This window comes from Methanolobus vulcani (assembly GCF_006546655.1).
GTDB lineage: Archaea > Halobacteriota > Methanosarcinia > Methanosarcinales > Methanosarcinaceae > Methanolobus > Methanolobus vulcani_A.
Genome location: NZ_VIAQ01000014.1, coordinates 1 through 50930, shown reverse-complemented (window position 1 = coordinate 50930; position 50930 = coordinate 1). Strand labels below are relative to the sequence as shown.

The 50930-nt window shown below is 39.1% G+C and carries 41 protein-coding genes and 1 tRNA gene; 26 read left to right on the top strand and 16 right to left on the bottom strand.

Going from position 1 to position 50930, the window contains the following annotated elements; all coding sequences use genetic code 11:
• Positions 1 to 708, top strand: a 708-nt coding sequence (locus FKV42_RS07325; RefSeq protein ID WP_154809595.1) for an RNA-guided endonuclease TnpB family protein, incomplete at its 5' end; no start/stop codon positions are given.
• 98 nt (positions 709 to 806) lie between these two features.
• On the opposite strand, the gene FKV42_RS07320 is transcribed toward FKV42_RS07325, so the two are convergent.
• Positions 807 to 1466 (bottom strand): hypothetical protein, encoded by a 660-nt coding sequence (locus FKV42_RS07320; protein ID WP_196214083.1) that lies wholly within the window; start codon positions 1464 to 1466, stop codon positions 807 to 809.
• Positions 1467 to 1663: 197 nt separating this feature from the next.
• On the opposite strand from FKV42_RS07320, the gene FKV42_RS07315 reads away from it, so the two are divergent.
• Both FKV42_RS07315 and aroC read left to right on the top strand, forming a co-directional pair.
• Positions 1664 to 2545 carry a cation diffusion facilitator family transporter gene (locus FKV42_RS07315; RefSeq protein WP_154809593.1) on the top strand — a complete coding sequence of 294 codons (882 nt, stop codon included), beginning with the start codon at positions 1664 to 1666 and terminating at the stop codon, positions 2543 to 2545.
• Between the two features lie 25 nt (positions 2546 to 2570).
• The gene (gene aroC / locus FKV42_RS07310; protein WP_154809592.1) at positions 2571 to 3665 is read left to right on the top strand and encodes a chorismate synthase; all 1095 of its coding nucleotides are present in this window, start codon (positions 2571 to 2573) and stop codon (positions 3663 to 3665) included.
• Between the two features lie 38 nt (positions 3666 to 3703).
• On the opposite strand, the gene FKV42_RS07305 is transcribed toward aroC, so the two are convergent.
• Positions 3704 to 4627 carry a PstS family phosphate ABC transporter substrate-binding protein gene (locus tag FKV42_RS07305; protein WP_230375533.1) on the bottom strand — a complete coding sequence of 308 codons (924 nt, stop codon included), beginning with the start codon at positions 4625 to 4627 and terminating at the stop codon, positions 3704 to 3706.
• A 167-nt stretch (positions 4628 to 4794) separates the two neighbouring features.
• Between FKV42_RS07305 and FKV42_RS07300 the strand changes: the two genes are divergently transcribed.
• From FKV42_RS07300 to FKV42_RS07250, 11 genes are all read left to right on the top strand, one after another.
• The gene (locus FKV42_RS07300; RefSeq protein WP_154809591.1) at positions 4795 to 5721 is read left to right on the top strand and encodes a PhnD/SsuA/transferrin family substrate-binding protein; all 927 of its coding nucleotides are present in this window, start codon (positions 4795 to 4797) and stop codon (positions 5719 to 5721) included.
• A gap of 9 nt (positions 5722 to 5730) precedes the next feature.
• The gene (locus FKV42_RS07295) at positions 5731 to 7539 is read left to right on the top strand and encodes an ATP-binding protein (protein ID WP_154809590.1); all 1809 of its coding nucleotides are present in this window, start codon (positions 5731 to 5733) and stop codon (positions 7537 to 7539) included.
• Positions 7540 to 7661: 122 nt separating this feature from the next.
• Entirely contained in the window at positions 7662 to 8624 is a 963-nt protein-coding gene (locus tag FKV42_RS07290) for a phosphate uptake regulator PhoU (RefSeq protein WP_154809589.1), read from the top strand.
• Positions 8625 to 8646: 22 nt separating this feature from the next.
• Positions 8647 to 9012 carry a hypothetical protein gene (locus FKV42_RS07285; RefSeq protein ID WP_230375532.1) on the top strand — a complete coding sequence of 122 codons (366 nt, stop codon included), beginning with the start codon at positions 8647 to 8649 and terminating at the stop codon, positions 9010 to 9012.
• A gap of 656 nt (positions 9013 to 9668) precedes the next feature.
• A complete protein-coding gene (locus tag FKV42_RS07280) occupies positions 9669 to 11711 on the top strand; it encodes a COG1361 family protein (RefSeq protein WP_154809587.1) in 2043 nt (680 codons plus the stop codon).
• A gap of 340 nt (positions 11712 to 12051) precedes the next feature.
• A complete protein-coding gene (locus FKV42_RS07275; protein WP_154809586.1) occupies positions 12052 to 13050 on the top strand; it encodes a substrate-binding domain-containing protein in 999 nt (332 codons plus the stop codon).
• A gap of 78 nt (positions 13051 to 13128) precedes the next feature.
• On the top strand, positions 13129 to 14109 hold the full coding sequence (gene pstC, locus FKV42_RS07270) for a phosphate ABC transporter permease subunit PstC (protein WP_154809585.1): 981 nt from the start codon (positions 13129 to 13131) through the stop codon (positions 14107 to 14109).
• Positions 14090 to 14983, top strand: coding sequence for a phosphate ABC transporter permease PstA (pstA, locus tag FKV42_RS07265; protein WP_154809584.1), 894 nt, complete (start codon positions 14090 to 14092; stop codon positions 14981 to 14983). Before pstC ends, pstA begins: the two co-directional genes overlap by 20 nt.
• Positions 14976 to 17144: a type II/IV secretion system ATPase subunit gene (locus tag FKV42_RS07260; RefSeq protein ID WP_154809583.1), complete on the top strand. Its 2169-nt coding sequence runs from the start codon at positions 14976 to 14978 to the stop codon at positions 17142 to 17144. Before pstA ends, FKV42_RS07260 begins: the two co-directional genes overlap by 8 nt.
• On the top strand, positions 17145 to 18062 hold the full coding sequence (locus FKV42_RS07255) for a type II secretion system F family protein (protein ID WP_154809582.1): 918 nt from the start codon (positions 17145 to 17147) through the stop codon (positions 18060 to 18062). It abuts the gene before it with no gap.
• Complete coding sequence (locus FKV42_RS07250; protein ID WP_154809581.1) at positions 18059 to 19420, top strand: type II secretion system F family protein; 1362 nt, start codon at positions 18059 to 18061, stop codon at positions 19418 to 19420. The genes FKV42_RS07255 and FKV42_RS07250 overlap by 4 nt, the downstream gene beginning before the upstream one ends.
• A 66-nt stretch (positions 19421 to 19486) precedes the next feature.
• Here FKV42_RS07250 and FKV42_RS07245 read toward each other — a convergent pair whose 3' ends face one another.
• The gene (locus tag FKV42_RS07245) at positions 19487 to 20164 is read right to left on the bottom strand and encodes an RAD55 family ATPase (protein ID WP_196214082.1); all 678 of its coding nucleotides are present in this window, start codon (positions 20162 to 20164) and stop codon (positions 19487 to 19489) included.
• A gap of 125 nt (positions 20165 to 20289) precedes the next feature.
• On the opposite strand from FKV42_RS07245, the gene FKV42_RS07240 reads away from it, so the two are divergent.
• Positions 20290 to 21429: a hypothetical protein gene (locus FKV42_RS07240; protein ID WP_154809579.1), complete on the top strand. Its 1140-nt coding sequence runs from the start codon at positions 20290 to 20292 to the stop codon at positions 21427 to 21429.
• Positions 21430 to 22506 carry a phosphate uptake regulator PhoU gene (locus FKV42_RS07235; protein ID WP_328287516.1) on the top strand — a complete coding sequence of 359 codons (1077 nt, stop codon included), beginning with the start codon at positions 21430 to 21432 and terminating at the stop codon, positions 22504 to 22506.
• On the opposite strand, the gene FKV42_RS07230 is transcribed toward FKV42_RS07235, so the two are convergent.
• Together FKV42_RS07230 and FKV42_RS07225 are read right to left on the bottom strand one after the other, a co-directional pair.
• Complete coding sequence (locus FKV42_RS07230; RefSeq protein WP_154809577.1) at positions 22474 to 22878, bottom strand: hypothetical protein; 405 nt, start codon at positions 22876 to 22878, stop codon at positions 22474 to 22476. The genes FKV42_RS07235 and FKV42_RS07230 overlap by 33 nt on opposite strands.
• 236 nt (positions 22879 to 23114) lie before the next feature.
• Positions 23115 to 24272, bottom strand: coding sequence for an LL-diaminopimelate aminotransferase (locus tag FKV42_RS07225; protein WP_154809576.1), 1158 nt, complete (start codon positions 24270 to 24272; stop codon positions 23115 to 23117).
• 185 nt (positions 24273 to 24457) lie between these two features.
• Here FKV42_RS07225 and FKV42_RS07220 point away from each other — a divergent pair, with 185 nt between their 5' ends.
• The gene (locus FKV42_RS07220; protein ID WP_154809575.1) at positions 24458 to 26410 is read left to right on the top strand and encodes a sensor histidine kinase; all 1953 of its coding nucleotides are present in this window, start codon (positions 24458 to 24460) and stop codon (positions 26408 to 26410) included.
• On the opposite strand, the gene budA is transcribed toward FKV42_RS07220, so the two are convergent.
• Both budA and FKV42_RS07210 read right to left on the bottom strand, forming a co-directional pair.
• Positions 26350 to 27192 (bottom strand): acetolactate decarboxylase, encoded by an 843-nt coding sequence (gene budA / locus FKV42_RS07215; RefSeq protein ID WP_154809574.1) that lies wholly within the window; start codon positions 27190 to 27192, stop codon positions 26350 to 26352. The genes FKV42_RS07220 and budA overlap by 61 nt on opposite strands.
• Positions 27193 to 27294: 102 nt before the next feature.
• On the bottom strand, positions 27295 to 27771 hold the full coding sequence (locus FKV42_RS07210; protein ID WP_154809573.1) for a chemotaxis protein CheW: 477 nt from the start codon (positions 27769 to 27771) through the stop codon (positions 27295 to 27297).
• A 247-nt stretch (positions 27772 to 28018) separates the two neighbouring features.
• Here FKV42_RS07210 and argH point away from each other — a divergent pair, with 247 nt between their 5' ends.
• From argH to rpiA, 5 genes are all read left to right on the top strand, one after another.
• Entirely contained in the window at positions 28019 to 29500 is a 1482-nt protein-coding gene (gene argH, locus FKV42_RS07205) for an argininosuccinate lyase (protein ID WP_154809572.1), read from the top strand.
• Positions 29501 to 29575: 75 nt separating this feature from the next.
• A complete protein-coding gene (gene gatD, locus FKV42_RS07200) occupies positions 29576 to 30829 on the top strand; it encodes a Glu-tRNA(Gln) amidotransferase subunit GatD (protein WP_154809571.1) in 1254 nt (417 codons plus the stop codon).
• A gap of 176 nt (positions 30830 to 31005) precedes the next feature.
• Positions 31006 to 31944, top strand: a complete 939-nt coding sequence (locus FKV42_RS07195; protein WP_154809570.1) for a DUF4268 domain-containing protein — start codon at positions 31006 to 31008, stop codon at positions 31942 to 31944.
• A gap of 164 nt (positions 31945 to 32108) precedes the next feature.
• Positions 32109 to 33440, top strand: coding sequence for an aspartate--tRNA(Asn) ligase (gene aspS, locus FKV42_RS07190; protein WP_154809569.1), 1332 nt, complete (start codon positions 32109 to 32111; stop codon positions 33438 to 33440).
• 22 nt (positions 33441 to 33462) lie between these two features.
• Positions 33463 to 34155, top strand: a complete 693-nt coding sequence (gene rpiA / locus FKV42_RS07185) for a ribose-5-phosphate isomerase RpiA (protein ID WP_154809568.1) — start codon at positions 33463 to 33465, stop codon at positions 34153 to 34155.
• A 45-nt stretch (positions 34156 to 34200) separates the two neighbouring features.
• Here the strand turns inward: rpiA and FKV42_RS07180 are convergent, their stop codons facing one another.
• The 3 genes from FKV42_RS07180 to FKV42_RS07170 all read right to left on the bottom strand — a co-directional run bounded on the left by FKV42_RS07180 (position 34201) and on the right by FKV42_RS07170 (position 36647).
• A complete protein-coding gene (locus FKV42_RS07180) occupies positions 34201 to 35406 on the bottom strand; it encodes a potassium channel family protein (protein WP_154809567.1) in 1206 nt (401 codons plus the stop codon).
• Between the two features lie 63 nt (positions 35407 to 35469).
• Positions 35470 to 36027 (bottom strand): magnesium transporter, encoded by a 558-nt coding sequence (locus tag FKV42_RS07175; protein ID WP_196214081.1) that lies wholly within the window; start codon positions 36025 to 36027, stop codon positions 35470 to 35472.
• Entirely contained in the window at positions 36024 to 36647 is a 624-nt protein-coding gene (locus FKV42_RS07170; protein WP_154809566.1) for a magnesium transporter, read from the bottom strand. The genes FKV42_RS07175 and FKV42_RS07170 overlap by 4 nt, the downstream gene beginning before the upstream one ends.
• A gap of 124 nt (positions 36648 to 36771) precedes the next feature.
• On the opposite strand from FKV42_RS07170, the gene FKV42_RS07165 reads away from it, so the two are divergent.
• The 3 genes from FKV42_RS07165 (at position 36772) to FKV42_RS07155 (ending at position 38271) form a co-directional block, all read left to right on the top strand.
• Positions 36772 to 37074 carry a Dabb family protein gene (locus tag FKV42_RS07165; protein WP_154809565.1) on the top strand — a complete coding sequence of 101 codons (303 nt, stop codon included), beginning with the start codon at positions 36772 to 36774 and terminating at the stop codon, positions 37072 to 37074.
• Between the two features lie 325 nt (positions 37075 to 37399).
• A tRNA-Val gene (locus tag FKV42_RS07160) sits at positions 37400 to 37476 on the top strand.
• 417 nt (positions 37477 to 37893) lie between these two features.
• Positions 37894 to 38271 (top strand): DUF2283 domain-containing protein, encoded by a 378-nt coding sequence (locus FKV42_RS07155; RefSeq protein ID WP_154809564.1) that lies wholly within the window; start codon positions 37894 to 37896, stop codon positions 38269 to 38271.
• 116 nt (positions 38272 to 38387) lie between these two features.
• Here the strand turns inward: FKV42_RS07155 and FKV42_RS07150 are convergent, their stop codons facing one another.
• The 5 genes from FKV42_RS07150 to FKV42_RS07130 all read right to left on the bottom strand — a co-directional run bounded on the left by FKV42_RS07150 (position 38388) and on the right by FKV42_RS07130 (position 45769).
• A complete protein-coding gene (locus tag FKV42_RS07150; protein WP_154809563.1) occupies positions 38388 to 39494 on the bottom strand; it encodes an FIST signal transduction protein in 1107 nt (368 codons plus the stop codon).
• A gap of 4 nt (positions 39495 to 39498) precedes the next feature.
• Positions 39499 to 39708, bottom strand: coding sequence for a hypothetical protein (locus FKV42_RS07145; protein WP_154809562.1), 210 nt, complete (start codon positions 39706 to 39708; stop codon positions 39499 to 39501).
• A gap of 477 nt (positions 39709 to 40185) precedes the next feature.
• The gene (locus FKV42_RS07140) at positions 40186 to 42384 is read right to left on the bottom strand and encodes a PAS domain S-box protein (protein ID WP_154809561.1); all 2199 of its coding nucleotides are present in this window, start codon (positions 42382 to 42384) and stop codon (positions 40186 to 40188) included.
• 178 nt (positions 42385 to 42562) lie between these two features.
• Positions 42563 to 45259, bottom strand: coding sequence for a PAS domain S-box protein (locus FKV42_RS07135; protein WP_154809560.1), 2697 nt, complete (start codon positions 45257 to 45259; stop codon positions 42563 to 42565).
• Positions 45260 to 45478: 219 nt separating this feature from the next.
• Entirely contained in the window at positions 45479 to 45769 is a 291-nt protein-coding gene (locus tag FKV42_RS07130; protein WP_154809559.1) for a putative quinol monooxygenase, read from the bottom strand.
• A gap of 711 nt (positions 45770 to 46480) precedes the next feature.
• Between FKV42_RS07130 and FKV42_RS07125 the strand changes: the two genes are divergently transcribed.
• Positions 46481 to 47326, top strand: coding sequence for a DMT family transporter (locus FKV42_RS07125; RefSeq protein ID WP_154809558.1), 846 nt, complete (start codon positions 46481 to 46483; stop codon positions 47324 to 47326).
• A 12-nt stretch (positions 47327 to 47338) separates the two neighbouring features.
• Here FKV42_RS07125 and FKV42_RS07120 read toward each other — a convergent pair whose 3' ends face one another.
• On the bottom strand, positions 47339 to 50734 hold the full coding sequence (locus FKV42_RS07120) for a sensor histidine kinase (protein ID WP_154809557.1): 3396 nt from the start codon (positions 50732 to 50734) through the stop codon (positions 47339 to 47341).
• Positions 50735 to 50930: the final 196 nt, after the last annotated feature.

Sequence of the window (50930 nt, the reverse complement as noted above, 5' to 3'; positions counted from 1 at the left end):
TTACATAGGAAGTTTGAAGGCAAACTTAAAACTGCAACTGTTTCTAAAACTACAACTGGAAAATTCTATATCAGTATCCTTGTCGATGATGGAAAAGAAAAACCCGATACACAATATTTCGATGATGATTCTACAATCGGAATAGATGTAGGTATCAAAGACTTCGCTATCACTTCCGATGGTGAAAAAATAGATAATCCTAAATATCTAAGAAACAGTATGCAACGCCTTAAAGTTCTTCAAAAAAGACTATCAAAGAAACAAAAAGGTTCAAAGAACAGGGTAAAGGCACGATTAGCCGTTTCAAAACTTCATGAAAAAATAAGCAACCAAAGAGCAGATTTTTTGCACAAAACATCTTCTAAAATCATTAGCGAGAACCAAGCCATAGCAGTAGAATCTCTCAATGTTTCAGGTATGCTTAAAAATCATTGTCTAGCTCAATCTATAAGTGATGTTTCATGGAGTATGTTCTTCAATCAACTCGAATATAAAGCCGAATGGTACGGAAAAACCATACTCCGCATAGGACAATTCGAGCCAAGTACAAAAATATGTAATGTGTGTGGATTTCATAATAAAGAAATGACATTAAAAATTCGAGAATGGCAATGTCCTATCTGTAACACAATACACGATAGAGACATAAATGCCGCTATCAACATTAAGAAATTCGCATTACAGAATCAAAATTTGATAATCACATAGACACCGTAGGAACTACGGGAAGAGCCTGTGGACTTGTTTCCGATAGGAAGGAGAATGAAGCAGGAAGCTCCATGCGTAAGCGTGGAGTAGTTCACATTCTACTCTATGGTGCTTACAAGCTTAAGCATTTCATCTATTTCACTTTCACCATCAATTGAGAATACAGTTCCGTTTATAAATCCTGCATCCACCGTATATGCCCCGTCAGGTACGAGCCCTATTACAATGGTACTGGACTCATCATTTGAAAATGTAGTAAAAAATCCCATCATCTTCATTCCAGAATCGGTGGTGTTACTTGAACTTGTAAATATCTTAACCACAGCTTCTGAATCATCTGCCAGTGTTATTGTACGCGTGTACGATTCCTGTGTGCTTTCAATATCGTTGCTTTCCTGAATCTCACTCATTCTGCTATCCACAATCTTTGAAACAAGTTCAGATGGCAGTTGTGCTCCCGATGGTAATGAAAGGCGATATGTGATTATCTGTGCACTGAGGCTTTCCGGTATTTCTATGGAAACCGGGAGATTATTTTCTTCTTTGAACTCAAGTGCCTGCTCATTAAGATCTGATATCAACCTGTCGTTGTGATATTTTACTGTAGTCGAGTTGAAAACGATTGTTGTGGATTCTGTAATGTTTTGCTCAAGGGATTTTTCTTCAAGTGACACTTGAGACCACCCATAGGCTTCAAGAGCGGCATCATCAATTGTTGCAGGTACGGTTTGTGCAGTTTCAAGACATCCGGAGATCAACAGGGCAGTAAATAATATTGTTATAAGCGTAAACAATCTTTTTTTGTGTGGGAGCAAAACTATCACCAATATGGGAGTATGTGTTTATTTATATATTAAACCACTTCATCTTAACTAATATTGGTGCTCCTTCTTTTTTTAGATGCAAAAATCATATACTTTATATTGTTAATGGTTAATAATCTTATAGATAACAGATGTATGATATTGAATCACGTTTCAGGCAGATAAGAAAGGTAATGATCTATATTCTGTTCCTGAACCTTGCCGTCTCTTTTGCAAAAATTGCGTACGGAATGTACACCAATGTCCTGAGTATGCAATCTGACGGTTACCACTCTCTTTTTGATGGTGTTTCAAATATCGTAGGTCTTATTGGTATTCAGATTGCAGCCAAGCCTCCTGATAAGGAACATCCATACGGTCATCGCAAGTTTGAAACTCTTGCATCTATTGTAATAGCAGTCATACTGGCAGTTGTAGCTTTTGAGATCGTGCATTCTGCTTTTGACAGGTTTGGAACCGGAAGTGCACCTGAAGTAACTGTGATCAGTTTTGCAATAATGCTTGGGACAATGTGTGTGAATTATGGTGTGACAACATACGAACACAAGAAAGGTACTGAGCTTAACAGTGAAGTTCTGCTTGCAGATTCGGCTCATACAAAAAGTGATATCTATGTTTCACTTTCAGTTATCATTGGTCTTGTAGCTATTCATATGGGATATCCTGTTATCGATCCTCTTGTTTCAGTTTTGATCGCACTGGTCATATTACATGCTGGAGCCGAGATAATTTTACACAGCGTATCAATTCTGGCTGATGAGTCCCAGATTGATATTGATGAGATAGCAGAAGTTGTCCGAAATGTTGAAGGTGTCATTGATTGCCACAAAATAAGGACACGTGGTCCTCCCGGAAATGTTTATGTAGACTTACATGTGGAGGTTGATCCTGATATGACAACTTACAAGTCTCATACCATATCCCATATCGTCCAATATCGTATCAAGGAAAATTTTGATGGCATAGAGGATGTGCTTGTTCATATTGAGCCAGCTCACACACGGTCGATATAAATACTATCAAGAGGTCTATACAGTTATGCCAGGAAATTCATTCGGACATTCTTTCAGGATCACAACATGGGGTGAATCACACGGAAAAGCTCTTGGAGTCGTTGTTGACGGTGTACCTGCAGGACTTGAACTTTCAGAAGAAGATGTTCAGAAAGATCTTGACAGGCGAAGACCTGGTCAGAGTGAAGTATCAACTCCTCGTTCAGAGTCCGATTCGGTAGAGATTCTGTCCGGTGTGATTGATGGCATAACTACCGGAATGCCTGTTTCCATGATGGTCTGGAACAAGAATGCAAAATCCAGTGCATATGATTACATAAAGAATATCCCAAGACCCGGGCATGCTGATCTTGCATACACTGAAAAGTATGGTATTCGTGATCACCGTGGCGGTGGAAGATCATCAGGCAGGGAAACCATTGGAAGGGTTGCCGGAGGTGCAGTTGCCAGAAAACTCCTTTCACAGAAAGGTATTGAGGTCTTTGCACACGTAATTAAGCTTGGTGGAGTTAAAGCAAAACCTCTCTCTTTTGAAGAAATACGCAGCAATGTTGATAGTAATGTTGTACGCTGTGCCGATCCGCAAGCAGCCGAAAAAATGCTGGAGCAGGTAAATAAAGCCCGTTCTGAAGGTGATAGTATAGGTGGTATCGTGGAAATAATTGCCACCGGTGTTCCTGCAGGACTCGGAGAGCCTGTATTTGGCAAACTGGATGCCGATATTGCCTGTGCAATGATGGGAATTGGAGCCGTAAAAGGTGTTGAGATTGGTGCCGGTTTTGAATGTGCCGGAATGAAAGGAAGTCAGATGAATGATCCGATTATTCTTAATAATGGTAAGGTAACCCCTTCAAACAACAATGCCGGCGGAATAACAGGCGGCATATCCACCGGAATGCCTGTGGTATGCAGGATTGCAGTAAAACCCACGCCTTCCATATCAAAGTCCCAGAAAAGTGTTGACATGGCTGAGATGAAAGAGATAGATGTGGAGATACATGGTCGCCATGACCCGACAATTCCACCAAGAATGGTTCCGGTTGCAGAATCTATGATGGCACTTGTACTTGCAGATCATATGATAAGGAGCGAACGCATTGGTCCGGACTCTCTTCTGTGATTCAGTGTGCGTTTTTGTAAATCTTATTTTTATCTTCCTTAGTTGATAGGAAGATATCCGATTTCCTTGATGATGGACTGTCCCAGGTCGCTAAGAACAAAGTCTATGTAGTCCCCCACTTCTCCATCCGGTTCACCATCAGTGTAATACTGGAGCGGTCTTGCCAGTGGATATTCCCCTTTAAGGATAGATTCCTGTTCAGGATGGAAAGTACCTTCTGTGGTTTCAAGGCCAAGCATCTTCACGCTGCTATCAGCATATGCCAGTCCTATGTATCCAATGGCTGAACTGTCTGATGCAACAGTCTCTACAATGGCTTCTGTATTCGGTTCAGTAACTGCTTCTGAAGTGTATTCCTCATCTTCAAGTACATGTTCTTTGAAAAAAGCATATGTCCCTGAACTGGTATCACGCACCAGCACTTCTATCTCTTCATCTTCACCACCAAGTTCTTTCCAGTTACTAACTTCTCCGGTGTAGATTTTTTTAAGTTGTTCAATGGTTAAACTGTCAAATGTGTTTTTTTTGTTGACAATAACTGCAATTCCATCCCATCCAATAACTGTTTCCACAGGATTTATTCCCTTTTCCATGGCACTTTCGATTTCTGAATCTTTAATTTTCCTTGAGGCCATGGCAATTTCTATTTCACCTTCAATAAAACTTGCAATTCCAAGAGATGACCCTCCACCTATAACAATGACCTCGTCCTGGGAATTAAGTTTCATGAAAGCTTCGGATTCAGCAATAGAGACTGGTAAAATAGTATCGGAACCTTTAATGAATATTTCATTTTTTATTTCTGCATCATTGTCATAAATATCTACGTTATTTTGTTCTTCAATAGATAAGGAATTATCAGTATTCTGTGTATCATTCTGTTCAAACACAAATACTAGAGCTATTAATATCACAAGTACACTAATAGTGGCAATTATCATGTAGTTCTTTTTTGGGGTCAATTCTAGCCCTCCATTATTTAGATACCTATTTACTTATATAAAGCATACTATTATTATATATATGAGCAAATTTATATAGTTTAGTGCCAAGTTACCATAGATATAGTTTGGTATATATGATTACGTAGGTATTTTTAAATATATGGCAGGACTGTTGGAATACAAATATGAAAAACAAAGCACTCAAACGAACCAGCAGTTGTATTTTTGCAAGCTCATTAATTCTGATCTTTGTTTTTGTAACTGCTTCAAGTGGGTGCTTTGAAACAGAAGAAGCCTTAAAAGTGTCTCTTGAAAAAACCGAGACTCTAAAGCAATCGAATGTTAGTGATAAATCTTTGCGTATCGGTGTTTTTGCAATGGCTTCACCAAAAACAACCATGGAATTCTATAATGATTTCCTTTCTTACCTTTCTGAACAGACCGGTTATGACTTTGAACTGGTCCAGCGTGATAATCCCGCAGAGATTAATTATTTGCTTGAAACCGGATATCTTGATTTTGTATTTGTAAGGGAGGATGATTATATCTCCGGATATGATGATTTTGGAATGGAAATTGTCGCTGTTCCGGTAATCAATGGAGATCTTTATTGCTCATCATTTGTGATTGCAAGATCTGATTCAGGTATCGACTCATTGGAAGACTTCCGCGATAAAAAATTTGCATTCAATAGTTATCGTTTTAATCGGGGGGAAATTGTCCCGGAATACATGCTTCATCTTACAAAAGAATCACCTGATTCCTTTTTCTCAAGTTACATTTATAGTAACAGCCAGGATAATTTCATAGACATGGTGCATCAGGGAACTCTTGATGGGGCTGAAATAGATCGTATTATGTGGGATTATATGGTCACGTCTTCCTCTGAAGACTATAATGACCTAAACATTATTTATTCCATTTCAGATCATCTCGTTCCTGTTGTAGCTGTAAATCCGGATATTGATCCTGAACTAAGAAAAACTGTATCTGATGCTCTGGTTAGTATGCACGACTCTGAAAAAGGTGTGAATGTTCTTGAAGAAATGAATTTCAATATGTTTGTTGAAATGGACCATGAATCCTATCTGTCATATGGGAATAAACTGTGAGGTATTCAAATGCAAGATAAACCACAGAATATAGTGGAAGAATTTGTCTCAAGTATTGATAATTTCAGTATACGGACAAAACTCATCCTCACAGTTGTCGGTATAATTCTTGTTCTTGGTGTTCTCATGGGTTCTTACCTTAATGTGGTTCAGACAGACATGATGAAAACCGAATTGAACGAAAAGGGTATTTCTATTACACGTAATCTTGCGGAAAACAGTGTAAATCCTATTCTTACAGATAACCCTGTCCGCCTTCAGTGGCTTATTCAGACCATAAAAGAAAGTGACACTGAAGTTATGTATGTGTTTATAACTAATGAACATGGAGAGGTACTGGTTCACACTTTTACAGGAGGCTTTCCGGTTGATCTGTTAGGTATAAATCCTGCAACAGATGGTGTTAATACTCTTTTGTTAGATACTGAACAAGGATACATAAGGGATTTTTCATATCCTATACTGGATGGAAATGCAGGTGAGGTCCATGTAGGAATGTCTCAGGAATATATCAGTGCTACAGCTGATAAGTTCACACGGTATCTTCTTTTATTTGTATTTCTGCTTCTTATCGTTGGTTCGAATGTTGCTTATGTTGCAGGGTCAGTTGTCTCTAACCCCATATTAGAATTAAAAAAATCCGTAGAAATATTCGGGAAAGGAAATCTTGATCATAAAGCCTGTATTAGTTCAAATAATGAAATCGGGCAATTAGCTGATTCTTTTAATGATATGGCAGATCATATTGGTTATCTTATCGAAGAAAAAGAGAAAGCATCAAAAGAGATACTTGATACACGTAATTATCTTACCAAGATAGTTTCCGGAAGTCTTGATGGGATAATTGTTATTGATGATCAGGGTAAGATCGAATTTGTAAATGAAGCATTCATGCAGATAGCTGAAGAAGCTGAACATAAATTGATTGGTTATGATGTTATTTCTTTTGTAATGAAAAAAAGTGAAGAACTAACTTCATTTTTCGAGTCTCCTGATAAAGATACTACTTTTATGAACGAGCTTTCTTTTAAAACAAAAAACGGCAGGGATAAAACTATAATGGTGAGCATCGCTGTTGTGGAATACAGGAATGAGATCAAATATGTTGCTGTTGCAAAAGACATGACAGATGTCAAGAAACTTGAGCAACTGAAACGTAATATCATAGCTAACATTTCACATGAATTGCGTACTCCATTAAATATCATGAAAGGTTTTGTGGAAATAGCCATTGATGAGCCAGATCAGCAAAAACGAAATTCATTCCTTGAGAAATCACTAAAAGCACTCGATAGACAGAACTGGATGATACAGGATCTTCTTGAAGTTGCAAGATGTGATGATAAATTAGAGGATATGGACATTGTCAAGACAAGCATCAATTCTATTGTTGATATGGCTATCAAGTCCTTTAATGGTAAACTTATAGCATCCGGGCTTGATATCAGTGTAAAAAAAGGTCCTGACATGTTTGTGCATGCCGATCCTGAAAAAGTGGCATATGCACTGACAAAGATCATAGATAATGCTTTGAAATTTACAGACAAAGGTGGCAGCATTGAATTAGGTACATTCCCAAAAGACGGCGGATCTGTTGTCTATGTGAAAGATACTGGTGCTGGAATTGCGGCTGATCAGCAGGAACTGATTTTTGACAGGTTCTATCAGGTTGATTCTTCATCGACCCGTAAATATGGTGGAAACGGGCTTGGTCTGGCTATTGTGAAAAACATAATTGACCAGCATGAAGGAAAGATATGGGTTGAATCAGTTTTGGAAAAGGGAAGTACATTCTATTTTATGATACCTGGTTTTTGAAAGTCAATCATAAACAGCTTTCATCTATATATATTCTATAGATTCTACCTATCTATTAAGATAAGCTTTATAGGTTAATTCCTGTCCATTAGTTCTATCTTCCTTTCGGATTGTGAAAAAAGATGGATACAAGAAAAGTACAGATCACGGGAAAATCTACGTATGTGGTTACTCTTCCCAAGAAATGGGCAGTTCGTTCAAAACTGGAAGCTGGTTCCCATATTTCTATTTTTTACCAGGAAGACGGATCTTTGCTTCTAAAACCTCCGGGCACCAAAGTTTCCAGGAAAACGAAAAAAATAAAGTTCAACAAAGAACTGGAACACATAAAAAGAGATCTTGTAGGTCAATATATAATAAGTGATCATCAGACAATAGAGATTGTCGGGGATGATATTCCGGCAGCAGCACGCAGGGAGATCAAAGACCTCTGCCATCGTCTTGTAGGAATGGAAATGGTTGAAGGTGACGAGAAGAAAATCATCATCAAGAATTTTCTGGACACTGAAGACTTCACCATTGAAAAAGGACTTAAAAGGATGTCTTCACTCGTATACCTCATGCTTGATGAACTGGCATCCGCCTTTGAGGAAAATGACAAAGAATTATGTAGTCATATAATATCCCGTGATGATGACCTTGACAGAATGTTCCTTCTTGTATCAAAACAACATGTAGAACGTCTGAACCTCAGGAAACCTTCAAAGCATGATAAACTAAGTCTTGTGGAGTCATTCTATTACCGGCTTGCTGCCAATGACATAGAACGAATCGGTGACCACATTTCTAAAATATCATTACATTTCTCTTATATCACACTGCCACAGGAAGTACTTTCAATACTTGTTGACCTGTGCAGGGAGTGTCAGTCTATTTTCATGGACAGCACTGAAGCTTTGCGTGAATCTGAAAGTGATATTGCAAATCGTGTACTTGGAAGAGAGGATATATTCAATAAAATGCTCATAAGTGCTACTCAGCTACCAACCGAGGAGTCTATTGAACTTATTATTGACAGTTTTAGCAGGATTAAGGATTATGCGTCAAATATTGCAGAGTCTGCTATCGATCTATCGCAATTATAGACTCATCCCTCTTTTTCTCTGTGTGGGTGTAATTATTGATTACTCCCTGACTTTCTATTTTGCCGGCAGCGTTGAAAGGATACTGGATTATGAGTTCAGTCCAACGCTAGTCTTTGCTGTAAAACACGATATAGTTCTCCCATATCTTGCTCTAACGGTTATTTTCTATTATTTTATGGGTTACACCATACTAAAATTCCTGGAAGACGAAGAAATCTATCCAATTGGCGTTTTTATAATCCTTCTTATGAGTCTGACACATGTTCTCGGTGGCTTGTCATGGCTTGTGCTCAGCGAGGCGTATTCTAATATGATATTCATGCTTTCCATGACATCCATAATTATTGCCATATCTGTATTTGGATACGAAATAGTCAGAAGGGAATAATCTCAGGGAAAATCAAAATGGCCGAGGTTATTTTTTGGCTTTGTAGAATTTCTGCCATCATAACTTTAAGGTAAGCAGCAAACGAGATTCCTCTTTGTTCCTTGATAACTGGAGTTATCCCGAAGCGTCCGGCGAAGCCGGCGTTTTCCCATCAGAAGAAACAAAAATATATTCTAATAGCTTGTAATTTTTTCTTAGGACTTCTGCATACTCAGTACTTCTGTAGAATAATTTGTATAAATATAATGATCTAATGACTAATATTCTGCACAGCAGCAAGGGAATGTGGCACCTTCGGCGGATGGTTACTTTGTTTTTAGCTTGCCAGTTGTTTTTGTGGAAATGAGAAAGAGTATTGTCTGTATCAATTATATAGTCTATTTAGTACCTCATAGCAGAAAGGGCTGTATGTATTTCCTTTGTGCAAGGGATATATGATTACGTGTTTATTCTGAAGTTCATGAAGAGAATAGTCAGTTTGCTGGCAGCGTTGGTACTTTCCCTCTATACCTTCTATTCTACATGCTGGTACACAGCCTCCTCGTTTTTTAATGTGGCTGTACCCTTTGTTTTCGTTACTTTGTCGGGATATGCCTTGCTGATCTACGTTCTGTCCGGAAAAGTATCCAAAAAATCATAATAGCGGAGTGGAGTTTGTGAGAAAAACGAAAATATGCATACTCTGCCTGTTATGCCTGACAACATTACTGCTTTTCTCTTCACAACTACCTCTGGCATCTGCAAATACTGAGTGTCCATGTGATGACCTTGATGATTGTGTTGAGTGGGTCAGTGAAGGTAGTGTAAGTGTTAAGTGGGGTCAGGTTGAGACTATTGAGATTAATGGTGAATCTTACACATTTAGAGCTGATGACTTTGACGAAAGCCTTGATGCTGCTCTTATTTCCATAGAAAGAGATGGAGTTGTCAGGAAAGAATTTCTTTTTCTAACAGGTTCATACGACAAGCAATGGCTTGAATGGAACAATGAGGTTAAAGTGGAAATATCCGGTATTTCTGTTGATGGATATAAAACTCCATCTGCAAGTCTTAAGTTATATTCAAGGGGGCGTCCAGAACTTGAAATTGAATTTGATGCAAGTTCTGAAACTGTAGATGGAGTGGATGTTTCTTCAGAACAGTATGCTCCGGGGGAGGAGAAAAAGATAGATGTAACTGTAACAAATACTGGTGATGCCTGGATTGAGAATGTTATTCTTAAGATTGACACTGACGAGATGAAGGTACGCTCAAAAGAGGACTTTGAATACCGGGATGGCATTTTAAAGGAAAATTTAGGTTGTCTTGAAGTAGGTGACAGTGTTGAAATGAATTTTACAGTGGTGGCGCCTGAGTGGGATGGTGTAATTTCGCCTTATGATTTAACTTATTATGTTAATGCTACTGCGGGTGGGTATGATATTAAGGATGGTTATTTTGATGCCAGCGATTCAATATCTTTTGAGTGTACAGATCCAGAACTTAAAGTAACCATGGAAATTGTGAATGAAGAAATAAATATGAGTACCTGGTATGTAAAACAGCTTGATAAAAGTACCAGTACTTCCGCATCAATTGATTTCGAGATAAGGGGTGCTGATGAGTATTCTTTTTTGAGAACCCGCGTTTTCAATCTGGGTCTTTATGCAATTGATGACATGGATGTTCAGTTTTCTGTTATTCCTGATGACCTTGTAATATCTGAGATTTATGAATCTGGTGATTATTCATCCATGGCCCCAGATGGTCAGTACTATATTGGTCAGAAATTGGTCTCCATAGCCCCGGGTAAATACACTTTTGACAAAGTTGTAGTTACTGCTAATTTCTTTGGTGAAAATCTGATCTGGAGTTCCGGGTCAGAAAGTCTGACTGTTCATGGTCCACATATTGTAGTTGCTAAAAAATTGGTTAAAGATGGCTCTGATTATAGAGTATCTCTTGATCTTTCTAATGATGGTGACCGTGCATCCTGGATTAATCTTACTGATTTTATTCCTGATAAAGTAAACTATGTAAGTGGAAGTTTGGAGAAAAGCCTGAAAGGGAGTGATCTTCCTCTAAGCGAATGGGATCTTAGTACAACAGTTGTCAATGGTACGCAAATGGTTTCTGTAAAGGGTGTGTTGCTTCCTCCCGGCTCAACACTTTCCATGTCATACGAGTTCTCTTCTGATGAAGCACCTAATCTTCCTGCCGCTGTCTGTGAGTTCAAATCTATATGGGATTATGAGGGTGAAGCTCAATCTTCCTATTATGTAGATGGTGCTGAAGTTAAACAGTACTGGAAGCCTATGAATGGTGGGTGGGTTACAGAGTCTAATATCACAGAGAATGCAGTAGTGCCTGTTGTTGTTGAGTCTGAACACGAAGTTATTGACGTTTCAGAAGAAACCACTGATGATGACCTTTATTCCACAGATGATGAATTACCCGATACTTCTGATGTTGTTCTGGAAGTAGAAACAGAATCATCAACTTCATTCTTATCAAAGATTCTCTCTCCGATCAGCAGTATCTTTGATAAGGTTCAGCAATTTGTAAGCAATATTTTTAGAGGTGCTCTTAGCGGGATTGCTTCTGTTTTTAGCATGGCTGAAAATTCTGCTATAGCTGCTGTGGAAAATTATTTGTATGCAGTTGTTATAGGAATAGCACTTGTCGTATTCCTTGTAGTATATACTTTGATATCCAAATGATTCCTTTTTCTTCTTTTCTGCAAATATTTTATTTATTCAATATACAGTTACTTATTTCTGTATACTTTTTAATAAATTGAATTAATTAAAAATATGCTGGCGCAAAGCTCTTTTTATAAATTATTCTTCCACAATAATAAAATATAGTTCTCTATGTTACACTTAAATGCAATTATTTGATGTATATGCACCAGTATATAGAGATATTGGAATTCTATATTGATAATTGTACTATATACATTACTTGTAGAAGCATTATATATTCTCACTCCAATTAGGTGCCAGAGTGATTAAAACCCACTCTGAATAGGAACATAAAACAAATTGGTGTACGATAAATATGTTTAAGAAACTTTTCAACAATGAAGCTGGTGTTTCACCTATCGTTGCAACCCTCGTCTTAGTAGTGGTAGCAATCGCTGGTGCAGCAGCTGTAGGAACAATCATGGGATCATTCTCAAACGAAGTATCTGACAGTGCAAGCGCAGGCGATGCAGCACAGTCCTCCTCTGTCGAGATTTTCATCGGCGGTAGCTCAACTGTATACCCAGTATCCCTCGCTCTTTCAGAAGAATACATGAAATCCCATGCAGGTGTAAGCGTAGATGTAGCATCCTCTTCCTCAGGAACTGGTGTTGCTTCAGCAGGTATGGGTCTTGTAGACATCGGTGCAGCATCCAGGGACATTGAGCCAGAAGAACTTGCAAAATACCCAGACCTTCAGGCACACCAGATTGGTGCAAGTGCAGTAGTTATGGTTATGAACAATGCTTCAGGTGATGTCATGACTGACCTTAACATGACAGGTGCAGATGTTCTTGCTTTGTATAATGATTCTACTAATGGTGCCAGAGCAGGTGAAACAGTAACTACTCTCCCAGGTCTTAATACAGTAGCTGGTACATACACAGTTGTAAAGAGAACCGGTGACAGTGGAACACAGGACACACTCTGTTCATACATCGGTCTTGATGATGATATTATGGAATCTGATGACATCCAGGCTAAGGAACTTGACGGCAATGCAGCTGTAGCTGAATATATTGCAGGTCACGATGGTTCAATCGGTTTTGTCGACTACGGATTCGCACAGAAATATGGTCTTACAATCATTGGTGTCGACTGTACAAATGCTGAAGCTGCAGACTCTGACAATGTAGTTGCTGCAATCAACGGTGAGACTTCACCATTCCCAGCTGGAATGACAAGACCACTCAACCTTATCACCCTTGGTAACCCATCTGCAATCGCACAGTCCTTCATCGACTTTGCAAAGAACCCATCCAACGCAAACTACTACGAGGATGCAGGTTACTTCGCAATGGTTGACCTTGTATAAACACAACTAAAAATATTTAATGTTTAGGTCTGCACAGTGCAGACCTTTTTTTTGATTTATTTATTTTTGAGGAAAACGATGCAACAATTTATTGAAAGACTGAATACAAAGCTTCTGGAAACAGCTGGATTGTCCAATAATTTTAAATTTAAAAATGCCGATAATCTCTTCTTCTCTGCAATAGCAGGAATGACACTTTTCCTGATGTTGTTTATCATAATATATGTTTTCTATGTGGCTTCTCCTGTTTTATTAAAAGTGGGTCTGCTAGATTTTATAACCGGAACTAGGTGGAACTATGGTGCAAGTGCCTATGGAATCTGGAATTATGCCCTCAGTACAATTTACCTGACAGTTCTTACGCTTCTGATTTCAGTCCCACTAGGACTTTTTGCAGCAATTTTTCTCACAGAGTTTGCATCAAAGAGAATAGAGTCAATACTGCGTCCTTTGATCGAGCTCCTAGTAGGGATTCCATCAGTGGTGTACGGGATATTTGGATTTTTCATACTGGAGGATATTTTCCGTCATCATATCGATCCGTTCCTGAATGGTACTCTGGGAGTTTTCCTTCCAATATTCCGTGATAATAATCCCAATGATGGTTTTAGTCTGTTGCTGGCTTCCACAGTGCTTGCGGTGATGGTTCTGCCAACGATCGTTACACTTTCACAGGATGCTATACGCATGGTCTCGAAAGATTACAGGGATGCTTCTTTTTCCCTTGGTGCCACCAAATGGGAAACGATCAAAAATGTTGTATTGCCTGCTGCAAAAGGTGGGATAACTGCATCTGTGATATTGGGTGCCATGCGAGCCATGGGTGAAACAATGGCTGTGCTCATGCTGTATGGTGGGTCAGCAACAGCTCCTGTTTCTATCCTTGATTCGGGTACTGCAATGACAAGTCTTATACTCGGTGATCTTGGTTCAAACTTCAACAATGACGAAGCTGTCAGTGCCCTATTTGCAATCGCAGCTTTGCTTTTTGGAATGGAAATATTCTTTGTTATTATAATAAAACTAATGAGTGGATCATATGGATCGTCGAAGGCTTGAAGAAAATATCTTTAAGGGAATTAGCTATCTGGCCGGAATCATTTCAGGGTTGATATTGATAGTTATTATGGGGAAAATTGCCTGGGCCGGTATTCCATACATTAATTGGTATTTCCTGCTGACATCTGAAAATGAAACTCCAGGTATTGGAGGTGGGATCGGTAATTCGATAGCAGGTACGTTTGTCCTTTCGGTTTTTGCAACAGCAATTGCATCTCCTCTAGCAGTCGGTCTTGCAGTCTATATGAAACGCTATGCAAAAAATCGTCCTTTCATCAAACTAGTTGATTTTTGTGTAGAAGTGATTTCAGGTACTCCATCCATCGTTCTGGGTGCATTGGGTATTTTGATTCTTGTTTTCTATCTCAGGTACTATACAGGAGGCTTTTCGTTGATATCAGGCTCAATTGCTCTTTCCCTGTTAATCCTCCCAGTTATTGAAAGGGCAGCTGAGCAGGCTATTGACAGGGTGCCAAAGGAGCTGGAAGAAGCAAGTTATGCACTTGGAGCTAATAAATGGGAGACTATAACAAAGATTACCCTGCCATTTGCTCTGTCAGGCATAATAACAGGTATCGTTCTTGGAATCGGTCGTGCAGCTGAAGAATCTGCAATTGTTATTATGACAGCTGGCTACTCAATTCACATGCTTTCATTCAAAATAGTACCAAATGAAGCGCTTGTCTATGGTGTGAAGGTATATCCTTTCCAGGCTCTGCTTGCAACGCTTCCTATAACCATCTACAATTCATATCATTATCCTACAATGGTGGACCAGGGTGAAGGGTTTGCTGCAGCTTTAGTATTGATTGGCATAGTTATGTTCATCAATCTTGGTACTAGGCTTCTGTTGAGGAGGCGCAGAATTGGCTAAACTTCAACTGCGTTCAAGGTTCAGTAAAAAGAAATCATCATCTGGATCAGGTGAAGTGGCAGCTGACATAAAATCAGTTTCTGATGATAAACACGTACCAGATCTGCCAGATAAAACAATTGAATCAGTAGATGATGATGAGTTTTCCGGTAATGGGCATATCAGTGAAGAGGAAATAATTCCTTTTTCAGATGAGAATGAAATTATAGATAATCAGGATTCATCTGGGGATTTCTTCCTTAATGGTGAAGAAGACATTAATTCCATCCCTTTGGAACCAGAACCTGAGATTATTGTCGAGGATTCTGAAGCCTCTGTTCCCAAAGACAAAGCCGTGAAAAAGAAAAAATTTAGTTTCAGAAAAGGCAAAAAGGAAAAGAAGTCAAAGAAATCCTCTAAAAAAGACAGTCTAAGCACTGCAGAAGCTGAGGATGGGGAACAAAGCTCAAAACCTGCAAAAAAGAAATCAGAGTCAAAATTGAATCTGAAGTTTGGCAAAAAAAAGAAAAACAATTCAGAAAACGAAGATAGCAATACTATCACATCCGTAGATAAACAGGGACAAGAATTGGCTGAAGATTCTCAGTTTTCTTTACTTCTCAAAAAGATAGAACAGATAATAACTCCAAAACCCGAAATAATCGAAGAGATGGAGTTCATTGTTGATGAGATATCAATTCCTGTTCCCGGAGTTCCACAAAAAGAAATTAGCATCACCTATGAAGTTACTTATGGATTCCAGTATGTTCATGTTGAATTCACAGGAGAGTCACTTCAATATACTTGCCTTGAGCCTCCTTTAAGTGAATCTGAAAAAGAAGCAATGTTCATTATACAGAATGCCTTTGATAAAATGGCACACTCAGAGATTCTTCTTGTAGAGGAGGAAGATCGTGCTGAGGCTCTGAGGGACAGGTTCAATCTCATTGTTGATATTTACCGTCTGAAGCTCACTGAAACTCAGAAAGACAAATTCTTCTATTATCTTCACAAAAAGTACATGGGATTTGATAGGATGGACCTCCTGATGAAAGATCCTTATATTGAGGATATCACATGTAACGGTCCATATACTCCTCTTTACATCAACCACAGGGTATACGGTTCCGTGGCAACTGATGTTGTCTATGAAGAGATCGAGCTCAACAATTTCGTCATGAGGATGGCACAGGCGGCAGGCAGGCATATTTCGGTACTGGAGCCTATCAGGGATGCAACACTGGTGGATGGGAGCCGTGCAAACCTAACACTTGGAAAAGAGGTTACAAAAAGAGGTTCCACATTCACCATCAGGCGTTTCAGATCCAATCCGGTTTCATGTATTGATCTGATGAACTACAAAACATATGATTCAACCGTCCTTGCATATTTCTGGCTCATGGTGGAGTATAAACGTTCCGTATTAGCAGCCGGCGGAACCGCTTCTGGAAAGACCACCACCCTGAACGCTCTGGGTGCATTTATTCCACCGGAATACAAGATCGTATCTATTGAAGATACTGCCGAAATGAACCTCATGCATCCTAACTGGACACAGTCTATCACAAGAGCTGGTTTTGGTGGAGGTGAGGGAGGTAAATCCGCAGGAGACATCGAACTTTTCGATCTCCTGAAGGCTGCTTTGAGGCAAAGGCCAGAATACATAGTAGTTGGTGAGGTTCGTGGTGCTGAAGCCGGTACGCTTTTCCAGGCAATTTCCGTAGGTCACCCATGTATGGGGACAATACACGCAGGTTCTATACAGGAACTACTTTCCAGGGTTGAATCAGAACCGATGAACGTTCCAAGGAATCTCTTTGCCAGTGTCGACATGGTTATTTTCAATTCTATGATAAAAGTGGGCGAACATTTCCTCAGGCGTGCTTTAAGGATCGTTGAGATAGTGGAGCTTGACCCGGAGCGTGGAGACCTTATTACAAACCCTGTATTCAAATGGAATCCTATCACAGATGAATATGAATACAGTGGCAGCAGTGCCATGTTTGATGATATCAACGAGGAATTTGGTATTGATCAGAGTGAGCTGATACGGGAAATGGACCTCCGGGCAAAGTATCTGGAAGCTCTTGCACGGGATGGAATTACTGAATATGAGGATGTAGCCAGAGCCATTAGAAGGTATTCACGAGAAAAAGATGAGATGCTGGAGATGACGCATTAAATGGTCAAGACCCAGAATGTCAACGTCCATCAGGCATTCAATGATGGGCCTACTAACAGGTATGTTGAAAAATATAAGATGTTCTGTTATGTCTTTGGTAAACACATAGATAAAAAACCACAGGATGACATAGCTAAGTCTCTTTACCAGGCAGACATGGTACTTACTCCTGGTATGTTCATGTCTCTTGCACTGGTTACTGCTGGCCTGGCTTCAGGGATCGTGTTTATATTGTCCCTTTTGCTTTTTACAAAATCATCATCTCCACTTGTTTATATATCCGTTCTCACTTTCCTCACATTTGGATTGACTGTAAGCGGTTTTCCATTCATGCTTTACAACAAGGTATCTAACAAGAACATGAATATCGAGCAGGAGCTGCCTTTCACTCTTGGATACATGACTATACTTGCAAGTTCAGGTTCTTCCCCTATGGATGTCATAAGGAAAGTTGCGATTGAGGACTATGGTGATGTTTCTGTCGAATTTGGTAAAGTAATGTACCGTGTGGATGTACTTGGTGAGGATGGTGTAAGTGCCATGAATCACCTGATACGCAACACGTCTTCAGAATCTCTAAGGGCAATATGCATTGACCTTGCAAATGCAATGCAATCCGGTGGTGGATTACGTACCTATCTCGAGATGAAGTCAAGGGAACTCATGGACATGAGAAGACAAATGCAGCAGGAGTTCGTAGATTCTCTGGGAGTTTATGGTGAAGGCTACCTGAGTGGCGTTGTTATGAGTGTAGTACTTGTAGTTCTGATGATCGTGGTCACAAGTGCTCTTGGAATTGATCTCGGACCTTTTACAGCTAAACAGATGTTCCAGTTCTTTATTTACTTCATGTTACCTTTCATAAACATCGTTTTCCTGATTCTTTTATGGATGAAATATTCAAGGAGTACTCTATGAATATTGAAAAATATCGTCTGACAGCGCAGCGCTATGTTCAGATGCTGACTATACGTTATGATATCAAACGTGAATATCTCACATTAGGAATACCTGTATTTATTGCATTAATGATCGTGGTTATGGCTTTATTTACAGGTCATTCATTTGTCACAGATGAAGCCGCAGCTGGAGGTGCTGTAAGTGAGGAAGCAGATGCACGAAAAGCAGCATATGAGGCACTTGTGGCTGAAATGGAAGCTGCAGAGGCTGCCGAAAGAGGTGAAGTGGTAGCTACCGAAGAGGAGGTGGCAGAGCCAGAAACTGAGGAAGAAAAACCGAAGGATGATCTTGATCACATTATGGTATTTGCTGTACTGGTAGCTATAATTCCATATTCCATTGATTCGTTCCTTGAAAAACGGAAACTACAAAAAAGGGAAGTTGCTTTTAGTGAATTTCTGTACAAGCTTTCTGAGCTCATGCGTGGAGGAATTGATCCTGTAAAAGGTTTCATCAATCTCTCAAAGACAAATCTGGGAGCTATCAGCAGTCATGCACAGGATGCAGCATCATCGATGGTGCTTGGTAAGTCCTTTGATGAATCCATGCACAAGATGTCAGATTCAATGAATAGTCGCCTTGTTGCCAGGTATATAGATGTAGTTGTTCAGGCTGCCTACACTGGTGGTAATGTGGCTGACCTGTTGTTCCGAACTTCAGAGGATATGAGGTCTGTGATTGCTATCCAGAGAGAAAAGGAAGCAAACCTGAAGCAATATATTGTAATTTTTTATCTTGCACAGGGTATTATCGTAATGTTGACCTACATTCTTTCAACATCCCTGTTACCTCTGATTCAGGGGGTTGGTATGGAGATGCTTGGTGGTGCCGGTCTTTCGGATATTGACTTTGAGAGAGGTTTTTTACATATGATCATACTCAATGCTCTCTTTGGTGGGCTTATAGTCGGGCAGATTACTGAAGGTGAGATCAAGCATGGGTTCAAACATTCTGCTATATTGATAGCTCTGAGTTATGTTGCATGTGTTACATTGCTGTTGCCAGCAGGTGTAGGTACTTCATATATGGTAACTGTGGCTTCCGGTGATGCGCAGGAGGTTATGATGGGTGGTCTTCCATTACAGAATCCAATCATATTTAACGTAACAGATATGGATGGAAATCCTGCTGCTGGTACATTTGTCAAGATGACAATAACGCCTTCAGGTGAGATTACAAGTTCTATGACAGAAGAAGATGGTACAGTCACTGTATCCCCTATGCCGGGTTCAGATTCAGGAACTTACATAGTTACGGCAACTGCCGGTGAATCGAAGGGCACTGCAACAATAATTGTGAATGGAGGAGGAGATTGATCTCCTTCTTTTCCGCTCTCAAAAATTAAAAATAAAATAAATCAAAAAGAGTATTGATTATTTAGACTAACCAACCCTTTCTCTCATATCCATGGTGATTCCCTGACTGGTTACATTATATGCGATCATTTTGTTCAGTGGAATGCTGCCTTTCATTTTAGGGATATTGATGAATCTGTTAATTTTTCCAGCCAGGTACTCGGTTCTGAACTGGATAACACCATCAACCATGGATCGGATTATCTTCTCAGCTCTTTCGGGTAGTATACCCATATCTGCTGAAAGCAGGAATGTGATATTTTCCTTCCTGCTGATACTGATAAGTGCTTCAATGGTCTCGGATATGACTTCTGTGTCTTCATGAACGAAAAGTGCGGCGAACGTGTCAATGATGCAGACATCAGCTTCACTTATGTTGTGCAGAAGTGATCCATTGTCCTCTCCGTGAAGCCTGCTGTAAAGCCTGTGACGTTTGTAGCACATGTCCAGTAAAGCAATGTGGTCTGAAAAGTTACCTATTACTGTTAAAAGCTCAGGTTTTGCAAAAGATTCAAACCTGTTCATTTCATCTTTCAGGTCGCTTTCTGAGTTTCTGGTAGATATGTAAAATACTTTTTTTCCAGATTTTAAAGCATCAGAAGTAATTTTGCGGAAAAAGACACCTTTTACATCTCCTATGTCTTCTTCTACTAATAGTACCACATTGGTAGGTACGTTTTTTAAACCAAAGCTAGTCAGCACCATCAAAACCCTTAAAGTAATCATTGCTTAAATGGTTTTGGAATAAAATCCACAAATCTATAGACTATTGGGTACTATATATATTACAGAAATAAAGTATATAATCGGTAATACACTTCTCATCAAAGATGGCTGGCAACGATGTGAAAGCGTTTTTTAACGACGATTCTGGTGTTACTGTTATATTTGGCACCCTGTTATTGATACTGATTACCATTATTGCTGCCTCCAGTGTTGCCTACATGATATCTACTACCGAAAAACAGGCAATGGATCTTGAAAGTCATCAGCAGGCAGTTGAGAATGAAAACCTCAAAATCGTTTCTATCGATCCGGTTGGGGATGGTTCAAACTGGGAATCCATTGACCTGAAAATACTTAATCTCAATACGCAGGATTCCTACATTTCTGCAATACGGATTAATGATGGATATTTCCTATATTATCGGGCGTATGAAGATGATTCCTCTGATGAATTCGATACATACAACGGATATCCAGCTGTTTATAATGCAAATCATAGGTTGAAGGTTCCTGCTACTAAAAGCAAGACAGTTCATCTAAATTTCTCTGATATAGATGTTCAGGGAACTGAAATAATTGACACTTCTGCATGGTCTAATAACAGTACTGACTTCAAATATTCCCTCAAAAAACATCCATGGGATGCTTATGGTGAATATGAATACGATTTTAATCTCACTTATGTAAACGGAACAAATTGCATCGAAACCGGCAACATTACAATGGATGATGAGAAACGACAAATTACATTCCTGGGTAACAATTCAGGCGGAAATCTCACCAATACATCAAATTATAATATCTCATATTCACTGAATTTCGTATCATATCCTGGTAATTCTCCTTCTGAAAGAGATCCTGTCAGGGTTGAACTTATTACTTCATACATCAACGTTTTCAGGGAAGTTTTCACTCCTCCAATGCCAGTGGCAGCAGTACAATTCAAAGTTGAATATCTGCAAGATGGAAATGGAACTCAGAGTCCCAGTAGCTACCTGATATTAGATGCCTCGGATTCTACCGATATTGATGGTTTTATTACCAGTTACAAATGGGCCATCTGGAAGGATTCAGCTAACGGGACAACAACTCTCTATGATTATGACCTTCAGGGAATGGTTGTAAGGCCTATTGGAATTGACCCGTATAACGATCATAATGTAACCATCGATCTTCTGTTAACTGATGATGATGGCATGACCTCCAGATTAAGCCAGGTATCGGGTAACCTGACAATTCTTTAAATCATAAAAGGAAGGATTCACATAGCAGACAAAAGAAAGATCCAGTTAACAGGTGGCTCTACGTATATTGTTTCTCTTCCCATTGAGTGGGTAAGGGAAGGCGGACTCACTGCAGGCGACACTGTGGTTCTTACAACAAGACCTGACAGGTCATTGCTCATTAGCTCAGACCAGAGTAAATTGAAAAAGAATGTCCGTTCAAAGGTAGATATGATCGCATCTGAGGACCAGGAAGAGAACTTCAGGTCTCTTGTTGCAAATTATCTTGTAGGTTACGACATAATCAGAATCGTTTCCCCAGGAGGTTTCTCGGCTGCAGAGCGCAAGTATCTGAAGGAATCTGCACGCAGGCGTCTTATAGGTATTGAGATTGTAGAGGAGACCAGAACAGAGATAATTATGCAGAATCTGCTGAATTTTCAGGATATTTCCCTTGAGAAATCCCTTCAGAGCATGTACCGTATTATTTTGTCTATGATGGAGGATTCCGTTGTGGCATTAAGAGAAGCTGATGTGGAACTTGCAAAGGATATCATTCATAGGGATAATGATGTTGACAAGTTCTACCTTTTAAGTGTCAGGCAAATAAAAGCAGCCTTAGATGACTCAACACTTGCAGGCAAGATCGGTATAAAAGACACCAAAGATTGTCTGGGTTATCGCTTAATCATAAAACTCATGGAACGTATTGGTGATCATGTCCAGAACATATCTCTCAGTGTAATCCAGATAGATGGTGAAAAAGGGGACAATGCTGATATCATTGAAATGGGCTTGCTTTCCCAGAAATTGTTCCAGGACTCTTTTAATTCGGTTATGGGTATTGATACAGACCTTGCAAATCACGTGATGAGGACTTCCAGGATGTCAATTGCGCTTGGAAACAAGATAATCCAGAGGTCTGAAGATAGTGACAATCCTTACTGTCTCTCAAGGGAGCGCCAGAGAAAAATAATAGAGAGTTTCCAGCGTATATCAGAATACAGTGCAGATATAGCTGAAATGGTCATCAATATGAAGGCCACTCATATCAAGCAGACTTTATTAAAAGAGGCCCAGGCACTCGAACAGGCTTGATCTTACAGTAATTACCATAAGATTGTTGATCACAAGCACAAGTCCGAAAACGCTTACTCCTGTCCTAGACAGATTCCAGAGATTTCTGGCGTATGAATGGACAGATGCCTTGATGGAACAATAGTTCCAGTAGATTACTGTCAGGATCATCAGTTTTACAATTAGCAGTGACCAGAGTCCGTGGGTTCCCATTATACTTGAGAGAATACCGTTTTCCTCAAACCCGTATCCATTGTTTATGGCATGAAAAGTTGTGAGGAAATCTCCTATTATGTAAAGCAGGATGATGTATCTGGCTTCATACAGGAATTCGTATATCGCTTCTGTGTTGAACAATCCTCTGTTGTGTGTATTAATGGTATTAGGAAGCATACTTTCTTAGAAGCTTGCTCATGTATATTGGTGGAATGTAGTTATTTCAGGAAGTCATGTTCATATTTTTCTTAAACAAAAATAAATAAAATTAAAATATATATTGCATCTTGAAATTATTGGTTTCTATATATTTTCAGATACGTCTTTGCAGCTCATTTAAATACAAAAACCAGAACAAACCTGCAACTGAAAGAAAAGATGAGAAAATAAAAAAGAAAGAAAAAGGCTGAATATCAGATATTCAATTTGCTCATCCTTTCCACTGCTTCATTGATTCTGTCAACGGGGCGTGTAAGTGCAAATCTGATATAACCTTCGCCGTAAGTTCCAAAGCCAACACCTGGTGTTGCTACAATGCCAGCTTCCTCAAGAAGTAGTTTTGCAAATCCCATGGAATCATATCCATCTGGAACAGGTGCCCATACATAGAATGTTGCTTTAGGTGATTTTACGTCAAGTCCAACTTCATTTAGGCCCTTAAGGAGTGCATCCCTTCTTTCTTCATAAATGGTGTTCATATCAGCAACACACTGCTGTGAACTGGAAAGTGCAGTAATGCCTGCCATCTGGATAGCATCGAAAGCTCCGGAATCCACGTTTGACTTTACCTTACCTACACCGGCAATTATGTCCTTATTACCGACTGCAAATGCAAGTCTCCATCCTGTCATATTATATGTTTTTGACAGTGAGTAAAGCTCAATTCCCACATCCATTGCACCATCAACACTCAGGAAGCTTGGTGCCTGATAGCCATCATAGGTCATTTCAGAATATGCATTGTCGTGGATGACAATTATGTCATTATCCTTTGCAAACTGTACAACCTCTTCAAAGAACTTTTTATCAGCGACTGCTGCTGTTGGATTGTTAGGATAATTCAGGAACATCAGCTTTGCTTTTTCAAGCTTGTCCTTTGGTATTGCATCAAAGTCAGGAAGGAAGTTGTTCTCTGCCATTAGAGGCATAATGTGAGGCTCTCCACCTGCAAACTGGGTTCCAATTTTGTATACTGGGTATGCAGGGTCAGGACAAAGTGCCACATCTCCCGGATTGATAAACGCCAATGGTATGTGAGCAACTCCTTCTTTAGAGCCGATCATCGTAAGTACTTCAGAAGCAGGGTCAAGTTCAAGTCCTCTACTTTCTTTGCACCAGTCTGCGGCTGCTTTCCTGAAGCTCATCATTCCTGTGTAGGATGGATATGTATGTGTTTCCGGGTTGCGCACAGCTTCACACATAGATTCTACGATATGTGCGGGTGTTGGCTGGTCAGGGTCGCCAACTCCGAGGTCGATAACATCTACTCCCTTGGCTCTAATCGCTGCCTTGGACTCGTCTATTGTCGCAAATAGGTATGGAGGCAATGAGTTAATCCTGTCAGAATACATTTGTTCACCTGTAGTTCAAGCATGTTTTGCCTAATGGTATCTTAGGCACCTCACCTATGATTCCTACCTATTTAATATGATGGTATAAAGGCAAATCATTTCCTTTTATTTATATGATCTTGAAAGCAACAAAATCTATTAATAGCAAAAATATATAATACAATTATATATTACTAAATTATAATGTGGTGCGGACAATTATTGACGCTGAAAAACTGGACACACTGGAAAAAAGAGAGCGAGAGCTTGAATGCATTTACAGCATCTCTGATCTCTTTGATCTCCATGTACCTACTGAATCTCTGTTAAAAGGAATTCTCCAAAGATTACCGTCAGCTTTTCTGTATCCTGAATTTGCAGAAGCTTGCGCAATTCTGGACGGTAATGAGTATCATACCGAAGGGTATGAAAAAAGCAAAGATTCGTTGTCCAGTGAGATTATAGTACATGGAGCCAAAGCTGGCATGATCCGTGTTTCCTATAAAAAAGAACTTCCATTTCATGAAATTGGTCCTTTTTTAAGTAGTGAGCAAAGATTACTTAATATGATAACTGCACGTCTTTGCAAGGTCATTGAAAGGAAAAAAGTTGAGGTTGCCTTACTTGATTCTGAGAAAAGATACAGACTTATATTTGATGCATCCCCCTTGGGTATCTTTGTTGATCGCAAAGGAATCATAACTCACTGCAACAGGAGTTTTATGAATATTTTTCAGATTCCAAAAGCAGATGTTGTGGGTTCGGAAATCTTTGATTTTGTAAATGATGATTCACTTAACAGATTGCTGGCTGGTGCTTCTATGGATCAGCATTCATTCTATGAGAACGAGTATTCTGCCAGTATAGCAGGCAATGAAAAACATCTCCGTTCTTATTATGTGCCTCTTAGAGGTCGGCAAAACATTATAGAAGGTGGCATCTGCCTTATAGCAGATATCACTACCAACAAGAACTTTGCAGAAGAACTGGAAAACCAGAAAGAGCTTCTCACAAGCACTTTCAATGCACTTCAGGATTTGATTCTTGTTGTTGACCGTGATATGAGAATTGTCACAAGTAACTGGAAAGGTGACATAATCGAACCTCAGAATCCGGATAATCTGCATCCGCAGGTTTGTGAATCCTTAAGTCCATCTTTAATGCCATGTGAACCCTGCCCGATTAAAGCGGTGTTCTCAACCGGCACAATGAATGAATTTGAACACACTGATCCCAGTGACCATAGGGTAAGGGATTTCAGGATATTTCCGGTCTATGATACCAAAGGTGATGTAATGATGGCTGTAAGTCACATTCGTGATATCACCGAACGCAAAGAAACAGAAGAGGCTCTTAAAAAGTCAACTACCGAGCTGGAACATGCTTATGAGGAATTGAAATCACTTGATAAACTCAAGGACGAGTTCCTGTCCAATCTGAGACATGAGCTGAATACTCCACTCACATCAATAAAGGGATTCAGTGAGCTTCTTTATGACGGTACTCTTGGCGAATTGAATGAAAATCAGATGAAAGCCATAGAACGTGTGGTCATAAAGACACGTAAGTTACAGGATCTCATTAATTCGTTACTGTTTGTGAGCACCAATCAGAGTGGTGATGTAAAATATAACTTTGAGCAAATTGACCTTATTTCTACATTAAATAGGGTCGTGAATATTTCTACTGACTCTATCAATGAGAAAAACCTGTTAATGATGACAGATTTTACATTTGATTCCTGTTCTATTGATGGTGACAGGACTTATCTGCCACAGGTGTTCCATAATTTGATAGATAATGCTATTAAGTTCACTCCTAAGGGCGGTCACATTACTCTTTTTGCATCCGTAGATGAGAACAGGGTACATGTTGTCATAGGGGATACTGGTATTGGTATTGCAGAAGAGGATATACCTGCACTTTTCACCAAATTCCACCAGATAGACAGTTCTTCAACCCGTAATTATGGTGGAAATGGTCTTGGTCTTTATATAAGTAAAGTAATAGTAGAGAGCCATAATGGAAAAATATGGATAGAAAGTGAGGACGGGACAGGAACCGATGTTCACATATCCCTTCCATTAAAGCAGGAAAATCAGTTCTCTGCTTCTTCAAGGTCTCCTTCATTATCTGTTGAAAGACCTGTGCTCAGATAATTCTCGTTTTCCGGCAGTTCCAGATAGAAACCATCACAACTGTCAATTTCAATTGTTCCTGAACTTATAGTATAATCCAGTATGTGTCCTCCGGCTGTCCTGTCTCTTGTTATGAAATGCAGGTGGTATCCGGGCACATTAATGCCATCAACAAATTCAGGCATCCAGTATCCCACAATTGTACCTTCAGTATTATTTAACTCAAAAACAGACTGATCCTTAGTCACATCAACAAGTCTTGGGTATGGTTTTTCCTGGGCAGCTACACTGCGTGTTTTCATGTATGAGAAATTTCCTGTGACCTTAACAGCATACATCAGGTTCTGACTTGGAAGCAGTTCCTCAATATATGAGGCAAGTTCCTGTCCGGTCATTTCTGTATTTATGTTGTCTTTAATATCTGCTTCAAAGAATGTAACAGCCGCAAAGGGCGATGTTTCCGTATCATCTTTTTCATAAACATTGCCGTCAACTTTTATCTGGTAAATGGCTCCATCAAGTTCCAGCATTTCCCCGTCAAGGTTATCAAATGTGCCAAGACCGAAATCCCCGTTCTCTTTCAGCTCTCCACAACTGATTTCCCCGTCATATACTCCTTCCAGGAGTGCATCAATAACTGAGAACTGATAAATGGTGTCTGTTTGGGTTTTCGTACTGATAATATGACTTTCCCCGTTAGCTTCATTGGCAGTCACATCTTCTGTCTGTTCATTGATGCATCCTGCTCCCAGAATGGATAGTAAAGTAACAAATAAAAGAAGGTAAAAGTTTATTTTTTTCATTTATATTTCCTCTCAAACGATAATCTCTTCATGATTGAAAATAGCAGGCATCAGTAGTTGCCTGTAAAAATGTTATAGAAAAAAGGAAGATACCGCAGGCAATTATGCCGCTGCAGTCTCTGTTAAAATATTCTCTAGATTAAGAAGAATAAGTAACCTGTCATCCATCTTACCGACACCTTTGAGGTATTCGGCATTGATCTTCTGTGTAATGATCTCAGGTGTCTGTTCTATGTTAGAACCTTTCAGGCGAATGACCTCACTCACAGAATCAACAACAAGTCCTACTATTGTTCCTTCAATGTCAACAACCACAATTCTTGATTCGTCTGTCATTTCTGTTTCCTGCATTCCAAAACGCCTGTCGAGGTCCATAACTACGATAATTTTACCTCTCAGGTTAATAACACCTTTTACATATTCAGGAGCTCTTGGTATTCTTGTAATGTCAGGCATGCGGATGATTTCCTGTACCTGCATGATGTTGACACCAAACTCTTCAACACCTAAGTTGAAAATAACAAGCTGGTTAAGATCTTCGTCAATGTTGTCAGTATAACTTTCAGTTACATTAGCCATTAATTCTCACCTCAGTGAAAACGAAATTGTATTAGCACAAATACATCTCGCGTATAATTATTCTTTATAATATTATATTGCAGTTAGTATATATAGCTTCTCTTAAACATTTGAATTATATCGCATGGTATTTCCCGGCGGGTAACTTGCAAAAAACCGATTCTTATTTAAGCATCCAGACCAATACCACGCTAAAAATCAGGATTACTTTTAGTTTTAGTTATATTTCACAATCACGAGGGTTCACATGAGCGATATTTTACGCAGAGGACGCTTATCTTCAACACCTGATGAAGATATGCTCAATTTTACATCATCAATGTCTGCTGACAAATGGATATTTGAAGCGGATATCCTTGTGGACATGGCTCACACGGTCATGTTGCAAGAACAGGGAATCATCAAAGAGAACGATTGCAGCAGCATCCTTACAGGTCTACTGAAGATCAGGGAAGAGGGCATTGAACAGCTTGACCACAGTTATGAGGATATCCATATTTCACTGGAATCCAGGCTTATAGATATGGTAGGCGAGGACACAGGAGGCAGAATGCACTCCGGTCGCTCACGAAACGATGAAGTTGCAACCTGCATTCGTATAAGACTCAGGGACGAACTTCTCTCTTTAATGGAAGAACTTTCAGGTCTCAGAAGCACACTACTCGAGCGTGCATCAGAGAACACAGAAACCCTCATGCCAGGTTTTACTCACCTGCAACATGCACAGCCAACTACATTTGCACACCACCTTGTTGCACATTCAGATGCAATTGGCAGGGATATTGAGCGTGTTATCAGTGCATTCTCAAGGGTGAACAAGTCTCCTCTGGGCTCAGCAGCTTTTGCATCTACAGGTTTTGATCTCAACCGTGACAGGACCTGTTCACTTTTAGGATTCGATTCTCTGCTTGGAAACTCAATGGATGCTGTAAGCACCCGTGACTTTTTGATAGAATCCGCATCAGTGATGTCCAATATCATGGTGAACCTCAGTAAGATGGCAGAGGAAATTATCATCTGGTCAAGTTCCGAATTCTCTTTCGTTGAACTTGACGATATGTACGCATCCACATCATCAATAATGCCACAGAAGAAGAACCCTGATTCTGCTGAACTTGTCAGGGGCAAGGCAGGCACGGTTATTGGTTCACTTATGGCTCTGCTTTCTCTCTGCAAGGGACTTCCTTTGAGCTATAACCGTGACCTTCAGGAAGCAACACCAAATATGTGGCGTGCTGTGGAGACTACTAGGAGTGCTGTCCGTATCACAAAGGGCATGATCGCTACTATGAAGATTAACACCGAGTCAATGGCTGAAAAGTCAGTACTTGGTTTTACAACAGCAACGGAACTTGCAGATACAATGGTAAGGGCCGGTGGAATTCCTTTCAGGACAGCTCATCAGATAGTCGGTGTACTGGCAAGAGGAGATGGAAACCCGACACTGGCTGATGTTGATACAGTAGCAAAGGATGTGATCGGGGAAACTTTGAGTTCCAGAGGTCTTACTGAGCAAATGGTAAAGGAAGCTCTTGATCCTGTTCTTAACATCAATAGGCGTTCAATTACAGGTGGTCCTGCACCTTCTGAAATGGAAAAGGCAATAAAAATCCGCCTTGAAGGACTCGAGGGTACAAAGGCAGGTATCTCAGAGCTGAATGCCGGTATTGAAGAATCACTGAAGGTTCTTTACGGAATTGTTGAAAAGTATACAGGAAATAAGGCTTAGATACTTATTTACAGTTTATTCCTATCATACAGTTAGAAATGAATATTCAAACTTACAGGTAATCAAGTGATGATCATGGATTATGAAGAGGGCGACAAAGTAAAGGTCGAGAAGTCCGGTGTGGAATATGAAGGCATTGTTATGCCAAGTACAACCGGTCATATTATTATCAAGATGGTCAGTGGCTATAACGCAGGAATTGAACCAGAGGGTGCCACTGTAACTGTAGTACAGAAAAAATCAGACATGGAAACTTCAGCAAAGAAATCAGTAAAAGCTGAAGTAAAACCCAAAAAAGGTCTTCCAAAGGTCTCCATCCTTTCAACAGGTGGTACCATTGCCAGTAAGATAGACTACAGGACAGGTGCTGTGACCTCACAGTTCTCTGCAGATGATATCCTGCAGGCAATTCCTGAGCTTACAGAGATTGCAAATTTCAGTGGAAAGGCTATCTACAACATTCTCTCAGAGAACATGAAGGCAGATTACTGGCAGGAGCTTTCAAGAGCTGTTGTTGAAGAGATCAAGAACGGTGCTGACGGTATCATTATCGCTCACGGTACTGACACCATGATGTATTCCACTGCAGCATTGTCATTTATGATTGACACACCTGTGCCTATCGTGTTTGTTGGTTCCCAGAGAAGTGCTGACAGGCCAAGCAGTGACAATGCCATGAATGCAATTTGTGCTGCAAAGGTTGCTGTAAGTGAGATAGCAGAAGTGACTGTTGTTATGCACAGTGAGTCATCAGATGATAAGTGTTCAATACACCGTGCAACCAAAGTACGCAAGATGCACACTTCCAGAAGGGATGCTTTCAGATCAATTAACTCAGAGCCAATAGGCTATGTTGATTATTCCACCGGGGAAATAACAACCGGTCTTTCCTTCATAAAGAGGAATGAAAGGGAACTGACACTTATGGATTCAATCGAACCAAAATGCGCCCTTGTGAAATTCACTCCTGGTTCAAGCCCGGATATTCTTGGTTATTTCATTGATGCAGGCTACAAAGGCATCGTCATCGAGGGAACAGGACTTGGTCATGTATCTACAGACTGGATTCCACAGATAGAGAGAGCCACCGAACAGAAGATCCCCGTAATAATCACTTCCCAGTGCCTTAATGGGAGAATATGTGACAGAGTATATGACACAGGCAGAGACATTTTAAAAGCTGGAGCAATTGAAGGTGAGGATATGCTTCCTGAGGTTGCACTTGTTAAGATGATGTGGACTCTTGGTCAGATACAGGATTATGATGATGCAGTTGATATCCTTAAACAGGATATCAGGTGCGAGATTAATGAGAGGAGCCTCGAATAGAGGCTTACATCTATTTTTTGTTTTATGATTGAGTTTCATCATAGAATAGTATTTTTTTCACTTTAAACATAGATGCTTGTAACAGCGTCACAATGTCTATTCTATAAAACAGATTCAATACGATAAATAGAAATATTCAAAGTTTATATTTCTATATATAGTTTTGAGGCGGTTATATGAAAGTTGGGAAAATTGAAAAACTGCCACTTAGAGAAATCTGGTCTCATGAAGCGATAGACTTTACTCCGTGGCTCGAAGAAAATATCGAAATATTGGGTGAAGTTATAGGTTTACAATTGTCAGTTGTTGAAAGAGAAAAAACAATAGGTACTTTTTCACTTGACCTGCTAGCTGAAGATGCTGATAGCAATAAAGTGATAATTGAAAACCAATTGGAGACAACGGATCACAAACATTTAGGTCAAGTGCTTGTATACATGATAGGGCTTGATGCAAAGACTGCTATATGGATATGTAGCGACGCTCGGCAAGAACATGTCAATGTAATTAACTGGTTAAATGAAATCACACCTGCAGACATGCTGTTCTATTTAATTAAAGTAGAAGGTATTAAGATTGGGGATTCATTACCTGCTCCACTATTTACGGTCACATGTGCTCCAAGTGAAGATATAAAACAAATGGGAAAAAATAAAGAAGAGTTTGCAGAAAGGCATAAGTTAAGATTAGAATTTTGGGAAAGAATGTTAGAAAAAATGAAAGGCAGAACTCAATTACATTCAAACAAGTCCCCAACCAAAAATTATTGGTTATCAACTACAGCAGGTAGGCCTGGGTTATCATATATCTACAATATCACAAAAGATGCAGCATCAGTTGGATTATACATTGACAAAGGGAAAGATTCTGAGGAAATTAATAGGCAAATCTTCAATATTTTCCATGATAAAAAAGACGACATTGAAGCTAATTTCGGTGGTCCATTGATATGGGATGTTGTTGAAGGCAGAAGATATTGTGGAATTCGATGGGACACCTATGATTCTGGACTCTTCAACCAAGATAAGTGGGATTCATTACAGAATAAGTTGATTGATGCAATGATTCGCCTTGAAAGAGCTTTCAAAAAGCACATCCAAGAATTGAACATCTAACTTCTCGTTCACATTACTATCATTACTATTTTTCCATTATATGGGTCTTTATTTTACTACTATAGATTTCCTCACCAATCCCAATTCGCAAACCTTTATTACGAATAAATTAGCTATTGAAGCAAATCAGTCTATTATATAAATACATTAATCAGGTGAATATTATGACATTAGCAAATCTCAGGACACACTATGCGTCACAGATCAAACCCGAGGAACTGGGTGACCAGAAGGTTACCGTGGCAGGATGGGTTCACGAGGTCCGTGACCTTGGTGGAATTTGTTTTGTTGTGGTCAGGGACCGTACAGGAAAATCCCAGATCACACTGGTGAAAAAGAAGACCGACTCGGAGCTTCTGGAACAGGCAAGAAAACTTGTAAGGGAATCCGTGGTTTCAATTACAGGAAGTGTAAAGCCGGAAGGAAAGGCACCAAACGGTTACGAACTTATCCCTGATGAGATCACACTTCTCAACGAGGCAGATTCACCACTTCCAATGGACACAACCGGAAAGGTAGAAGCAGAACTTGACACTCGTCTTGATTCAAGGTTTATCGACCTCAGACGTGAGAGGACAACATCCATTTTCAAGATAAGACACGAAGTCCTCAAGGCAGTCAGAGGCTACCTTACTGATAACGGTTTCATTGAGACTTCCAGCCCAAAGGTTGTAGCAACAGCAACAGAAGGTGGAACATCACTCTTCCCAATTACATACTTTGACAGAGAGGCTTTCCTTAACCAGAGTCCGCAGCTCTTCAAGCAGATACTCATGTCAGGTGGACTTGACAGGGTCTTTGAGATTGGTCCTATTTTCAGGGCAGAAGAACACGACACCCGCAGACACCTTAACGAAGCAACATCCATTGATATCGAAGCAAGTTTCTGTGACCACTTTGATGTAATGGAAATTCTTGAGGAAATGGTTGCCTACATCTACGAGCAGGTAATTGCAAACGCATCTGATTCACTTGCAGTGCTTGGTGTTGAACTTCAGGTTCCACAGGTACCATTCAAGAGAGTAACTTATGACGAGGCAATTGAGATCGTCAACGCAAATACAGATGAGATGCTTAACTGGGGAGACGACCTTGGTACAGCAGCCGAACATGCAATCGGTGAATATGTATTTAAGGAAACAGGGGAATCACATTACTTTATCATCGACTGGCCAACAGAGATCAAGCCATTCTATGCGATGCCATATGAGGATAACCCGATCCTGTCAAAGGGATTCGACATGATGCACAGGACAATGGAACTCTCATCCGGTGCACAGCGTATTCACATTCCTGAACTTCTCATCGAGAGGATCGAGTCACAGGGTCTTGACCCCGATGGATTCGAGTTTTATCTCAAAGCTTTCAGATACGGTATGCCACCACATGCAGGATGGGGTATCGGTTGTGAGAGACTTGTCATGACTATGCTCGGTGTTGAGAACATCCGTGACGTTGTACTCTTCCCAAGGGACAGGCGCAGACTTTCCCCATAATTCTTTTTCAGGATTGATACTTATGAAGGAAAGGAATCCAACAGGAGAAAGTCCTGAGAAGAAAGCTGCAGGAATTGCAGCAGCAGACCTTGTGCAGGATGGCATGGTTGTCGGTCTTGGTACCGGCTCCACAACAGCTTACACAATAGCCGAGCTTGGCAGGCGTGTTGACGAAGGCCTTGATATCCTTGCAGTTGTAACATCATACCAGTCCGAGATGCTTGCAATTCAGGCAGGAATTACACTCACATCACTCGCAGAACATCCTAATCTTGACATCGCCATTGACGGTGCAGACCAGATCGATAAAGGTCTGAATGTCATCAAGGGCGGCGGTGCTGCACACACACGCGAGAAGGTGGTTTCACGTTCTGCAGAGCGTTTTGTTGTCGTTGCTGACGAATCAAAATACAGTGAGCAGCTCAACCACTATGTACCTCTTGAAGTACTTCCATATGCAAAGGAGTACGTTTCACAGCAGGTATGCAGAATAGGTGGGAAACCGGAACTTCGTCTTGCAGCCAGAAAGGACGGTCCTGTAATAACAGACAACGGTAACTTCGTTATCGATGCAAGTCTTGGTGTAATTGAGAATCCTGTAGTAATAGCAGCTATTCTCTCACAGGTTGCCGGAGTTGTGGAACACGGTATTTTCACCAATGTGGACGAGGTCTATATTGGTAAGAAAGATGGTTCTGTAGAAATAATGGCCTGATCTTTTCAGATCAGGTTTCAAAAATTTTAAGTTATTCCACTCTTTTTAATTATCGTCGTCAAGCGGACATGCACACAGCTCGAATAATGCCTCTTCTCCAGTGTGTGAACCCCTTGCGATAAGGATGTCTCCGGCTTTTACAACAGTTCTCTTGTTAGGCCTGTAGACCCACCTGTCATCTCTTTTGATAGCCATCACATGTACACCGGTTTCGGTTTCCAGTTTCAGCTGGCCAAATGTCTTCTCAATTATTGGTGAGCAGTCCTGAACTACGAGTTTTGTTATAACTTCATCGGATTCCCTTACAGCAATTGTGATGATCGGATGCAGGTCTATATCCCTGAGAACCGTATCTGCAATAGTGTATGCTGCATCTGAAATCGCTTCTGCAGAGTTTGCAAGTTGAAGCAGGCCACGGAGAGTATTCACATCAGGTACGTGTTTTGCAGTTTCAAGTACCCAGTGCTGGAGTTCGTGCTTCATAATATCCATTTCCGACTCAAGAGCCTTTACTTCGTGAGCGATGTCCTCATTGTTGAAAAGCAGGGCAGAATATGCAAGTCCTACTGAAAGTTCTCCCATATTCTTCATTTCAACGATGATATCAACAGCTCTTTCAAGGTCAATCAGGAACCTCTCATGTTCCATTGTCCTTGGCACATACTTGCGATTAGTAACAAGTTCTATGAAAAGAGGAACACCTTCGTCATGCCCTCTGGCAAATATGACATCATCCGGTCTTATACGAGTCGCATGGTTTGGATCATATATCCACTCTTCATTGCGGCGTATTGCGATAATCCACATTCCGGCTTCGGTGTCAAGTTCAATGTCTTCCAGATTCATACCTGCAAGTTTTGAATCTTCGCTTACTGTTGCTCTTGAGATGGTTTCCTCAGCTTCTCTCATTGCCAGTTTTAGTTCCATTGGAATACCAACATCCCTGACAACGATCTGGGCAATGTCACCTGCTGCGTTTGCGATGTTTTCAGATGCACGTGCAACCTGAAGCACACCTGACATTTCCTCTGCTTCCTCAACACGTCTTGTACTGAGCATGGCAGCGATTTTCATATGATAATCAAGTGTATCCATCTTTTCTTCGAGGCGAATAACCTCTTCCGCAATATCCTCGTCATCATAGATCATAGCTGAGTATGCCAGATCCACCATGAGTTCGGATGTATCCTTCATCTCTATCAGGAGGTCCTTGAGATTACGTGGAATATACCTAATTTCCTTGGGACTCATAAATTTCTACCGTTCATTATATTCTTACTTTTTTATTGGTTTTTATCTTCATTATAGTTATAGTTATATCAGGTTCATGATGTGCATTGCCATGAAAATTCCGCTGACTCCTATCAGGTCACCGAGTGTGGCAATAAGCGGAATAACGGTGTCATCAGGATCAACTCCGAACCGATGTGATGCAAATGCGATGGCAATGGTGGCTGAGAAAACTGCCAGCAGTTCAAATGTACCTGCTAAAAGGCAGAGCACCAGAAGTGTGAAGAATGCGATCTTCATGTCAAATAGCATTCCGGTTATCCAGACTGTGATACTGACAAACACACACGCAACCAGGCCAACTATAAGGGCAGCGTAAACACTGTTTCGAACAACTGGGTTCCTGTGCAGCTGACTTCCAAAACCCATATGGAAGGATGAGGAAAGTCTTGCTCCAAGCATACTGCCGGTGTCTCCTCCAATTTTGATAAACGCCGGGATGAGCACCAGTATAATTGGCATTGATACTATTTTATCGATTTCAATGTTAAGTACCTGGCCAGAGAATATGCCTATGATGGATGTTACCAGCAGGATGGGGAATCCCCTTCCTACTATGCCTCTGACTGTGTAGTAGGTCATATCATAAGCACCACCTTTGCCGCCAGGAAGATCATTATCATGGATACTATGTCACCAATGGTGGCAATAGCAGGTGTTACAACGTTGTCAGGGTCAAATCCGAAGCGAAACATACCAAGTGCCAGCAGCACTGCAACAACTGAAAGAATAAGTCCTGAGGAAACTCCTGCAAGGACTGCTATAAGTGTTAGGGTAATTGCACCTGCACTATGCATTCCAAGTGCAATGGTTATGAAATGGCCGGCAATTCCTAGAACCAGCGACATAATAAAACTTAGAAAAAGAGATCCTGATACGTTATTGATAAGTTCGGGATTGCGGTCTATTTTTGTGATAAGACCCATGTGTATGGCACTTCCAAGACGGGAGCCAAGTGTGCACGAAATGTTTCCGCGCATTCCAAGTACTGCTGGTGTTATTACAATAAGTCCGGGGATTAGTTCTAACTCTTTGCTCATTCCCGAAAGTATAAGTCCGGATATTACTCCTCCTATTGTTGCCATAAGTTCAAATGGCAACGCCTCACGCACTATGGAGCGGACGCTTCCGTAATCTCCAATGTATTCCTCGACGACTTCTATTTCATAGTCCTCGTCTTCATCACTTGTGTCGTAAGCCATTATAGTGGCCTATTTACTTTGTTATTATTTATACATATCAGCATCATTGCTTTTTCTCAAAGTTTCTTGTTTCTATAGTTAAACATAAAACCAATGCTTTCCTTTCCAGAATCGAGGAAATCATATGTTAAAGCATATAGTTATGTGGAAATTGAAGGAAAGTGCAGAAGGTAACAGCAAGGAAGAGAATGCAAAACTCATGAAGGAGAAGCTTGAGGCTCTTAAATCTAAGATACCTGAGATTGGTGTTATCGAAGTAGGAATTAATGCAATTCCTTCTGATGCTGCTTATGATGTCACTCTTTATTCAGAGTTTAGTGATGAGTCAGCTTTCAAGACCTACCAGGTACATCCTGAACACCTGAAAGTTGCTGGGTTCGTCGGAAAGATCAATGATAACAGAGTAGTTGTAGATTATTTCGTGTGATAATTTCATTTCTTCATTTTTCTTTTTCCTTTTTATCAATAAAGTTGCTATAATTAAGGTTGAGATCACTAAGATGACGGGCAAGTTCTCAGTTTATCCCAGGCCCTCCACTTACGGCAGTGAAAAAGATTGATTTTATCTTTTTGTTTTTAAACCCCACATCACAACTACGTCAGATTTCTAGATTTATACCGGATTTTCTGTGATATTCACAGTTTTATCCTTTTTTCCAGCTCATTCACCAAAAAAGGTTATATACAACTAGTTACATTTATGGGTTGCTCGAGGGCGAAAGCGCCACCGAACAACTTTATTCGCAAGCAATGGGCCCGTGGTCTAGCCGGTTATGACATCGCCTTTACACGGCGGGGGTCATGAGTTCGAATCTCATCGGGCCCACCACAATTATCTATTTCTCTTGTAGTTTGTTCTTGCAGAGTCACAACGTTTTTCTTCTTATTATTGCGGTGCTGAGCGCAGCTTAGCACCTCGATCCGCGCTCCAGAAGCGTCATCTGGAGAAGCGTTATCTAGGTTGCGAATGGCATCGACCCCACCCCACACTCAACTACTTCTTTTGATTCTTCTGATTTCGGTTTTAATACAATTTTTTGCTATGTTTGTATATAGTTTCAATACAATAGAATTAAATAGACATTTTGAGTATAACAGGATTACCCAAGGACAAATATATGATGGTACGATCCTTTGCAGGTGGTTGGATTTTTGCTATTCTATTGAATAGGGACATTATAAAACGCTGGCTTTCAAGCTAGTTTCTCCTTTGTTTAAACAGGAAGCAAAAAGACGGGTGAAATGAATGAACGATAAACAAAGAGATTCCCAATCCGGAAAATTTGACTATGATCTCTTGAATGATACATTACATGTTCGCCACGTGGAATGCGAATGTGTTTCGTCGATGATGCTGGATGATATTATCCTGGATATGAACGAAGACAACAAATTCATCGGGGTTGAAGTTCCAAAAGCATCTAAAAAATATGGGGTTCACAAGCATGAGTTACTATCACCAATTGGACTTGACTATGATATCAAGATATCTGATAATGTAGTGAGAGTGGAATTGAAGTTAACTGTCAAAAAAAGAAATCATCCTGTTGTCAGAACAACCTCTGCGGCAGGTACAAATGATATGAACTTAGCACCAGCGTCTGCCAGACTGATATTTAAGTGATTGATCTGGCAGGAAGCACTTGTATTTTGAATGCATACAAGACTTACAGGTATTATATTATTAATAAATAGATTGAAAATAAAAAAGTTCCCTAAATAGGGAACAAATGTTTTACTTCATTTGAAAATGATCATGGTTGCAGTCTGGTTTATGTGTCCCAGATATTGCTCTCCATAAGTACTAAAACCAGTTGTGGGTATATCATTGAATATTTCAGCATATTCCTTGCTCTTACCGTCACTTTCAAGGTTTAAAGTTCTCAGAATGCAATTGAAGTTCACAAGACCACTGATCTCTCCGAACTCTTCAACTTTCTGCTGGAGAGCGTTTGCAGTTTCTTCTATAATATTTGCAGATTCCAGGAGGGATAATTCCATGCCTTCGAGAATTGAACAATAGAATTTAACACTTGATCCTTCTACAGCCTGTGGACTTCTTACATAAGGTTCATCGTCTATCATCAGTCCAAGAGGATTACTCATAAAATGACTTGAAAGTTCATCCACTGGAACATCGAGTGCTTTTGCATAAGCAACTGCTGCAGGTTCGTTGTTGAACTCTAGAATTTCTCTTGATGACTCATTGACTTTTGTTGCTACCAAAACCTTGTCCAGCACTTTGAAGCTCTGGGTCTTTATTATATCAAAACCGGATTTAACATCCATTAATGCGAGCACAGCTGCATCACTGTAGCTTTTGCCATTTGCACAAACATGTGTTGCCTCAAACTTCAGATCATCTCCTGCAGAGCCACCCACAAAGAAAACATTGGTTTTATTGCCTATGTTCTCCATCAGGCTTTCTTCAGCACAGGTCAATCCATCAATAAGCACCATTCCAAGATATTTCTTGTAATCCATCTCAGTCATCTTTTTGCCATAGAATGATTCAAAGGAATTCATTGCATCAGAAATATCTACGCCATCAGAAATACCTTCAACAATTTCGATTTTCACATTGTTCAAGACATCAGAATTAAAAGCCATTGCAACAACTGAATTTTTAAGCATTTCACCGCTAGTGATCTCTCCAGCTGTAGAACATCCTATAATATCGCTACTTGGGAAAGTGGCTTTCATTTCTGCACTTATTTTTTCAGACTCATAATTAGATGATGCAAAGAAAAGGACCATTCTTGGTTCAAAGTTGCCAAAGATACTTTTAATCTCCTCGACAGCTTCTTTTGTTGTTGTTTTATCAGATTTTGCTTTTACTATGTTCATTTTCTCACACTCCAGCCAGACTAACTCCCCATTCTGCTGCAATTGTTTGTAATTTTCCTATTATTACTGGATCATCTGGAGATGAAGCATCATATTTTTTAGGAATAACACCTTGCAAGCATAACTTAGCGTTTAACGAAGAAGCTAGTGTAGAATCATTACCACTTTTTTTTGATATTATGTGTTCTATCATTTTCTTTATTTTACCTGCCATTGACCTAACACCTCTTTTCAAAGAGATTTATTTCCCGCATTTATAATATGCCAAATTAAACAAATAATTTAATTAAACATAGTATAATTACAAAAAAATATATGGCATTTATTTATATATAATTATTTGTATATTAATGTGCAACTTTGTAGCAGGTAATCATAAATTTATTAAGTAACTTTATAGATGCTATAAAATGAACTATTGCCCCTATTAAGTTATTTTTTGACAAAGTCATCAACTCATACCAATTTCATAATTTTTTCATGATATTTTAGCATAAAATATTAATTACAAGTAAATTATATATGCAGTTGTTTGTTTTGTCATAGACATAGAATCAGAATATTGATGAAGTTGAACTATTGATTCTAATATTGCGTCAAATAACCATTAAGGATACGCAAACTCTTAAAAAAAATAGTGTTATCTATAAAAGAACAGTGCTTGTAGAACCGTAATACTTATGGCCAATAATCAAGCATTTCTCTGTTCAATAGGTATCGTAAATGTAAATGTACTGCCCTTTCCTTCTTCACTCTCAACCCAAATCCTTCCATCATGCATTTGCACAAATTGCTTTACCAGTGCCAGTCCAAGACCTGTGCCAGCGTATCTTCTTGTATGTGATGCATCAACCTGACTAAAAGGGTCAAATATTTCTTTCAATTTATCATGAGGGATTCCAATACCCGTATCTGATACAGATATTTGGACATCTTTGCCTGTCTGCTTTGCAATGACTGAAATTATACCGTTGGGAGGAGTAAATTTGATTGCATTGTCAATCAGGTTTAGCAATATTTGCTTGGTTTTCAATTTGTCTGCAAATATCTCAATATCTTTTATCTCATCTACAAATTTAAGATCAATATTTTTCTTAGCTACCAAAAAAGTGATGGATTCATTAACATCATTCATGATTGCAGAAAATACGAACTTCTCGCACTGAAGGTCCATTTTACCTGCTTCTATTTTAGACAGATCGAGAACATCATTTATGAGAGCAAGAAGATGTTTTCCACTTGAATTGATGTTATTTACGTATCCAAGCTGTTTTTCAGTGAGCTCTCCTGCTACCCCATCCTGCAATACATCAGAAAAACCGATCACTGATGTAAGAGGTGTGCGTAGTTCATGGCTCATGCTTGCAAGGAATTCACTCTTTACACGAGACGAATGCTCTGCTGTATTCTTTGCATCAAACATTGCCTTTACAGCTTGTTTTAATACGGTAATATCTTGTAATGTCTCTATGGCTCCTACAATCTTGTTGTCAGAGTCCTTGATTGGTGCAGCTGTGAATAGAAGCCATTTACCCAGGATTGGGAAATAATCTTCAGCCTGGTATCCTTCTTTTATAAAAGAAACCTGAAAATTCTTTTTAGCATAGAATTCTTTTATTTCATCTACACGATTATCGACTAAAAGGTCAGCAAGTGTCGGTCTTTCAAAACCATAGAGAGTTTTTGTCCATTCTCTTTTTGTCCCAATAACATCCTCAGTTTTAACACCTGTTAATCTTTCAATAGCTTTGTTCCAGTGTGTGACTACATGATCATTGTTTATTACAAATGTTGGCGTAGGGTTACCATTTATTATTTGGAACAGTTTCTCCTTTTTGTTCTTGATTTTTACCTCAGCTTCTTTTCGCTCTGTAATATCCCTGCCAACACCAAGCACTCCAATTAGTTGTCCACCTGAATCATACATGGGACTTTTGATTGTCTCCAGATATTCCTTATGTCCATCATCAGCATAGGTAATTTCTTCTTCATTCATACTGGGCTTCTCAGCTTCTAATGCCTCAATGTCCTTTTTTCTGAAGAAGTCTGCAAGTTCCTTATCAACAAAATCATAATCGGTCTTTCCAATGATCTCTGCTTCTTTTGCTCCAAAGAAACGCTCGAATTTGTGATTGCATCCGAGATACGCTCCATCAACATCCTTTAGCCATACAAGATCAGGAATAGTATTCAGCAATGCGCGTAGTTGACCCACATTATTACTTAGTGCAATTTCTGCTCGTTTGCGTGCGGTGATGTCCATTACGGTTCCTACAATCAAAACCAGATCCCCATTTTCATCGTACTTTCCCTGGAAGGTCGAGTAATAGTATCCAATACTGTTATCTGGACGAAGGAATTTCTGTTCATAGGAACCTGGATCATGGGATTTGAGTGCCCGATCTATCAACTCTTCGTTGCGTTGGTGGTCCTCAGGCCACGGCGACAACGCAAGTATTGAGTCAATTTGAGGGACGAATTTATTTGGATTAAGTTGGAAGATCTTGTACACTTCGTCAGACCATTCAACATCGCCTGTTTTCACATCCCAGTACCAATAACCAAGATGTGCCATTTCCTGCGCTTCTCTTAGTTTTCTTTCACTTTCACGCAATTCTTCCTTTGTCTCAAAAAGAGCCTGATTTGACCTTATTATTTCCTCTACTCGTGGTTTCAGATAAAAATAGAACAATAATCCAGTTGCAAGAACGAAAGCCCACCCTTTGTAGGTCCCCAGCATGGTACAGGTCTCCCTATCAAAAGCAAACACTTTTAGTAAAGAATTCGAGAATAATATCCAGAGACCAGCCAATAAAACATACAGTATTATAAATATCTTTATCTTAATGAAGTTGATATCAACATCTGTTCGCTTATCCCCTTTTATCATTCATCTGCCTCACACAGACTCTGCATTCAAATTGTGTATACAAAAAGGTCATTATCCACAATAATATTTATCATAGTTATAAAAAAAGATTACTATATGCAAGTGCAAGCATGACAATGTCAGAATATAGATGGATATATATGTACATATATATTAAAGCATTTTGAGAAAATGACAATCAATCATTTCTCGGATCAATTGGCACTGTAAAAGTGAAAGTGCTTCCCTTACCAACTTCACTTTCAACTGCAATCTCTCCGGAATGCATTTCTACATAATGTTTAACAATTGCAAGTCCAAGTCCTGTTCCACCATGAGTACGGCTTGTAGATGAACTTGCTTGCTTAAAAGGTTCAAAAATAGTTTTTTGTTTATCCAGAGGAATTCCAATACCATTGTCGGATACAGATATCTGAACATTTTCGTTCATTACTTTAGAATCGAACCACACTTTTCCATTTTTAGGTGCAAATTTGATCGCATTGCTAAGAAGATTAAACATGATCTGCTTGATTTTCATTCTGTCAGCATTTACTTCTAGTTTTTCGAAATCCCTGCGGCTTACAAAATCAATATTCTTCTCTTTGACCAGGGGTTCCGTTAGTACAATGATCTCATCCATTACTTCTCTGATATCTATTATCTCAGGTGCATATTCCATGTTGCCGGATTCTATTTTTGAAATATCAAGAATATCATTGATCAGATCTAAAAGGTGAGTGCCGCTTTTCAGTATATTAGAAACATATCGCATTTGCTTATCATTAAGATCTCCCATTATTTTTTCATTCAATATCTGGGAAAAACCGATAACTGAATTAAGTGGTGTGCGAAGTTCGTGACTCATGTTTGCAAGGAATTCAGATTTTATCTGGTTTGCATTTTCAGCCTCTATTTTGGAGTTTACCAATTCTTTTTCGGCTCTTTTTCTTTCACTAATATCCCTCCACACGCCAAATGTAAGTTTTTGATCACCTAGAATAGCTGTGTTTGCGCTGAGCTCCACATCAAGAATAGTCCCATTTTTATGTAGGTGGCATGTCTCAAAGAACGTACTATGTTTATCAGGAATATTCTCTTGTATTTCAAGTATTTCTTCACGTGTTAATTTGGCTTCCCAATCCCAGGCATGTAACTTGAGGAATTCCTCCATGCTATATCCAAGCATATCAGCAGATTTCTGGTTTGCCTCTACAACCTCTCCCTTCTGGTTAATGATAACGATACTATCCTGAGACTGCTCAATGAGGATACGCCTCATGAGAGTTTCTTCTTTTATTTTTTCTTCAGCTCTTTTTCTTTCAGTGATATCAGTGAGTGAACCTGCCATCCTGTAAGGATATCCGTTCTCGTCCCTCAGAGCTGCTCCTCTTGACAGTACCCATATATAATTTCCATTCTTATGGCGTAAGCGGAATTCAAGATCATAATCGGATATTTCATCTTTCAGGTATTTTCCAAGGCGATTCATCACTTTCTTTCTGTCATCAGGATGAATCATGTGTTTAAATATCGAAAATTTGTTTTGGAGTTCATGGTCCTCATAACCGGCCATTGCCTTCCATCTGGGCGAGAAATATATTTCATTGGTATACAGGTCCCAGTCCCATATTCCATTCTGTGAACCATCCACTGCTACCCGAAATCTTTCATAGCTTTTCTGCAGTTCGGTACTCTTTTCTTTAAGTGTCTCTTCAGTCTTCTTGCGCTCGGTTATGTCAATTGTTGCCGCCATAACCATTTCTACACCGTTGATGGTTACAGGGCTTAATCGGACATGCTCCCAAAAAGTATCTCCTGTTACCTTTCTGTTCAACCATTCAAATTCCTGAGTTCCTTCAGCTGCAGCTTTATGTATCCATCTCAGTGCATCTTCAAAGGAATATGGAGGATTCGTCCAGAAGTCATTTGCTTTTAGTTCCTCAAGTGAAGTAAGACCATACATCTCACAGGTTTTAAGATTGGCATCGATGATCTCACCGCTCTCAATGTCATGTATAATTATTGAAATCGGTGCTTCTGTGAAAAGCGCTCTATATTGTTCCTCTCTTTCCAGAATAGCGTTTTCTGCTTCTTTATGTTTAGTAATATCCTGAAAAACGGATGTAAAACAATCTTTATCAACTTTATAAGCATGAACATTATAATGCTTATTTAATTCTGGATAGAATGTTTCAAAATTAATAGGGGTACCTGTTAGGACAACATTTCCATAGGTTTCGATTAGGGAGGTTTCTTCAATACTTGGAAGAATTTCGGTAACACGTTTTCCAATAATATCGTTTACTTTCAGTCCAGTGTATTTCTCAAATGCGTTGTTCGCTTCTAAAAATACATAATCTATTGGCTTGCCACTCTTATCAAAAATCATTTTTTGGACGGATACTCCAATGATAGCATTGTCAAATAATGCTTTTAATTTCTTCAAAGTGTATCTGTAATAATTTTTAGTCGATTTATCCGGAAGATGTGACCCCTTTTCACTTTCATTTGTTTTAGCTATATCATAGACTGTGAGGAGAAGATAATTTTTTTCTTCAGTGTTGATAGGTACTGCGCAAATTTCCACATCATGGATGTCATGGTTCTGCAGTTGGTGCTTGAAAGTAAAGTTGTTTTTTACCAATTTTGTCGCTTTTGAGAATTCAGATCTTATTTCTTCTTCAGACAAAATGTCTATTTGGCTTATTCTCATTTGTCTGAGTTCTTCACATGACCAACCATAGTAATTAGAAGCAGCATTGTTTGCATTAATGATTTGCAGGCTCTCAGGATCAATAAAAAACATAACAGCATTATTGTTATTAAGCAATTGAGCATAGTCTGGTTTTATTTCATCCAGGATGCTTTTGGAAGGCATGTTGTTATTTTTCATAATCCCTCTTAACTGAGAACTTTAGAAAACGAGTTTTAGGTATGCTACCCAATTTGTTAACTTCTGCGCAAGATTCTCTCTCAATAGAGAATTAAGTTATATATAATTAATCTAATTGAATTAGTTTCAATTGGTTAAAAAAGAATGGGGAGGATAATTTTATGTTTGTTGCGATACTTATACGATCTTTTACTTCATATGTAAAGTGGCCGTAAAGTGTCACACAATTTTATTGTAAATATTTATCTCAACTTCTTTTTCAAAGCACTCTGTTGTCAAAGGAACTATCTCTTTGAAATGCGCAGAATCAAAGTGTCTTTCCAGACAATTGTTATCTTCCCATTCCTCGATCATGGTCAGGACTAGTGGATCTTTTGAATCCTGATAAAGACCATATTCAATGCAGCCTTCTTCTTTCAATGTCTCTTTGACCAATTTTTTGCTTAAACCAATATAATCTTCTACCTTTTCAGGTTTAACATAGTGCTTTGCAACGACTTTGATTGTCATGTAATCATCCTGATACTAAAAATAGTCATTATTTTTTATCGTATGAGTTGTAGTATACCTTTTCTTCCATATACCTATCCTATGGCTCAGCTTTCTGTGCAGAATATCCAATAGGTACAAATCCAAGGGGACTTACATGTTCCTGTAACTTGAAAGCTTTTCTGAAACCATCTACCTTGTCTTCATCCGTATATTTCCAGATAAATCCACGGGTTATACAGGCAAAATCACTGAAACGCTATTTGCACATGTAAATTACTTCATACTATCGAACATTTCTATAGGGCATAACTTATATGAGGTAATACTAACAATTAGTATTGTAATAGCTAATGATTTTGCTTTATAGGAGTTAACTATAATTATACGGGAACGGGGTAGAAATAAATGCAATTGTTAAGTATTCAATACCAATTATGCACTCATTGCAAAATTCCATTGAAACGTCTGAGAATCCAGTCTAATGTTCTATATTATTGTCCAAAATGTGGGCGTAAGACATCTACTAAATATTTGCAATAAAGAGAATGATCATTCTCTTACTACTTCTTTTTATTAATTTCTAAAAGCATACATCAAATATTTTGATGCTAATAAGGATATAAGTTCAAGATCTTTATATCTAAATGCTTCTAATGTTTCTTATTCTCCATCTACAAACCTAAACATAATATACAAAACGATCATTCTGGGAATTACCGGAGAAACAAAATGCTCTTAGTTGACAATCTCGCAAATGTCTTTGCGCTTTTAGCCGCATTATCATGGGGTGCCGGAGATTTTGTAGGTGGATGTGCTACCAGGAGGACAAATGCCTATTCTGCTGTAATGGCCACACAGTTAACAGGCATAATTATGTTTCCGGTTCTTGCATTAGCATTTTCAGAGAACCTACCTTCACTGAACAATCTCATGTGGGGTGGCCTCGCAGGATTTTTCGGAGCCTCAGGACTTATTTTACTTTATATGAGTATGGCCAGGGGAAAAATGAGCATCGTTGTTACACTGGCTGCCATAATAGCGATAATTATACCTGTAATTTATTCCGCTATAAATGAAGGAATTCCTGACACATTTAAAATTGCGGGTTTTATCTTAGCACTCATTGGCATATGGTTCATTGTCAGAATGAATGCAGGATTAAACTTAGAAAACAAAGATGTAGAATACATAGCAGTTGCAGGTATATTGTTCGGCCTGTTTTTTATATCCATTGACAAATTCAGTTCCACTGGAATTTACTGGCCATTGACATTTTCAAGAATAACAGCACTTATCATGCTCACAGGATTTATGATGTTAACAAAGGCTTCCAGTAAACCGACATCTGATGCATTTCTGCTAGTGATCCTTGCAGGAATATTAAATACAGGAGGTGTTGTCCTCTTTGCTCTGGCTTCTGTAGCAGGAAGGCTGGATGTAGCCACAATTCTTTCATCATTAAGCCCAGCAGTCACAGTATTACTGGCATGCATTATTTTAAAAGAACAGCTTGCTCCGCGTCAATGGGTAGGAGTGATAGCTTCAATTACAGCTATTGTTCTTATATCAATGTGATATTGTAATCAATCATTTCCCTGGGTCAATTGGGATAATGAACGTAAACGTGCTTCCTTTGCCAACATCACTTTTAACATAAATATCCCCTGAATGCATTTCTACATAATATTTAACAATTGCAAGCCCGAGTCCTGTTCCTCCATGAGTGCGGTTATTTGATGAACTTACTTGCTTGAATGGGTCAAAAATAGTTTTTTGTTCATTCAAAGGAATTCCAATACCATTGTCGGATACAGATATCTGGACATTTCCGTTGATTATTTTAGAATCAAACCACACTTTCCCATTTTTAGGAGTAAATTTGATTGCGTTGCTAAGAAGATTAAACATGATCTGTTTGATTTTCATTCTGTCGACATTTATTTCCAGCTTATCGAATTCACTGTTGGTTTCAAAATCAATATGCTTATCTGTAACCAGAGGTTCCGTTAGCACTATAATTTCATCCATTATTTCTCTGATATCTGTTATTTCAGGTGTATATTCCATATTGCCGGATTCAATTTTTGAAATATCAAGAATGTCATTGATAAGTTCCAACAAATGCTTGCCACTTTTCTGTATATTAGAAACATAATGCATTTGTTTTTCATTCATATCACCAAATATTTGTTCATTCAACATCTGGGAAAAACCAATTACTGAATTAAGTGGTGTGCGAAGCTCATGGCTCATATTGGCAATGAACTCGGATTTTATCTGGTTTGACTCCTCAGCCAGGGCTTTAGCTCTAAGTAAAGCCACTTCCGTTTCTTTACGTTCAGTAATGTCCCTGCACACGGAGAAAATTTGTGTTTCCGTATTTAAAGTTGCCATGCTGGTACTGATCTCCACATCAATAAAAGTCCCATCTTTTCGGCGAATAGTTGTCTCTACATATTGTGGTCTTTCTTTGAAATTCTTGAAGAAAAAAGTTATCTCTTCGCATGTCCATTTGGCATCCAGTTGCCATACATTCATCTCCAGAAGTTCATCAGGAGAATATCCCGTCATCTCAGCATACTTTTTATTAGCTTCCAGTATTTTGCTATTTTTGTCCAGAATAACTATACCATCATTGGAATTTTCAATAAGGAGACGTCTTCGTTTAATCTCTTCTGCAATTCTCCTCTCTGTCTCTTTTCTCTCGGTAATGTCCTGGATCATTCCAATAACCACATTTCTTTCAGCAAAATATTCAGCAGCAGAGTGAATATCACGAATTTGGCCGTCAGTTTTTCTTTTTATCTTAAACTCAACATCATAAGGGAGATTTTTCTGAACAAGATTAGTCATAGCTTCATCAAGCATAGGGTGATATTCAGGTAATGGCATTTCACGGATCTCTGCAATAGTATATTCCTTATCATCATCAAGTCCGTATATTTTCCTTGCTTCCTCCGATGTATCGACTTTTCGTGTATTCGGGTTAATTTCCCAGCTTCCTACATTTGCAACACTTTGTGCTGCACGCAGTTGCATATCTTTCCTTAGTAATTCCATCTCTGATTTTTTACGTTCAGTTATATCTGTCAGTAATAGAGTAAGTCCGATGACATTACCTTCGTCATCCTCAAGAGGACTATAGGCAGTCTCATACCATCTTCTTTCAAGTAAAGAGTCGCCGTATTCTTCAATAAGGGTGAAAGCTTCGCCTGCAAGTGCCCTGTCAAAATTGTGTTTTGCCTTTTCAAAATCAGCAGAATGTTTGATGTAATCAAGCATACAGGCACCAATCTTGATATCAGCGTTCCATATGCTTTTCATTGCCATTTGATGGTTCTTATTGAATGCAATATATCGGTAATCTTTATCAAGAGCAAATATAACAACATCTTTCGGACTTTCTATAACTTCCTGGAGAATTTCATGTGCCTGCCTGTATTTCTGCTCTGCTTGCTTTAATATTTCCGCAGTTCTATTTCTTTCAGTAATATCCCTGCAGATGCAATATGCCAGATTCCGCCCGCTTATTATTGCATTGTTAGTAGTAACTTCCACATCAAATGAGCTACCATCTTTACGGAAGTGCTTTGTCTCAAAATGTGTAAACGATTTATCATTAGTTTTAATTACTTTAATTAGATTGTCTCTATTTAATGATCTATCCCAATCCCATATGTGTAACTGGAGTAATTCATCCATTGGATATCCAAGCATATCCGCATATTTCTGGTTTGCTTCCACAATTTTTCCATTTTGATTGATAACAACAATCCCATCGTTTGCCTGCTCAAAGAAAATACGTCTTCTGATGTTTTCTTCTGCAAGCTTTGCTTCAGCTTTCTTCTTCTCGGTGATATCGGCATGAGTTCCATACATGAGAAGTGGTTTACTATTTTCATCCCATTCTATTACTTTACCACGGGTGAGTACCCATACCCATTCCCTATTTTTGTGCAGCATACGTATTTCACATTCATAGTAGTCCAATTCCCTCGCAAAGTGTTTTTTAAGAAGTAACTCTGCTTTTTCCACGTCTTCCGGATGGACAAGTTCTTCCCATGTCTGAAAATCAAGAGGTATCAGTTCATCCAGTGTATATCCTACTATCTCTGCCCAACGTTCATTGAATGAAGTTTTACCTGTCTGAACATTCCATTCCCATGTTCCGACATTTGTACTCTCAATGATGTTTTCAAGGCGTTGACTCTCTTCTAACAGATCTTTTTCCGCTTGTTTCCTTTTGGAAATATCCCTGCCAACTCCTAATACACCTATAATATTCCCACTTAAATCATACATCGGAGTTTTGATTGTTTCCAGATATTCCATATGTCCATCTGCAGCATAGGTGACCATTTCTTCATTAACCAGAGGCCTGCCCGCTTCTAATGCTTCCATATCCTTTTGTCTGAAAAAATCTGCAAGCTCTTTAGCATGGAAGTCATAGTCGGTTTTTCCAATGATGTCTGATATAGGTGCATTAAACAATAGTTCCATTTTAGTATTGCATGTGATGAACACACCATTGATATCTTTAAGCCATACTATATCAGGAAGAGTATCTATAAACGTGTGCAGTTGTTTTTGAATGTTTTGGAATTGTTTTTCATATTTATCTTCAATTTCTTTTGGTTCTGTAAAATCACGAATAATAGAGCACAGCAGGTTTTTTTCTTCAACGCTTGTTGGAAATGTATTTACTTCAACATCTCTTATTTCATCACTGGCAATCCGCTGTTTAAAGAAAAAGTGATTTTGTATTTCATTCATTGCCTTTTGGACTGCCGCTGAGATTTCATCCTCAGGCATTAAAGTGATCTGGGAAAAATTCCTGCCAGTGAGTTCCTTAAAATTCCATCCGTAAAATTCACAGGCAGCATGGTTTGCATCAACAATATCAAGATTATCAGGGTCCATGAGTAACATAATGACATGGGCATTGTCAAATAATGTCCTGTATCCGTTTTCATTTATTCCCATAATAATTCCCCCCCCCCCACTAATCCTTTTTTCCTGATGATTTGGATTTCTATAAGGAAAAATCCATCATTATGGCCTACTAGATGGATTTTCAATACTACTATCAAATTACATGTATGTATTATTATATAAATCACTGCTTATTTTTTAATGTGAATAAATTTAATATTTTATTCTATAGAGGATTCAGATTAAC

Coding starts and splice junctions, on each gene's coding strand:
- FKV42_RS07315 (WP_154809593.1), top strand. CDS start 1,664: ATGTATGATATTGAATCACGTTTCAGGCAGATAAGAAAGGTAATGATC.
- aroC (WP_154809592.1), top strand. CDS start 2,571: ATGCCAGGAAATTCATTCGGACATTCTTTCAGGATCACAACATGGGGT.
- FKV42_RS07300 (WP_154809591.1), top strand. CDS start 4,795: ATGAAAAACAAAGCACTCAAACGAACCAGCAGTTGTATTTTTGCAAGC.
- FKV42_RS07295 (WP_154809590.1), top strand. CDS start 5,731: ATGCAAGATAAACCACAGAATATAGTGGAAGAATTTGTCTCAAGTATT.
- FKV42_RS07290 (WP_154809589.1), top strand. CDS start 7,662: ATGGATACAAGAAAAGTACAGATCACGGGAAAATCTACGTATGTGGTT.
- FKV42_RS07275 (WP_154809586.1), top strand. CDS start 12,052: ATGTTTAAGAAACTTTTCAACAATGAAGCTGGTGTTTCACCTATCGTT.
- pstC (WP_154809585.1), top strand. CDS start 13,129: ATGCAACAATTTATTGAAAGACTGAATACAAAGCTTCTGGAAACAGCT.
- pstA (WP_154809584.1), top strand. CDS start 14,090: ATGGATCGTCGAAGGCTTGAAGAAAATATCTTTAAGGGAATTAGCTAT.
- FKV42_RS07255 (WP_154809582.1), top strand. CDS start 17,145: ATGGTCAAGACCCAGAATGTCAACGTCCATCAGGCATTCAATGATGGG.
- FKV42_RS07250 (WP_154809581.1), top strand. CDS start 18,059: ATGAATATTGAAAAATATCGTCTGACAGCGCAGCGCTATGTTCAGATG.
- FKV42_RS07245 (WP_196214082.1), bottom strand. CDS start 20,164: ATGGTGCTGACTAGCTTTGGTTTAAAAAACGTACCTACCAATGTGGTA.
- FKV42_RS07240 (WP_154809579.1), top strand. CDS start 20,290: ATGGCTGGCAACGATGTGAAAGCGTTTTTTAACGACGATTCTGGTGTT.
- FKV42_RS07230 (WP_154809577.1), bottom strand. CDS start 22,878: ATGCTTCCTAATACCATTAATACACACAACAGAGGATTGTTCAACACA.
- FKV42_RS07225 (WP_154809576.1), bottom strand. CDS start 24,272: ATGTATTCTGACAGGATTAACTCATTGCCTCCATACCTATTTGCGACA.
- budA (WP_154809574.1), bottom strand. CDS start 27,192: ATGAAAAAAATAAACTTTTACCTTCTTTTATTTGTTACTTTACTATCC.
- FKV42_RS07210 (WP_154809573.1), bottom strand. CDS start 27,771: ATGGCTAATGTAACTGAAAGTTATACTGACAACATTGACGAAGATCTT.
- argH (WP_154809572.1), top strand. CDS start 28,019: ATGAGCGATATTTTACGCAGAGGACGCTTATCTTCAACACCTGATGAA.
- gatD (WP_154809571.1), top strand. CDS start 29,576: ATGGATTATGAAGAGGGCGACAAAGTAAAGGTCGAGAAGTCCGGTGTG.
- FKV42_RS07195 (WP_154809570.1), top strand. CDS start 31,006: ATGAAAGTTGGGAAAATTGAAAAACTGCCACTTAGAGAAATCTGGTCT.
- aspS (WP_154809569.1), top strand. CDS start 32,109: ATGACATTAGCAAATCTCAGGACACACTATGCGTCACAGATCAAACCC.
- rpiA (WP_154809568.1), top strand. CDS start 33,463: ATGAAGGAAAGGAATCCAACAGGAGAAAGTCCTGAGAAGAAAGCTGCA.
- FKV42_RS07180 (WP_154809567.1), bottom strand. CDS start 35,406: ATGAGTCCCAAGGAAATTAGGTATATTCCACGTAATCTCAAGGACCTC.
- FKV42_RS07175 (WP_196214081.1), bottom strand. CDS start 36,027: ATGACCTACTACACAGTCAGAGGCATAGTAGGAAGGGGATTCCCCATC.
- FKV42_RS07170 (WP_154809566.1), bottom strand. CDS start 36,647: ATGGCTTACGACACAAGTGATGAAGACGAGGACTATGAAATAGAAGTC.
- FKV42_RS07165 (WP_154809565.1), top strand. CDS start 36,772: ATGTTAAAGCATATAGTTATGTGGAAATTGAAGGAAAGTGCAGAAGGT.
- FKV42_RS07155 (WP_154809564.1), top strand. CDS start 37,894: ATGAACGATAAACAAAGAGATTCCCAATCCGGAAAATTTGACTATGAT.
- FKV42_RS07150 (WP_154809563.1), bottom strand. CDS start 39,494: ATGAACATAGTAAAAGCAAAATCTGATAAAACAACAACAAAAGAAGCT.
- FKV42_RS07145 (WP_154809562.1), bottom strand. CDS start 39,708: ATGGCAGGTAAAATAAAGAAAATGATAGAACACATAATATCAAAAAAA.
- FKV42_RS07140 (WP_154809561.1), bottom strand. CDS start 42,384: ATGATAAAAGGGGATAAGCGAACAGATGTTGATATCAACTTCATTAAG.
- FKV42_RS07135 (WP_154809560.1), bottom strand. CDS start 45,259: ATGAAAAATAACAACATGCCTTCCAAAAGCATCCTGGATGAAATAAAA.
- FKV42_RS07130 (WP_154809559.1), bottom strand. CDS start 45,769: ATGACAATCAAAGTCGTTGCAAAGCACTATGTTAAACCTGAAAAGGTA.
- FKV42_RS07125 (WP_154809558.1), top strand. CDS start 46,481: ATGCTCTTAGTTGACAATCTCGCAAATGTCTTTGCGCTTTTAGCCGCA.
- FKV42_RS07120 (WP_154809557.1), bottom strand. CDS start 50,734: ATGGGAATAAATGAAAACGGATACAGGACATTATTTGACAATGCCCAT.